Source organism: Sphingobium fuliginis (genome assembly GCF_015074805.1).
GTDB classification, from domain to species: domain Bacteria; phylum Pseudomonadota; class Alphaproteobacteria; order Sphingomonadales; family Sphingomonadaceae; genus Sphingobium; species Sphingobium fuliginis.
The window spans coordinates 114,558-170,812 of record NZ_CP060037.1; the positions used below are offsets into that span (position 1 = coordinate 114,558).

Sequence of the window (56,255 nt, forward strand, 5' to 3'; positions counted from 1 at the left end):
GTCGAACCCCGTTGCAGCGCCGTCACGCGGCAATCCCGCTGATCGTACGGTTCGCGGCCTCGACGCTGCGCGGATAGGCAGCCATGAGATTGCGGTGAAGGATTTCGAATGCGGGAATTGGAAAGTTGCCGTCGGGGTGCGGACGCGTGCTGATCAGCACAGCGGTCACGATGTCATCAATTCTGTCACGCTCGACAGCCGGCAGTTCGCCATCGCGATAACGAGCGGGCGACACGAAGCCGGCCTCGATCCAGCTTTCCAACCCATTCTGGACGACCTCTTCATAGGCCGCCACCGCCTTGTCCCTGCGGGCGGCCCCGGCATCGACCTTGAGGCCCAGGGTGCGATAGACGCCGAAATCATGCCGGTTGGTGAGCGACACGAGTTCACAGCCCGCAGGGGGCGGTCCGAAACGCGCGATGAGCGCGGCGCGATAGGTCGCGACTTCCAGCCGGTTCAGGCGGTCGAAATCGGGCGTGTGGCCGAGCTGGGCGCAATCTTCATTGGCTGGTGCGCCGCCCAGGTCGATGATGTCGGACATGACTTCCTCCATTGGCAGTGAACAGCGCCACGCTCCCCCTTCCCTTTCCCGGCTTCGGGAGATGGGAAGTTTGGAGCGATCAGTAATCGCTGGGCAGCATCACGGTGATGACGCGGATCGTCCGGTCGGGGTCGGCGGGATTTTCCGAGCCCCATTCAAGGCCTGGCGCATAATAGTCGCATTTGAACATGAGCCGGTGTCCATCGAGCTCGAAATAGCCAAGATCCCGCTCGGATCGATCGCCCACGGGCGGCTCCCACTGCCGCAGTGCCTGAATAATTCGTGCCTGCGCGACAAATAGGGCGACATCCGATTCAGACCCGGCAATTGTCATAAGACAGGTGCGCGTGACGACCCGCTTCGCTGTGCGGTCCAGCCCATGGCGGGCGCGGTCGTTGAGCTCTCCAATGCGTTCAACGGTATGTGTGGTCGTTGTCATGCCGCCTCCTTGAGACCAGCGTTGAAGTGGTTGAGCCAATCTTCCATCGTTGGGCGCTCCGGCAGCGGCACCAGGGCGGCCACATCCTGAAAGCGGATCAAATCGACAGGTGCGTCGCGCGCGATAGCCTCGATCTCGGCCTCGGGCAGCAGTTCCTCGGCACGGATGAAGTCCGTCATCCTGCCTGGGCGTGTTCGGGTCGATTTGCGCCAAAGCCCTTCGACCGTGCGAAGCCGCGGCGCGGCGCGCGCCTCGACCAGGATGATGAGGCGCAGACACCAGGTTGGGAGCGCCCGGACCTCATCGGGACGCATCGCCCCGCATATCCAGCAGCTGGACTTGGGCGGCACCGGGAGTCCGGCGGCGGTGATCCGCGCGATGCAGCGATCCCGGTCCCAGCCCCATTCGCGAAGCGGATAGCGGCACTGGTAGAGATCGCTCTCGATGGTCGAAGCATGGGCATGGCGGCGCGTGTCGGCCGGCGAGGCGTCGTAACCGATCAGGCGGATGACCTTCTGGCCGCGCGCCCACGCGTCTTGCGCCGGTTTCCATTCAGCCAGGAACTTGTCCTGTGGCGCCACCTTCCATTTCAAACTGCATGAATGGCGTCCGAGACTGATGCTGGGGAGCGTGGCGTTGGTGAGGACATTTTCCAGCAACGAATAATAGGCCGGAAAATGCTTGAACCGCTTGGGCCGGTAGCGGACAGTTTCATAAGGAATACCGCGCGCCGCGAGCCATTGGCGCATCATGGCCTGATAGGCATAGGTTTCCGGCTTCTCGACGCCTGTGTCCGCGGTCAGCACGAGGTCAGGCGGCTCACCGCAGGATTCCAGTTCAACCAGCATGGCGGTGCTATCGACGCCGACACCGTAAGCGAGGACCACGGGCGGCGGCGCGGCATTGAGAATGAAATCGACCGTGCGGGTGGACTCCCCGGAGGGGAGAGAGAGGTCGATCATGAATGGCTCCGGGCTTTCACAGGTTGCTTCTCACCCGATCACCACCCCCTTTCCTCTCTCGGTCGGCTTTCTCCGTTGTGGGTCCATGCACGTTGATCAGTGCAGCGAAGCGAAATGGGACCAACAGGCCGCGATGGCGTCATCGAGCGTCGCGCAGTCGCCAAGCGGCACTTTCACAGCGCCCGCCCCGGTTATGATCCGGGCCTCGGGCATCCATACCGGCGCAGAGAGATGCTCGGGCCAGTCGTGAAATCCGGTCGGATAGGCCGTGATGCCGTAAGGCCCCCAAAGGCGGAAATGGAGGCGGGTGAAGCGCGCGACATAGGGCACGCGGCCGCCGACAGAAATCGATGGTGACACAATGGAACTCCTTATGCTTGGCCCAGTCGGGCAGGCCTCGTCTGGCCGCCCTGCCTTGAACCGCGGTTCGCGGCGATCAGAAGAGGGATAGCTGTTCGCCCCGACGCGGGGGCAAAGCCGGAGGCGGCCCCTGGCAAGTCGGCTGGCTCTCGGCCGGGATGGATTGGACAGGAAAATGTGCGGCGGGTTCGGACTCGCGGCGCCGTGCCAGTTTGCGCGACCATCCGCCCAGGATGTGGGCGGGCGTGAACCAGCGGTCCCGCGTGGTGCCGGCAAGGGAGTCTCCCAGGACCACGCAGGCGGGGATATGGAGCAGCGAGAATTGGATAAAGGCCATGTGCACGGCGCGCGGGTCGATATCGATGGCGGTCACATGCAAATGCTGTTGATAGTTGATCCCGGCCTCGCGCATGGCCTGGCTCAGAGCGATGATCATGGCACCGGCGCCGCAGGCCGGTTCCACCGCCGTCACGAAGCCCTTCTTCGCGATGAGCGGTTCGAGTGACGCCCGGTCACCACCGGTCACCTGCGCCATGAGTTGGCACACGGGATAGGGCGTGAAGAACTGGCCCCGATATTTGTTGTGGATTTCAAGGCCGGAGAAGACCTCGCCCAGAATATCGCACGGTTCGGCTTCGAGCGCGAGGGTCACCTCGGCAAGCACTTTGGGGAACATCTCGATGGTCCGCCGGTCGTATCGCCCGGCGATGTCCAGATATCGGGCCTCGCGATCGTCGTAGGACCGCAGATCGACGGCATTGGCAATGCTGAGCGCCGCCATCTCCATGCAGTCGGAAAAGAGCGAATGGATATCGTGATGCTGCCGATGATCGTTGAACAGCTTCTGGATAGTCTTGATGTGACGGTCCGTGGCGGACATGGGCGCCTCCATCCGCCCGCCGGACCGGCGGCAAGCGGTGCATGAAGTTCGGTTGGGATGATCAGGGCTATTGCGCCTGCGCGGCGGCCACCGGCTCGGGGTCGAGAATCTGCGCGAGCGTCACGGCGCGCCGAGGTCGGCGGCCGAAATGATAGCCGTGGTTGCTCGCATATTTGCTGACCGACATCGCTTTTCGGTCCAGCGCGACGGCGAGATCCGCTATGGAGATGCCAGTGCGGTAGGCGATGCCGAGCGCCCGGTTCTCCTCGTCGCTGAACGGCCGGATATAGCCATGCACCAGGCCCAGGCTGTTGGCACGGGAGGTGATCGCGGCCTTGGAGCGGCCAAATTTCGCGGCAAGGCTGGTCGTCGGGATCTTGCCATATTCGTCCCGCAGCCGCTGCTCCTCGGCCTCGGTCCAGTCTGGCCCGCCACGCCAGCCGTTCCGCATGGCATGGCTGCCACGAAGCTTGAGATACTCGGCCCGATGGCGCAGCGATCCCGCGGTCCGGCCCAATTGCTGGCGGAGCGGCGTCAGGCTGGTGCCCGTCGCATAGGCTTGGGTGAGGAGCGCATCCTCCTCGGCGGTCCAGGGCCGCCCCCAACCGCGCCCATAGCCGAGCTTGCGGACGGCAAGGCCAAAACTCCGCGAACTGCGGCACGGGAACCCTTCGGAGACGAGAATCTCGACGATCCTGGCGTAGCGATGACCGGCCTCGCCGAGCTCCAGCGCCCGGCGTGTTTCGCTTGGCGACCAGCCCGGTGGCTGGTTGGCATGCACCAGACCGCGCGCGCAGGCCCGGCTGGAAACCCCGCCCATCGATCGGCCGATCAGGGTGGCGATCTGCCGCACCGGCACGCCGCGCCGATAGCCTTCGACAAGCTGCGCGTCCTCCCAGGCGGTCCACAGGGGCGGATTGCCTTCGCTAAGGCCCAGGAGCGACGCACGGGCATAGACCGCCGCGCAGGATCGCCCCAGGTCCGACGCGATCGCGGCAGTCGCGTTTTCGCCATAGCGACGCGTCAATTCCTCATCGTCCAGCTCGGTCCAGGGACGGAGCGAGTTGCGCCGCAGACCCATGTGGAAGATCCGCTCGGCAATGGCTGCCCGGCTTCGGCCGATACTGGCGGCGATATCGACAAGTGCCATATCGCTTGCGAACAGGTCGCGCAGGCGATCGGTCTCCGCAGGAGTCCAGGCGTCGGCACGATAGGCCATTTCGCGCAACGGGATGGACGCATGCGAGCTAAGGACGACCGGGCTCAATTCGACCAGATCGGCATCGAGATCGAGGGGTTTCATGCGAGCCCCACCACCGGCATATCGCTGATCTTCGCGCGCAGGCGCGCATGGAGCCGGGCGATACGATCCTCACCGCGCGGCATGGTGTCGACCGCCGCCAGGGCGGAGAGGAGGTCGAGCGCCTTGTCCACGGCCTCGCGGCTATGGCCAAGATGACCGGCCAGATCGTCCGCGGTCGTCGCGTTGGGCGCAATGCGTTTGAGCGCGGCGATGATCGAGGCGGCCTGCGCGGCGTCCGGATCGAGAAGGAAGGCGTCAAGCGCGCGGATGCCCTTCATGGTAAGTGCCGTGTCGCGCTGGCCGGCGCCGACTTCCCGCAAGGCTGTCAAGTCGAGCAGCTTTTCGGCCTCGGCGCTGTCGATCGACGCGGCCGCGACCAGGGCTGGGGTCGCGCCCAGATGCTCGGTGATGGTCGCGTCGATATGGGCCAGGACCGGCAGCGGCGCCATGGCGGGACCCATGGCATAGAATTCGCCCGGTGCGAGCTTGCGCAGCCGGTCAGCTTCCTTGGTCGAGAAGCCCAACAAGTCCGCTGCGCGCGCAATATCCCGGTCGAACACATTGAGGCCGACGAGGAAATTCTGCAGCTCGGAGACGACCGAAGAGGAAAGCTTGGCAAGCCGCTGGGTCGCGATAATCGGCGCAATACCGCGTTTGCGGCCTCGGGCGCAGAGATCGGTGAGGGTGGCAACACCCAGGCGCCGGGTTTCCGCGTCACGCGCGGAACCGGCATGATGGGGCGCGAGCAGATGGCCTTCATCGATGCAGACCAGCACCGTATTGCCCCAATGCTCACGCGGCGCGCCGATCAGCCCGGCGAACAGCGCCGCCGCCTTGATGATCCGCTGGTCGGGATCGAGATCGGTAAGGTCGACATGGAGCGACAGCCGATGCTGGCGGGCACGGGCGGCCGCCGCCGTCAGGCCATCGCCGGTCAGCTCGCAAGCGCGGAGCGACGTCGCGCCGATATGCGCGGCGAGATTGCCGAACTCCCCTTCGGGATCGACCAGGACGATGGTCGTGAAATCGAAACTCTCCTCGATGATCTTGCGCAGCGTGCGGCTCTTACCCGCGCCGCTGCTGCCCTGGATGAGCAGCCTGCCTGCAAGCAGGCGTTCGAGGTTCAGCATGAGAATGCCGCGGCTGTGATGCCCGAGGGGAACGGACCATTGATCCGTCGCCGGATCGATCGGAACGACTGTTGCCATGACGGGAACTCCTTGAAGCCTGGCCCTGATGGCCACGCCCGTCCTCTCCCCCTTCCCTTTGTTCCTCCGACCTGTTCATATGGACTGTAGCTGGTGGTCAGTCATCGGCTGTCAGGTCGGAATAACGATGGGTGAGATCGAGACAGATGCCCAGCAGCGAGGCCTCGTCCCAGCTGAGGTCCCGATGGTCGTCGCCATCCGGCCCACTTGCCATTTCGATGACGGGATAGGCTGAAACGATCTGGCCAGTCGGTAGCAGGAAGATATGCTCCGTGTCCGGGACAAGCATCGTTCCCTCGGGAACGGTGAAGCTGCCCCGGATTTCAAATTCGACGCGCATGGCATTCACTTTTTCCCCCAGGCGGGCGGGATCATGGGGCGCAAATAAGGTCGCGCCATCGGCGGCGGGTCGGGGCGCCAGCCGGATCGCGGCGCCGAAGGCACGCAGATGCGATGCCATGGCGGGGCGCAGATGGGATTTGTTCGAGATCGTGATCTCCCAGGCGAGCGCATCACCCTGTGCCGTCACATAGCCGGTGGCGGGCTTACCATCCTGCGTTTCGACGATGATCCGGTGGCCGCGGGTGGGTAGCTTGCCGGCATAGCGCACGGCGAACTCCCCCAGCCGGGCGGAAAGCCCCTGCGCAACCTTGCTCCACCGGATGTGACCGCCCGCGATCGTCGCGCCCGGTTCATGGCCTCGCGCGAGCCAGGTGCGAAACTGCGCATTTTGCAGCAGCCTGGTGTGGCGCAGCCGCTCCATGGTCCGGCACAGCGGAAGTGCGGCGGCATGCGCATCTATCACGCGCAGATAGTCTCCCTGCGCCACGATCAATATGTCATGATAGTCCTGCTGCCCGGCCAGTTTGCCCAGCACGGCGCGCTGCGACATATCCTGTGCAAGCCGATCCGCCCTCGCTGCATCCAATTGGGCTTCGAGGTCAGCGCGACCACTGAGCAGGCGAAAGCCGATCTGCGGGCACAGCAGGATGACCATGGCGTCGGCGCCTCCCGGCTCCTTCAGCAGCCGATCGGCCATGCCATCCAAGGCCTCGGGCGCACCCATGATGATGAGCCTGCGATGCCATGGCGAGGCGCGCGGTGCATCGCTGGGCTGGGGCCAATTGGACGGCAGCGGCCTCGCGACACGCACAGGCATGGCCTTGCTCGCCCTGGCCTCGCGGGCCGCAGCCAGATTGGCACGGCGGGCGGCGTCGAACAGGTCATCGTGATTGCCGCCGCCATCTCGAAAACCCTGATGATAGGCCGCCACAATCGCGGGATCGAGGCCGCCTCTGAGCGGTTTCATGGGACCGCGCGCTACTGCCCCTGAAGTGGCGGCGTACCAGCCATGGGCATATTGGACGGCCTGATCCCAGTCATAGCCGTGATCCGCGCGGCCGATGAGGATAGCCTTGTCCGTGTCCAGGCCCTAGCCGCGGGCGACCTTTCTTTCCGTGAAGACGAAATTGCGGGCGTGGCGCTCGGCCTCGGTTTTCCGGGCGATTTCCTCGGTGAGCGGACGCATGGCCTGGACCCGCTCACGGATACGGGCGAGGCGTTCGTTCTGCGGAACGCTTGCGGGCAGGTCGGGATAGGTTCGCCAGATGTCTGCCAGTATCGCGGCGTGATCGGCTGTCCGGCCTCGGCCAAGCCAGCAGGCGGGGTCGGCGGGATCGAAGCTGTCCAGCATCATGGCTCGATCCCTTTGATCGTCTCGACCCCAAGATCGTTCGCCGTGATTGTGTCGAGCTGGTCCCGGATCGTGGCGAAGGTGCCGGTGAGGTCCATAACCCGGATCACGACATGGCGGCTTTCCACATCGATCGCGGCTTCATAAAGGAGCGGCGGGGTCGTGGCCGTCATTTCGGGAAAAACATGGCCGATGATGATCGCCTCCAGGCGGTCGGCCACGCGGTGGAGGTCCCGCCCCTCCACATAACGATCGAAGCCAGGCGGTCGCTGGAGATGCGCCATCGGGGCAATGACGTCCGCCAGACGCGCGAAATGGTCCCCGGACCGGAAATGGCCAAAGTTCGTGCGATAGTGGATGAGGGCCTGTCGCTCGGGCGAAATCTGATGGAAGGGCACATAGACCCGGTAGGCATAGAGCGGCCTCGGATCGACCATGCGGGTGCGGATGGCGAGCATCTCCATGGCGGCCTCACGGGATCAGGCGTTGCGGGACGCGCGAGGACGGCAGCTTGAGTTCGCGCCGGATGCGATGGCAAAGTCTCACAGGATCGAGAAGCTCGCGAACCGACGCCCAGTTGTTGCGTTCGCCAATATGATCGTCGCGTCCCTGTACCCGCCGGAAGCAGATCTCGTGATCCGGCCCCATCAGGGAAACGGAGAGCTGAACCCAGACCTCATCGCCGCGCAGGGTGACGTCGCCGGATACGCCCGGTCCGGCCTGGTTGGACCGCACGGTGAAGGAACCAGGCGCGAGGCCCAACGCATCGGCCAGCCGCATGAGCGCGCGGCGGCCCTCGGCGTGAAACGCGCGTTTGGCGGGCGGATCATAGGCAACTCCCCGGTCGCAGAGGATATGGAGGGTGGGCCGGGAGCGGATATCGGCAATCTGCGCCATGCACGCCTTTCGCAGCTCGGCCTCGGCCGGACGGTCAGAGCAAACGCTGCTGAAATGCCGGGCAAGCAGGATCACCGCGGGGTCGGCTTCGATATCCTTGCCGGCATTGCGGCAATCGGTGATCGCGGCTTCGAGCGCGTGGACGGTCGAGGCGATCGTGATGCAGCCGCTGGGATCCAACGCCTGGTTGTGGCGGAAGGCAAGGTCGTAACTCATGAGGGAATCTCCGGTTTCAAGCGCACATGCGCTCGACCACCCCTCCCCTTCTCTCCTCTCCCCCGGTCAGTCGGCCTTGGGCAACGCGATCGGGACGCATTGACCGCTCGCCAGGTTGATGAAGGCGCCGGCATGGCCGATCGACCCCCGGCCGATCAGGTCGAACAACAGCGCGAGTGCGTGGCTCGCCAGAACCCGGTTCACGAACAGCGATTGCCGTTCGAGGGCCTCGGCGACCGAACAGGATGGGCTGTTGTCGTCGGGCAGGTGTTCGTCCGCGATTTCCGGGAAATATTCCAGGACGGTGGGAAGCCGCCGTTGGTCCCGATCGCTCTCTCCTCGCGGACAGCCGATGATGAACTGTCCGTCGGTGGCGCGATTGCCAAGGTCCATCCAATAGGTGGGCGGACTGGATGGTTTCGCCAGTTCAGCGCCCAAAGCGCGACGGGCAGAGGCGGTATCGACACAGCTGATGAGAATGTCGGCCTCATCGACCTTGACCGCGCCCGGCGCGCGGCCATGGATGGCTTTCCAGGCAAGGCCGTGGGCAAGGTTGATCCGCTCGACCAGCGTATGGGCCTTCGAGTTTCCGAGATCGCATCGATAAAATGGCTGGCGGCCGAGATTGGACTCGCTGACGATGTCGTCGTCCACGACTGTAACGTGCAGTGACCGCGAAGAAATGGCCCGCAGCGCGGTATCGAGCGAGGCCAGCCCCATCAGCATCTGCGCGCCGTTTCCTCCGCAGCCCACGAGCAGGATCTTGATCGCGCGATTGTCGAAACCGGCAGGAAGATAGTGGCGACTAAGGGTATCAGAGAGCATTTTCATATCCTGAGAAGGGACTGCGCGGCAAAGGCAGGAACATGCCGCCGGCGCACAGGCGCGATGCGATGGCAGGGCCGTCCGAATGATCGAGGCGGCCGACCACGAGCGAGATCTTGGTAGCGTGCGCGTCGTCGGCATTATCGGTGGCGCTGAAGAAGGCGGGTCCCTTCGCATGGCTGTGGATGTCGCAGATCATGTGCCGGTTCGCCGGCAGGACCGGCGGTCGGTAGATGAGGCGGGAGGGCGTTGCCTCGTCGATTTCCGGGAAATGCAGGGAGAAGGTCCGATCAGCCTCTTCCCAGATCACGAAGGCTGCGGCTTCATTGGGCAGCGCCGCGCGGAAGTGATCGAGAATTTGATCGAACAATGGCTGCGGTATGAGGCCGCAGCGAAGCTCCGCCCGGCCTCCGCCATTGCTGCCATAGGGCAGATAGGCGGGGATGGCCGCCGTGACCGGGACGTCGAGCGCAAGCCAGGGGCGCCGGACGATCAGCATGACGCCGTCCCGTCCCACCGCGAGGCAATGGCCGATGCGCGCCGCGCGCACCGCGTCGAGGGCGGGCGATCGGCCATTGGGCGGAACGGGGTAGCAGGGCATGGCCGAAAGGATCGCCTCGGCAGTCGGATCATCGGCAAGCGCGTTCATCGCGCAGCGTTTTCATGGATAAGCCGGCCGAGGGTCATCGGTTCGGCCGCCCCGATCGATTTCGAGGACTTGCCTCGCCGTCGATCGCGGACGAATGGCTTCAAGCGACTGACCGGAAATCGGCTTGCCCCGCGCGCTGCCAGATCGTCCCAGAGTTTGATGAGGCCACCCTTGCCGGTGACGGTCAGTTCCTGGCCGGGATTGGGATGCGTGGACCAGGAATCGAACAGCGCGCGTTCAAATTCGGGTATCGCTGACGTCGCCAGGGTCTTCGGCCTCGGGATATTACCCCAGCACAGCGATCCATCGGTGAAGACATTGAGGATGGGGGAGTGGAGGAGTCGCGTGGCGGCGGTGGGCCGCTCGCTTTGCGAGAGCGCATATATTTCAAGCCTGCGCCGCGTCGCGACGAACAGATGGGCAGGATAGGGAACGGGCGCGATGGTCCGACCGGACAGGGCACGCAGTCCATCGGGAGGCGATGACAGGTGGAAATAGGCCGGACGAACCTGCGCCGGCGTCCACCAGACCAGCATATCGGGATGCGCGACCAGCACCGCATCGGGCAGAATTTCCGGCGGCGCGGCACGCCCGAGCGCCTCTGCCCATTGGCGCAAATGCGCGCGCGTGAGCGGCGTTCCCGCCGCAATGGTCGGTCCGGTTTCGTCGCCATGTTCGACGCTGTGGATGCTGGCGAAGGCGGGGCCGCCCTGTCCAGACAGGCCATAAGGGTTGGACTTTCGGTTTGTATCGGTCCGATAGAGCAGGATGGCGTTGGTCAGCACCATGCCCCCAGTGGTCGCTTCGAACTGAGCGGAATGATCACTCATAGCGGCCTCACAATCTGTCTGGATCGAGGTTGATCAACTCTTGGGCGGCGAGCAGGAAGCGAACGCCGATCTCCAGCGACGCCAACCAGCCGGTGACATGATCGGCGTCTTCGAGCGGGCAGAGCCCGATCACGTCCATGAAGCCATATTCCATGCCGTGGCGTCCGACGTCATCGACCTCGCGGGCAAAATATTCGACCGGCACCAGGGTCAGTGGTGGCAATGACGAACATTCCTCCAGCCCGGGAACATAGTCGTAGAGGATATCGAAATCACAATGCCAGGCGTTGCGCTCCGGCGACGTGCGGCGGAGATCTCGAACGGTGTTGCGCAACGTCTTGAGTGCCTTGCGCAAGGCCTTCGGGAGGTCTCCGTATGCTGCCGCATTCTCCGAGAACATCCAGTCGGGTCTTCGGGCGTTCATCGTCGAGGGAAGGCTGTAGTCGTCGAGTTCGGAAGGGTCAGCACCATGACATTCAATGAGGGAGTGGCGCGCACCCTCATCGTCGGTTTCCCCTTCCCAATAATATGTCGAGATTTCTTCGAAGAGATCGTCATAGGTAAAAACCGGCAGGGCCGTGCCCAGGGCCTGCTCCAGCGCAGCATAAGCGGCAGCCCGCCAGGGGATCGGGGCGTTGCTGGTTTCGATCCAGCCCAGATCCAGCTGCCCGATGCTGTCGCAGATGAAGGCAAGCGCTGGCGGCCTTTCATCGTTGCCGTTGAGAGCGACGACCCGCAGCTCTGCCAGCGTGATGGAATTGAGGGCCTCCAGGACCGCGGCGTTGAAGACGCGCTCGATATGCTGCCGGGCGGCAGGGCGTGTGTATAAGGTCGCCGCTTGATCCCGCCCTGCGACCCAGCGCCCGATCAGCTTGTGGTGAGGGCTAAGCGGCTGGTCGAACATGACCGGGATATCGGGCGATATCCGGATCGATCGCCCGGCGAGGTCAACCAAGCGGGGGGAGGCGCAGGCCGACGGGCGGTATGAGGGGTTCGGCGGTTTCGTTCTGCCGGCTCTGCGGATCGAGGAGGAGACGCCGATGGATGGCCTGGGTCTGCTCGGTGCAGGGCGGATGGGGAGGACCGGATGTGTCGCCATCGTCTGTCTCGATCCATTCAAGCAGGGTTTTGCGAGGTGCGGCGGGAATGGCCGCGCCCTTGCGGCGCGGCACGGTTATCCCTTGGTGCCGACGGCGCGGCGATATTCGGTGACATGGACGCCGCCGGTCACGCCCGCGTCGACCAGTTCTGCGTTGAGGATCGCGGGGTAGAGCGTGGCATGATAGGTCCGCAGACCCTGCGGATCATGGGCGAGGTGCGGCGGCACCGGAAGATCGATGCCGTCATAGCGATAGGTGCGGGCGAGATGGTTGATCTGCATGGGGACTTCCTGTGTGATGATGACAAGCTGCTGCGGGCGGATTCCTCACCAGAGGCTCGCGGGTTGATCCGATTTGGCATCGGCCGGGACGGCATTGGGCGCAGGCGTTGCCAGTGCGCCGGACGAGGTGGGCACTTTGACCGGCGTCGCCGTGGCCTTCGCCTTGGCCGCTTGCGCGGAGGCCTCCCGCGCTGATTCCGCAGCTTCGCGCTGTTCGGCGATCTGCTCGGCAAGCGCCTTGCGGGTGGTCATCAGTTGGCCCAGTGCCCCATCGGTACCAAGGCCAAGCTCCGCATCGATCTCGGCGGCACTGGCCGTGATCGAGATCGGGCGGGTTTCGCCGCTTTCAAGGCTTTGGGGCCTGCCCTCCGCGTTGCGCGGAATGATGGTGAGGGTGACAATGTCGTCCGGGCCGGCGACGAGGTCGAAGCCGAGCGAGTAATGGCCAAGCAGCGGCAGCATGGTTGCGATCAGCATGGGTATCGGTCCTTGTGGAGAGGGGGCGGTCAGGCCGCGACGGCGGCGGGCGAGTTTTCGGGCTGGGCGGCGATCAGCGGCGGGTCATATTTCCCATCGAGGGTCATCGCGCTCGGCAGATGGCCGGCCCATTCGAAGCCGACGGCGCCCAGCATGCCAGCAATCAGATCGCCCTTCTTGCCGCCAAGCAGCTTGCCGAAGGCTTTTTCGCCCATATGCGCGACAAGGCCGCATTCCTGGGCAAGCCACCTCAACTCGTCCTTGGTGTATCGCTCAAGGAAGGCCTGATCGACGCGCCAGCTTTGGCGCAGGTCGATGGCAAACGCCGCGGCGAGATCCGCGACATGGCGGAAGTCCTGCACGTCCCTCGCATAGGCCGCCCCAATTGCGCAAAGCACGGTCGCCGCCTGTGCGCTCGAAAGGTCGCCGATCGCATCGATCTTTTCGCGGAAGCTGAGAACCGGAAAGGCCGCATCGATCAGCAGCCCGGCGCGCGACGTCAGCGTGTTCGACTTGATTTCGGAGAGCGTGCCGGTCAGCCCGGCAACAAGGATCGTGGTCTGTGCCCGGCCGGGATTGTCCGCCAGTTCGCGCGCAAGGGCAGTGCGCCATGTCGCTTCGCGAAGCTCGGTTGCGCGTCCTGCGATGGACTTGGCCGTGACGGCGGAGGTATTGGCTCGGGTGGCCGACCTCGTTGGTGCGCCTGACGGCGATGATCCGGGCGCGAGGTTCGCGAACCGGGAGGCCGGTGGCGGGGCAGAGCCATCTGGACGATCACCGGCACTGGCATCGGCATCGGCCGACGCCGCACCATCGTCCACACGTTCGTCCAGTTCGTCATCGTCCAGGGTGGTGCCAGCTTCCGCCGCCGCCCGCTCCTTTTCTTGCGCCTGCGCTCTTTCGACGGCCTCGGTCTTGAGCTGGAAACATGGGGCGTTGGTGCAGTGCCCGTCATCGACATGGGTCTCGAACAATGCGCGCTGCGTCGCCGAATTGAACGGACAGGTCGTGCATTCGCTCTTGTCGAAGCAGGCATCGGCGAGGCTTTGCGTGACGCGCATCAGTAATTCCCGCGTCTTTGCAATATCAAGGTCGGCCTTCAGGATCGTCTCCAGGGCCTTATCCTGCTTGTCGGCCGGAACGGCGGCGAGGAGCTCAGCATGGCCGATCTTGATCCGGCGCTCATCGAGCGCGGTTTTGACGATGTCAGCAAGGCCCGCGAGCGCGAGGCGACGATCAAATTTGGAGCGCGACCAGCCCAGGCGCGCAAGGGCCTCGGCACGATCGTTGTTGCAGGCGGCAAGGACACGGACGGCGGCGTCGGCCTGTTCGGTCTCGGAAGCATCGTCGCGTATGTCATTTTCGTCGATCGCCGCTTCCAGAGCCTCCTGATCGGTCATCTCCCGGATGATCACCGGAACACTGCCGTCGACACCGAACGCTTCGAGCGCGGCCTTGTGGCGACGCCCGCCAACGACAATCTCATAATCCTCTGAGTCCTCAACCGGCCGCACAAGCATCGGCTGGATCATCCCGCGCAGGCGAAGTGAAACGACCAGTTCATCGAGCTTCTTGCGGTTGAAATAGCGGCGCGGATTATAGCCGGGCCTGATCCGGGAGAGAGGGACCATGGCGGGCGGGTTGGGCTGCGGTAGGGTCAAGGCGGGTCTCCTTATGGGGTGGCGCGGCACATCGCTCAGGGCTGCGTGCCGACTTTCCAGCGAGCCTGATGCTCACCCCTTCCCTTCCCACTCTCCTTTTTATCGATTGTTCACAGCTGGATACGAAACTGGATGCAACTCCCCGTTCCGGGCACCCGAACTTTCGCTATTGCTCTGTCGACGATGCGAGGTCGAGGCGCTCACCCTCTCATTGGTTGGGGGCCTCGGCCAGATAGATGTCGGCCGCCCATTGCTCGATCCACGGCTCGATGATCGCATCATGGTCAAGGTCCCCGAGTTCAATCAGCGCCTGGATTTCCCGACGGGCCGCCGCAATCGCCGCCTCCCAGGGGTCGGCCGGCGGTCGATCGGATGCCTGCGGCCCGGTCATCGGCAGCATCTGCGGCTTTTGCCGCAGGCGCCTGGCCTGGGCTGTCAGCCAGGCTTCCAGATGATCGGCCACGAAGCGATCACTCTTGCTGATGTTCCGCTTCAAGGCCTCGTGGCGCGCGCTGGTGCCATAGGCCTGGCTGTCGAGCGAGCGGATGCGTTTTCCAAAGGGCAGAAGATAGGGAATGGCCGGCCCCTTCACACCGAACAGGTGCAGCTGGATCGCCGGCGGCAATATCCGGTCGAGATGCTCGACCACGGCGATCAGCCCTTCGGGTCGATGGACCTCGCGGCGGCACATGCTGCCCACGCCAAGGAGCGGGGCCCGCTCGATCATGCCCCACAGCCCATCGACGCAGCGCTCATAATCGCAAGGACGCCGTCCCTGGATGACCGGCATCATGGTGGAGCTATTACCATGATCATCGGCGTAGCGCCGGCATTCGCGGTTGGCGGCTATGGTGCGCGAGAGCCGTTCGATGACCTGGGCGCGGTCGGGCGCGATCTCGGCCTCGACGCAATAATCGGCACTCGCCCACCAACGAAACGGATAGGCGGCGGCGAGCCCAACATAGCGCGCGATGCTCCAGGGGAAGGCGCCATAGCGAGAAGTTGCCACAAAGCCCGCACTGTCGAGATGCAGCGCCGGCAACCGCCGCGCATTGGCGAGCTGCCTGGTGCGCCAGCCGGTCCATTCCCGATATCCCCTCGCGCTCGACCAGCGCGACTGGCAGTTGGCGGAAATCAGGGCGGGCTGCTTCAGGTCAACGACCCGGTCGAGGATCGGACCCTTGTTGAGATGCGGCAGGCCGACGATAATCTCGATCGTCACGGCAAGGGTTCCGCGCCGAGCGACACGAAGCTGCTTACGATCCCGCGATCGTCATAGCGCCCGGCATCGACCAGGGCGCGATGGTCGACATTTTCAAAGGTCGCAAAGCCCAGATGATCGACACTGAGGACACGCCGGCCGAGGACGCCGGTCTTGCCCTCGGGCACCCAGTCGGCATGCGAGCCATAGGCAGCGACGACGACGATCTCGCCGATCGCGGCTTGATAGGCGGCGATGGATCGCAGGATATGACTTTCGCGCGGCGGAACCTCTGTGCCGGTGAACAGGCTATAGATTTGCGGGTGGTAGGCGCGGGCCGTGTCATGGGCGAGCAGGATCACCGCACCCATGGCCGGCCGGTCGACGCGGCGCAGTTCGGCCTCGAACGCGAGATAGACCAGCGCCCAATCGACGTCCTCCTCATAACAGGGCTCGTCGCGTCGCAGCACGGGCGGCATTGCGGCCTGCCGCTCCGGCGACAGGATGATGCCGCCATGGCTGGCTGTCGTGACGTGCCAGATGCCGGCCAGGATCTGATCGGCGCTGGTGATGGCGCCCCAGATGCTGGTGGTCGGCTGCGGGGAAAGCAGAAAGCCCATGCTGTTTCTCCTCAAACAAGGTCGCCCTGCCCGCTCCCCCTCCCCTTTTCATGGCCTTGTCTCCTGCGGCGTTGACCGCGCCAATCGTTCACCATATGTTCTTTTGCGAAGGAGATCAGTCCGTGAGTCATGAAAAGGAAATCCGCCGCTTTTTCGATCTCGACATCCTGCTGCGCGACGCAGCCGTCGACCCGGACAATCGGCCAACGCGCCGGATGATCGCCAATGCCTGCATCGGCATGCCGGCCGATGATGCCTATTATTCGGTGCGCGAGCTGCGCGAGGCCGCGCATTTTGTCCATGAAGGGGAACCCGCCGGCAAAACCAAGCTGATGTCGGTGCTGTCGAACGAGACGTGCGACGATTTCCAGCGCTGCATCTATTTCTGCCTCGCGGGCCGCGGCATCGTCGAAATGCTCGATGACCTCGAATGGCTGGAGCATCTGCTGGAGCATCGCGGCCGCATTGCAGGCGAGCAGTTGCGCATGAAGATCCCGACCATGCCGATGGTCCACGCCTATGTGGCGGATGAACCCGATGGCCCGATGATCACGATGGATCGCGACTTCAAACAGGGATCATCCTGGTGGCTGGATGAGGCGCTGCGGCGCTGATTTCAGGATCGGGCCGAAAGCTGAAAGGCGACCGGTGCTCGGACCACAGGTCGCCTTTCAGCACAACAGCTCAACTTCGACATGATCATCCCGTGCCGGGGCGACCGACACCCGGAAGGGCTGAAGCGCATTGCCGGTGCGGATGATGCTGACGGGCCAGACGCCCTGGTCGAAAATTTGTGAAGCGACGCGCTCGGCATTTTCACGGCTGCACAGTGCGCGCCTTTTCAGGGACATGGATTCAGGCTGCGCCGACATGGTGGAACCTCTTGCTGGCAAAGGGGGCAAGTTCATCGCTTCATGCGAAGACGGTCTTGTGGACCCTGGTCGTTGGTACGATGATCCAGTGCCGATCCATGAAATGGCTGATGCGGCACAGGCCACCGCCATGCACATCGCGGAAACGCAAAGTGCGGCCGCGCTTTTCGACGATGAATTCATCGCGCGTGGATCCGTCCGTGAACTGCATGGGAGAGCCCAGACGCACACGGTCGCCGTTGCGGATGCTACGGGACCGCAGGCGCAGCCGGGCAAAACAGCGCCGACGCCAATCCAGAGAATATTCCCGGTCCGTTGTCGTCAACAATGAAAGGATGTCGGCTGGACATTCCGCTTCACCCGGCCCCATGGATTCAGTCATATCCTTATATCCAAACTGCTCACCACTGCGACTGTGTGGGCTCCATCTGACAAGACAGACAACAGCGAAGATCTCGCCGGGCACGCCATTGGTGATTGTTTGAGCAGCCGCATAATAGACGCGATTGCCGGGACAGGATGAAGCGATAACTCTAAGGCCTTGGGTCGAACCGTCGTCCAACTTGTGATCATAGGTCAATTGCGCGTCGAGATAGAACTTCGCGGTCTTGTGACCGCCCATGGAACTGAAGGACATGGTGAGCCAACCCATGACAGGTCTCCTTGTTTGAAAGGGTGATTGGTCAGGACCAATCATAAGTGGGAAGCTGGTCGATCGGTTCGCAGTCGCGATCGAACTGAATCCAGGTCGCGCCCACGCCATCGGCAAAGGCGAGGCAATCCTGAAGCGGCCTCGGCATCAGGTCGCGTCCACTGGATCGGACCCAGATAAACCAGCCATATTCGGCCCAGCGTTCGGCCACGATGTGACTTTGCCACTGGGCTGGATCGCCGATGCGTCCAAGGGGATGAAGAATTTCGACATGGCGGTCGAGATCCTCGGCCAGGGCCGGCGGGACATGGGCGGTCGAGAGATGGAGCATCATCGAGACTTCAAGGGACATGATGGATTCTCCAGGTCAGGCCACAGGCGCGGGCGCGTCTTGCGCGGCAGGAGCCATTGGCGGTCCTGCGTCGTTCGAGCTTTCGCTGAACTGGCGCAAATAGGTGAATGCCTGCTCGGCTTTCGAAGCGGCGTGAATGATGGCGGTCGAATCCGCTTTCAATATGCCGATCCAGTGACTAACATAGCTTGCGTGATTGTCGTGAAGTTCAGTGGGCAGTCCAAGGTCAGCGCAAATCAGACCGGAACCTATTTCGGCAACGAGTTCTTCGAAACTATAGGCCTTGTCGCCGAACCTCTTTCCGAAAACTCTGCCAAGGCGTGATGCCGAACCTGACCAGTGCAGGCTCTCATGGGCACGAATACTGGCATAATAGTCCATGGATTTGAACGAGCGCGGATGCGGTAACTGGATGAAGTCGCGCGAGGGATTATAATAGGCTTCATTCCCGCCGTGACGCACATCGGCCGGAATGGCTTTGAAGAAGCGGTCGATCTCCGCCTGCCGCGCCGACGGGTCGATGGGCGTGTCCGGGATGAGGGGCGGATAATAGAAAGCGGGGAGGCCATCGATCTGATCGCAATTATAAACGACATAGTGGCGCAGAAAGCGGAACTTGCGATCGCGCTCCTCGCCCGTTGCGGGGTCGCTTTCCCGCTTCGTCGCGGCTGAATAATAGACGCAGAGCGAGCCCCATTCGCCCAGTCGGACGTTGCCGCCCAGTGCCTCGGCCTGCCTGCTTGTCATCCAGAAGCGGGAACGATAGCCGCAGGCGTCGGCGATCGCCCATAAATAGAGGGTGTTGATGCCTGTGTAGGGAGTAGCGCAATGGCGCAGCGGCCGGCCACCTGCACCGCCGACGGTCCAGGGCCGTTTCCAGGGTGCCACCCCCTCTTCCAGCTTGCGGATAAAGAGCGCGGTGATATCCGCCGCGACCTCACGGCTTGTCTTCCTGGGCGCCATGGCTGTTCACCTTGCGTAGGGAGGGTTGACCCGCCGGAACTGTATTGCCGGTTCCGACGGGTCATGCAGTGATGGGAGGGGTCGATCAGGCGGCTTGCGCGGCCTCGTCGATTTCCTCGGATTCCTCGTCTTCACAGCCGGTATCGTCGGCTTGCGCGATCGGCTCTGCGGCCTCGGACAACTCGGCCTCGGAAGGCACAATCGGTTCGGCGCTGCCGCTGGGTTTATCGAGGAAGCGCATGGCGTCGGGCACCCAGGCGAGGGCCGCCTCCTTCACTTCCGGTTCGACAATGGACGCCCCTGCAAACAGCTTCTCGCAGCTTCCCGACAACTCCCCCTTCTTGAGCGTCGCATGGCGTGCCATGATCGCTGGGCCGCCGACGTCATTGAGGAGCGCCAGGGTCGAGCCCTTGGAGATCCGGTCGAAGTAATTCTCGGCGGTCGGGCGCCACCACAGGGCGCAATTGACGTCGAGAATGGTGGCGAGCCGGTTGTGGAGCGGGTTCTGGCCGGTCCTGGCGACCAGCGATACGGCCGTCAGATAGGCGAGCCATGCCACCTTGCTGTCATCGCTCAGCGCGCGGAATGCTTCGAACCGGTCGACGACACATGGATGCCCCGCCCACCCGGCATCGAGCCCGTCCATCGCCTCCACCAGATAGTCACGGGCACGCGAGCCGGGGACGCCGGCAGTGGCAGGGTCCTGCGGTGCCGCCGCCACGATGGTCGAACCCGCCGACTGATCGTCCTGGGTGCGACTTTGCGCCATGCAGAAGATCGCATAATCGAGCGCGAGGGCTGGATCGCCCAGGAGGGCTGCGCCAAGGACGTCGCGCCGCTGGACCGCCAGCTCGTCGGCCAGTCGGGCGCTGAGCGCCTTGCCGTCAGGGGCCACCGCTTCCGGCGCGCGGGGCCGTTCAGGGGCCGATGGCAATCCAACCGTCGGACGGCGGATCGTGGCACTGTCGCCGCCGCCCTCGCCATCCTCCTCGGCCTCGGTACGGATCGGTTGCTCACTATAATAGCAGCTGTCGAGCTTCATCTGGCCGTTGGGCTGGAGGGTCAGAAATGCACCGACCAGGGGTTTATAGCTGTCGGGCAGCACGGGCGCGCGGTTTTCGATCTCCCTAAGGTCAGCGAAGAGGCGGTCGTCTTCCGCCTTGAGCAGGCGCCACGCCTCCTCTTCCAGAGTCTCGTCTTCCATCTGTTCGTTGATCGCGGAGCGGCGTTCGAGGATGTGGTCCAGGTGTTGCTGCTGCTCTTGCGTCAGGTCCGGCTGGGGAAGGATAGCACGATAGAGGCCCTGTGCCGCGCTATGGGTATAAGCGGTCGCGATCGGACGTATCCAGGCGATGCCCAGTTCCTCGCCGACCCGCTTGGCTTCCGCCTCCATGATATCGCCGGCGAGCCGATGGGCGACCTCGGGATCGATCCAGCGGTCGCCATCTTCGCTGAACAGATCCGGGTCGACCTTGCCGCCGGCCGCGATATAGCGCTCCTGTCCCACCAGGATCGCGACGGGATCGCTTGCCTTCATGGATTCATTGGCGATCGCCCGCCTGATGGTATCAGCGGACGCATGGGTCGTGTCGTAGCTGTTCCAGACGAGCAGCTGCTTTTGCTGGTTCTCGGTCGAGGCGAACGCCTTGGCGAGGTCGAGGGTGATATCGCCATTGCTGAGCGCATCGAAGATCGGCTCGGCGAGCGCGGCAAGGCGCAGGCGCCCTTCAACGAAACGGCGAGTGACGCCGAAACGCTTGGCGACGCCGTCGATGTCGCCGTGCAGACCGATGAAATGTTGAAACGCCCGGCATTCCTCGGCAGGCGTGAGATCAAGGTGCGAGTTGTTGACGATCGTCGAGACTTCACTGAGCATCGCCTCGTCGCCTTCCAGAACCTTGGAGGGCACTTCATAGGTTGCGGCATCGATGACGCCCCGTTCCACCAGCAACATGAGCGCGCGATAGCGACGACCACCATCCAGGACTTCGAAGGTGCCGCGCGGCTTGCTCACGGCCCTGACAAGGATGTTCTTGAGCAGCCCGTGCCCTTGGATGGTGGCTGCCATTTCCGGGATCTTGAGCTGATCATCGGGCCGGGTACGTACATTGATCGGGGAAAGGCGGAGTTTGGAGAGCTTGATGGATTGATTCACGGGGATGACTCCTACTGGCATCCGGACCAGCCCGGACACCAGCACCCGCTCCCCCTTCCCTTTCATTTGGGCGCTGGACGCCCGCGGATGCTCGTGAACGCTCGACGAAAAGCGCGGAGAACGGCCCTTCTATCCGTCACACGGTTGCCCTACGGTGTGTGCCATGACAGCAAATGAGCATTGGCGCGCAGGTTTCGAAATCGAGGTCATATTGGGTGACCTGGATGAGCCGTCATTTGCGAAGGGGCTGAGCGCGTTTGGCCCGATGGACAAGGCGTCGCCCGCTTTCTGTAGGTCTCTCGCGTCAAAACTGCGGGTGGAAACCGGCCGGCTATGGTCGGCGCCGATCCGGCCGCCGAGCAAACCGGGCTTCTATGTGGTCGCGGAATATGGGCTCGATCCGCTAAATTGGCCCGACGACCGCGTTGCCGGGGTCGAACTGCTCACTCCGCCTCTTCCGTTCGAGGAAGCCGATGTCGTCCGGGGGGAAATCATCGAAGCCATCGATGTGATCGACGGGGTCTATAATTTCACCGGGGACGAAAGCACCAACGATTGCGGTTGGCACATCAATATCGATGCCGGCGACAGGCATCGGCTTGACCCCAGCCGGTTCATAACCGGTGTGGACGAACTGCTGCTGCTAGCACGCAATGATCGGCTCTTTACGCCCTATACAGGATTACAGCGCCATGCCGTGGGAACAGGGTTGCTACGACACCTGGCCCATGATCCGGATGGCAGGTTGTTGGCAGGTAGCGCCCTCGACAATCTACTCAAACAACGCGCGGGTTATGACAAGGGCTATGCCGCCAATTTCGCCAAGACGCTCAACGGCTATCTGGAATTGCGGCATTTCAGCGCCGATGCCTTTTTCAACGGCCCGTCGCTCGCCGATCAGCTTGAACGGATTCCCGCAGCGTTCGAGCTGGGGCACAATCGCAGTGCGCCCTTCCAAAAGGCATTTTTGCGCAAATTTACGATATTGTCGAGCTGGCTGGCCGGTATTCGGGACAAGCTGTCGTGGAGTGTGAGCCCCGGCCTCATCTGTGCCGCAGGCGAAGTCCGGTTTGAGGGCCAGCCCATCGGCCGACTTTCGGCTGATGGGCTGGTCGAGATCAGTCTCTACGGCCGGGGACAGCACGATGCTCTCGCGGAAATCCGCAATGTCGGGTTGGCTGACATCGCGGAAGGGGTTGCCCTGCTGGCGCTGGATCTTGCCGAATTGCGCAACCTGGGGGTCACGTCGCGCATCAGTGGAGACAAGGCGTTTCAGCGCAGCATCGTGCAATTGGCCAATCGGCTGAGGCGAGAACCGGAGCTTTCGAGTGACGCACAGCAATTGGCCCTGGCTGCGGTCCGCGACAGTCCGCCGTGGGAAATCAGCCAATAATCAGGGGCGTGCGGATGTTCCGAGCATGGTAGCCCAAACCGAGAAAAACGAACGGCCGACGGCCAACATCAGGTCACTCGTTTGTTCGATCGCATTGACGACGGGACTGTTCGCGTTCGCATGATCGGCGATTGGATCAGCCCATTCGTCGTTGATATCCTTCCGGGTAACCGCAGACACCAAATCGGTCGCCACAGCCTCCATGAAACGAAGGGAATGCTCGGACGCCTGGCGAGCGAAGGATGGAGCGCCGCGGGCTTGCGCGGTCGCGCCCAGAACGGTTGCCACGCTTTGCTTCTGGACGAACTCACCCGCTGATAGCAGGGCGGATTTATTCCTCTCGATCTGCATGAGGAACGGGAGCATCTCGCCCCTTCCATGCGGCTCGAAGCAGTCGTCAAAGTCTCCCACGTCCGATAGGAGAACGGCGGGCACAGACGAAATATGAGACGCACTGCTAAGCGCGAAATCTGGCATGGCATCCTCTCCTGGCGGCGGTGTTATCCCGCCTTTCCGTAGCGTAAATTTTCATAGTCACACTGAGTCGTCAATGCGGCTCAAACGAGGTAACGCTCCTAAGCCGGACCAAATTCAGCACAATAATAGGTCAGTTTGATGTCAGGACCGTGAAGCGCTATCGATTGGATTTGCGTCCATGCTATGGACAGCAGATGCGTCTCCTCATTCTCATCCGGCCTGCCATGAAAGCCGCCGATCGGATACGACGCGCCTATTGGCGGTTCAGGGGGAGAACCATCTACGGGGTGATGGTCATGGCCTTTACCCCAGACGGTCAGCTCGTGCTTGTGCGGCAGACCTATTCGCCCGGCTGGAGTCTCCCTGGTGGCGGGCGGCGCGCCGATGAAGAGCCGACCGCTGCTGCGCTGCGGGAGTTGCGTGAGGAAATCGGCCTGACTCGATGGACCGATGTGGACATTCTGGTATCATTGGATCGACCGTTGTCTGGCGCGCCGGCGTCTATCGATTTGATCCGGGTCAACGACGCAGAATTCACGTTCAGGCCCAATTTCGAAATTGAATCTGTTGCGACATTTGATGTGAATAATCTTCCTTCTAACCTAAGCAAATGGTCGACATATTTCATAGAAGCCGCCGCAATCTATGTTCAACGGAAAGCGTAGCTTGATTTCGCAGATTTCCACTGCAGAAGCTACGATTTCCGTCGAATTGCAGAACGTCAATAAATTTGATGATAACTCAATCCAATGACGATTTGTTCAGAATTTTGCCAATGATCGCTTCGGCTTCTGAAACCGGCAGGAAGGCACGCGTTCGGAAAGCGATGATTTCAGTGAACGCCCCCAAGGATTTGAGCCAGGACAGTTGGGCCGCCGGCACTCCCACCAATTCGATTCGTGACTTGCCGTTCACGATCGCCCGCTTGACGGTCATCGCGAAGGGACGGACAAGTTCGACGCTGCGACCCGACAGAACAGATTTCGCAATTTGGTCGACAGGGAGATTGTCGGCACGATCCACGCCAAGCTTGGTGTAGAGGTGGGCGACATGCTCATCATAGACCATGCGGCCGAGCCAGGACCGACCGTCGGCCGTGGCAATGCGGTTGACGATCAGATGATCGCTCGGCAGCGCGGACCAGATGGGTAATAGCAGGCCCGTCGCAATGCGGATGGTCTCGCGTTCCAGCGTCTGCGCAGCTTCGTCGGCCTCGGCCGCCCAGCGCTCGGCAAATTCCTCGCGCAAGATGGGTTTCCAGGCGGTTTCGAACATGTCCGCGACGCGCTGATATTCGCGCCGGGTGGGCCGCATCAGCTCTACGCGGGGAATGGGCGTACCGTCCTTCTCTTCCATGAGGGATCGAGCCTGCATCTGCAGCGCCACCTTGCCGGACTTGCCGTTGATGAGAAATTCCGAGGTGTCGTCCGCGTCGGCGATCCGCAGGATGCGCTCCAGCGACACCGGCGTTCGGCGCCGGGCCACCTCTATGGTGAGCAGATGCGACGTCGCGCCGCTCAGCGGATCGGTGCGCAGCACCGTATCTTCAAGGATGGTCGCATCATCGACCAGCATGGTTTCAACGCCGACATCGAGCCGCCCCGCTTCGCGCGCCGCGGTGACACGGGTTTCCACCAGCGTCAGGAACTCGTCGAATATCCTGTTCTGGAGATTGATGGGGAGCGCCAGCAGGCGATTGAGCCAGCGCTGGATCGGCGGCAGGTCGTCCCTCAATATGCCGTCCTTGTAGGTCAGTTCGAGACCGGTCAGCTCCTCGAACTCGGTAAAGCTGACGCTCTGGAGTTTGCCGGTCACCAGCAGGTGGAACCAGCTCGTAAGCGCAGCGCAGGCATATTCGCTCTCAAGATTGTCGGCGGGATCGAAGAGATTCTGGCCACCGGTCTGACGCTGGCCGCGCGTGAGCGCGCCCAAACTATCGAGCCGTCGGGCGATCGTGCTAGTGAAGCGCAGTTCACCCTTGCAGTCGGTCGTGACCGGCCGGAACAGCGGGGAGCTTGCCTGGTGCGTCCGGTGGGTTCGGCCGAGGCCCTGAATTGCCCGGTCGGCGCGCCACCCCGGCTCGAGCAGGAAATGAACGCGCTGCTCCTGGTTCACCACGTCGAGCGACGCGTGATAGGAACGGCCGGTGCCGCCGGCGTCGGAAAAGACCAGGATGCGCTTGGCCCCAGCCATGAATGCCGCAGCGTCCGCCTGGGACGAGCGTGTGGACCGGCTTTCCAGCTTCTGCGCGCCGCCGCCTATCGAGACCAGCCTTTTAGTCCGCCCCGTAACCTCGGCGACATGATCATGGCCGAAATGCTCCAGCAGGCCATCGAGCGCGGACGCGATCGGCGGAAGTGCGCAGATATGTTCGATGAGCCCGGCGCGTGCCGCTTCAGCCTGCGGATTATAGACAGGATTACCATGATCATCGGTCATTGGCTCCGATCGCGGCGTACCGGTATCGTCGGTGAAGACCCGCATCTGCCGCGTCGGAAAGGCGCGTTCGAGATAATCGACCATGAAATCGACCGGAGACAAGTCCAGGTTCAATTCCGCCCGTTCGTCGGGGCTGAGCGCCCCAAGCCTGCGGTCGAGAATGGACTCCGCCGTGGTGACAAGCTGGAGTACCACCGATTGACCCTGGCGCAAATGGTGATCGACCGCAGCGATCACCGTCGGCAATTTCATCGAGAGAAGCACTTGACCGAAAAAGCGTTGCACCGTGCTGTGCAGGCGCGATCGTGCCGCGGCCTTGGCGCCGCTATTGAGGGTCATGTTCTCGATACCGTCGACGACGCCCGTCAGTTCGAGCGCCGCCTCTACGTTTCGATGAATCACGCTCCACGCCGAGCTATAAGTGTCGTAAATCTCGACCTGCGCCGGGGTCAGACTGTGCTTGAGCACATCATATTCGACGCCGGTGAAGCTCAGCGCCCGGCAGAGGTAGAGGCCCATGGCCTTGAGATCGCGCGCTACCAACTCCATGGCCGCAATCCCGCCCTGACGGATATCGGTGATGAACCGTTCCCGATCGGCAAAGGAAGTCTCCGGTCCCCACAAGCCCAGACGCACCGCATAGGCGAGATTGTTGACCTCGGAGGCACCGGTGGCCGACGCATAAAGGACGCGCGCGAGCGGCAGATGGTTCTGGAGCCGGACGCCGCATATTCCCTGCTGCGATCCGGCCTTGGCGCCAAGAGCCCCCTCCCCGCCTGCCACGCCACCCATCTCGTGGGCTTCGTCGAAGGCTATCACGCCTTCGAAATCGGCCCCTGCCCACTCAATGATCTGCCGCAAGCGGCTATGATCGGATCGCATCGAGCGCAGGGTCGGATAGGTGACGAACAGCACCCCGTCCTGGAGCGTGATGGGCTCGTCGATCTTCCAGTTGTTGATCGGCTGGATATCGGCTGCGACGCCGCCCAGCGCGGTCCAGTCTCGCCGGGCGTCTTCGAGCAGTGGCTCATTCTTGGTGACCCAGATGTTGCGGCGACGGCCGGCGAGCCAATTATCGAGGATGCAGGCGGCCACCTGCCTCCCCTTCCCTGCCCCGGTGCCGTCGCCTAAGAAGAAGCCCTTGCGATAACGGTCGCCGTCTTCGGCGCTGACAAGGCCGACTCCCTCCTTGTCGGGCATCGAGTGTCCCGGCAGGAATTGCGACCAGGCGTGGCCAGCATAGACGACGGTTTCGAGCTGGGAGGCTGAGAGGAGCCGTTCCGTCACCGTCCGTTCGGGCAATTGCGGGACGTAGCTTGGGATCGGCGCCGGGATCGACCCCATGGCGATCGATTCCACCAGAGCGGTGGGATGCTCGCCGGCGGACGCGAACGCGATGCGGCTTGGCCGATAGGGAAGATAGATGCCGGTTTGCTCCAGCAGCGGCGCCGGAATATCGAGCGGCGTGTAGTCGACCGGCAGGACATCATTCTTCACAGGCGCGTGCCAGGATCGTGGCGCAGGCTTGCTGCTTTTAACGGCGCGGAAAAGGGAGATGCCCGAACTGCGTTTGGGCGCGGGCGCGGAGATTGCGCGAAGCTCGGCGCGCGGCGTGACCACACAGCAATCGAGGAATTCCGCAACGGAGGCGCGCTGGATCGTGGATGGAAGAGTGCCGCCCGCCACCTTGTCGATCACAAGCAGCCTGACGGCGATCGACGTGCCATGCTTGGTGTAGCATTTTTCGAGACGCAGCGACGTTCGCACGCTGGTGTCGCGCAGGGTGGTTTCGAACTGGTCGCGCATCCGACCGCCGGGACCGAACCAGTCAGGCATGATCGCTACCAGCCTGCCGCCGGGGCGGAGCAAGCGAAGGGCCGCCTGCAGATGGCGGACAGCGGCATAGTCGTCCGCCCCGCGCCCGATCGACCGGGAGAAGGGCGGATTCATGAGTACAAGGGTCGGCAGCTCGATTGACGCGAGGGTGGAATTGAGTGTCGCCCCGTCATGGCCGGTGATGCTGGCACGAGGGAATGCGGAGGCGAGCCGCGCGCGGCGGGCCGGATCCAGTTCGTTGAGGTGCAGTGCTTCATGTGGACCGCATTGGGCGATCAGCAGGCCATTGCCCGCGCTGGGTTCCAGGATGATGTCGTCAGGCTGTACATTTGCGAGTACCACAGCGAGCGCAGCAATATCGACGGGGGTGGAGAATTGCTGCCAGGCAATCTGTTCCTCGCTGCGCACTGTCTGGGTGGGCAAGCGATCAGCGAGCGCGATGGCTGATGCCACGTCGCTCAGCGATGACGGCGGGGTCGGCTGCCGCACCAGATGCAGAGCCAGCGCATGTTCCAGCATTTCGAAGCTGTCACGCTGGGTCCAGCGGCCGTCGGCATCGCTGCCACCGAAGGCCTGCATCATGACATCGTTGAGGTGGCGACGTGTTATCAGTTCATCGCGTTCAAGGTGGCGGCAGAGCAGGTCAGCGGCGTCGCGGTCGGCGCGAGCAGTCGCCTCGAACAGGTCGGTCATGAAGATCTCCGAAGGTTGGCTGCCCTCCTGGCAGCGGCTCCTTCTCCCGATCCCCCTCCCCTCTCCTGCCCCGGACCGTATCAGCCAGCGGGGTTCGACCCCTGCTCCATGCTGGCGGCGAGGAGATCGGCCCAATCGCCGAAATTTGCGGACGGCGGAGCATGGTGGATGGCAAGACCCGGCCGCGCATAGCGTTCAGCGGCCCGGTTAGCGGCGCGGAGTCCCTCAGCGTCGTTGTCGTGCGCGAGCATCAGGATCTCGACATGATCGGGGATGATCAGCTGATCGAACCGGCGCGCGCCAAGGGATGCCCAGCATGGAATGTTGCGCAGCAAAGTGAAGGCGCGGGCATCTTCGAAGCCTTCGGCAATCCCGAGTATCCGTCGGGGATATCCGCCCTGCCAGGCGCCATGCCTCGGCGTGCCCAGCATCGCCTTGTGCGTATAGTCAGCCTTAGCTGGGTCGAGGAATATCCGCTGGATCGCCGTCAACTGCCGTCGTTCGCGAACTGCGACCAGCAAAGCGGGCAGGAACTGGGTGTGAGGCTTTGGCAGATAGGGACAGCGCGGATGAAAGCGGACGTCCGGCGGAATCGTCGTGAAGTGACGTCGCGCAAGATGGTGTTGGGCGAGCGTGTTGCGAACGTCCACCGCCTCGTTCCAGATGCGAACGGCGTTGCCGGCGCCTGCTCTGTTTGTTGTTTCAGGTGGTGTTCCGTGCTGGGTGATGCGCACTCGGGTCAATTCTCGAAGGACGTCCTCACGGGTGCAGCCGGCGAAGCAGGTGACCAATATGCCTCGATCGCCCTGGCGAAGGGATAGGCTCGGATCATTGTCAGCATGGGCCGGGCAGCGGCACGTGGCAACAGGACCGTGCCACTTGCCTCCAAGGGCCTGGACAAGATCGACGAGTTCCTGGGACGGTTTGTGCGCAATGAGGGACATAAGCATTTCTCCTGCCCATGCCCCTCCCCCTCTTCTCTCGTCCGGCCTCGCTGCGACCGTGGCAGCTCCCATTCGCGCGTGCCTGGGTCCGATGCTAATGACCAACAACCCTTAATAAGAGCGCGCTGCGAGCTCCTTATTAATGCTTTCTGCGATAAGCCTACATATGAGCTACTTGGCGTTTATTTTCCGTCGGCGAACGCGGCGATCGAACGGTTGCTCGACACCGATATCCTCGGGGCGCGGATGGGCTACCGCCGCGACCGGGTATTCCTGGCGCTTGAGGCGCTGCGCATAACTAATCGACCATTCGGCGCGGAGCCGGAGATGTGAAATCAGGTCGGAGAAAAGTGCCATCGGTCAAACGATTTTCAGATGCGAATTGGATTCTTCGCGAAAGTGAGCCGCAGCGTATCGCTGCGTGACAGGGCTGCTGTGTTGCTTGGTCCAAACTCGCGCAAAGCATCCTCACCTTGGCATTGTAGCGGACCAAGGGACGAGTATGCGGGGATTTGTCCCCGTCCTTTCGCGCCGTGTGCACATTGAGGCGGGAACTCAGTCCAGTTCATTGCCTTTCACACGTTCTTGGTACGAGGAAGAGGTGGCTGCAGATCCGGGTGGTTCGTGGCAAAGGAGCATTTTCGAAGCTGCTGTCGCAACCTAGTTCGGAAAAAATTTGCTGAACCGGCAATTTATTGACAACCATAGCGCTGCTTCATATTTTATTGGCAACCGTACTTCGCGAATGATTCGGCTGGGGCTCTTTTATGATTGATACCGTTTCCAACCTGAAAGCCATGGTCGAAAACGGTGAGGCCCTTAGTGCCCAGTTGAAGAAGGTCGCTTTTCGACCGCGGGCCCGGAAAAATCTCGAATTGACCTTTGGTCCAGGACGCGCAGCGGATTTAATCGGTCGCACTCCCGAGGCGTTGGCTAAGGCAGAGGCGAAGGGTCGCCTGCCTGCCCCCAAGATTGGCGCCAACGGTCGGCGCTATTACACGCTAGAGGATCTCACGCTCATCCGTCAGGCTCTCGGGATCATTCCGGGAAAGCAGGCACAAGAGCCTGCGGTCGTACTTGCCGTTCAGAACTTCAAGGGTGGCGTCGGGAAAAGCACGATCACCAAGCATCTGGCCGATTATCTTGCGCTTCAGGGGCTAAGGGTACTCGTCGTAGATTGCGATCCTCAAGCCTCGACTAGTTCCTTGTTCGACGTGGATCAGGAAGAACTCTGGGACAGCGACGAGACGCTTGCGCATTTCCTGGCTCCTTCCGCGCCACTCAGCGAATTTCGCCGTACCATCCGCGATACGGCTTGGCCAACGACCAAGATCGTTCCATCGAGCCTAGGCCTAGGAGAAATCGAGTGGCACATGGTCGCAGGCGCGGAAGGGCGCGAAGAGATCATGCGCCGGTTCGGTTTGCTCAGGGCCGGTATCAGCCAAGTTCGCCGCGAATTTGATGTGATCCTACTCGATCCACCTCCAGCAATGGGATTTCTCGGGATGAACGTTATGGCCGCTGCGAGCGGTCTCGTTGTCCCGGTTCCGGCCCGGCAGCTCGATTTTCTATCGACAATTCACTTCATGACCAACATTGCCGACACGCTGGAAGCTCTGAATGAATATAACATGGGAGTGAATTACGACTTTATCCGAGTTGTTGCCTCTAATTACTCGCGATCCGCCGAAGGGGAGGCCGGTATGCTACGTATTTTGCAGCAGATGTGCGGCACGAACATGCTGACCAATCCCATTCTCGCGTCTGAAGAAATCAAGAATTCGGTACAGGAGTTCCGGTCGGTCTATGAGTCCGACAAGCCGATTTCCTCGCACAAAACCTTTACCCGTTGCCGAGACAACCTCGATCTGGTTTTTTCGGAGATCCTTCATGTGATCCGGCAACAATGGCCCTCCACGAGTCTGACGGGTTTTGGCGATCAAAATATGCTGGATGGTGAGGCCGCATGAGCAAGCGCGCGTTATTCGACGAAGTCATTGCCAATGCTGCTGCGGAGCAAGGCGAGAGCACGTCCACTGCTGAAGGGCCAGCCCCGTCCCGCGCCCGCAAATCAATGAATTTCGCGACGCGGCGGCTCGATAACTTCGAAGAAGCCGCCAAGATGCTCAAAAAGCCAGCGATTTCGCTTAAGCCTGATGAAGTGTCTATCTGGCCGGGCAACGCACGGGACTATTCAGCCCTGAGCGAAGATCGAGTACGTACGTTGATTGACTCGCTCGTCGCTGAAAATGGGAACCGCATTCCGGTCATCGTCCGTCCGACGCCGAACGGCGAAAAGCGCTATGAACTAATCACCGGGACGCGGCGGCATTGGGCGGTAGCTTGGCTCAATGCCAATAACCATCCCGAGATCAGCCTATACGCCTCGATTGAAGACCTCACCGACGAGGCCGCGTTTCGCGTCGCGGATATCGAAAACCGGGAACGGGAAGATATCTCCGACTACGAACGGGCGACAAATTATCGCGAAGCCCTTAAATCCCATTATGAAGGGGTGCAGCGTCGCATGGCCGAGCGACTGAAGCTGAGTCCCGGTACGCTTTCACGTTATATAGCTCTTGCCGAAATGCCGCAGACGATTGTCTCGGCCTTTGGCTCACCACGCGATCTGACTCTCCATTTCGCCAAGCCACTCCTGCCCTTGATTGATGACCATGAAAAGCGTCAGCGGATGGAAGATGCTGCCCGCTCGATCGCAGAAGACCAGAGCCTCAAGCAGAGTTTCGACGAACCCATTATTCCGGCCAATGAAGTGGTAACGCGGTTGCTATCTGCGGCTAACAATAAGCAGGCCCGGGCACGGAGGCAAAAGCAGAGCCTGCTTACGCAATCAGGCCGTGAATTCGGAGTGGTTGAACGCGATCGCGCCAGCGAGTTGATGATAAAGATTGTTCCTTCGGAGAGTTCGATCGACGAGCTCATGGAGAGTTTAAGGGCTGCCATTGAGCGCTCCAGAATTTGGGTAAAGGGTAAGGCGTGAGGCAAGCTCAGCGCCAAATTATCAAAAGCTCAAAATGGCCAATTTGCCGTTTAAAATCATTATGTTCGCACGGATGTTGCCGTCAGCAACATCCTGCGGCTTTTAGCGTTCGAGCGATTTAGGAAATGGTGGAATCCCCCCCTAGTCTTGGCCGGCAGGTACAGCTCAGTTTTGAGATGTTCACGCCCTTGCCGGACTTCGGGGACATGTCTTTGCGCGACTATCAGGAGACTATGCAACGCCCGTTCTTCTCGCTAGCGAAGAAGCGCGTGAAGCCGATCCAATATCTGAGTCCTAATGGCCAGGTGAGCGTCCATGTTTCCGCCAACCCGCACTACGGGATGGCGACTATATGGGACGCGGACATCATGATCTTCTTCGCATCCTATCTGAACGAGCAGCGACAGCGCTCGAACCACTTGTCTCCCACGATCCGCGTCCATCCTGCGGATATCATGAAGCTGATCCGCCGTGATACATCCGGGAGAGCCTATGAGCGGTTGCGCGACGCGCTCGATCGGCTGCAGGCCACGACAATCAAGACGAACATTTGCGCGAAGGGCAAATCCAGGGAAGTGACCTTCTCGTGGATCGATAGTTGGACCCAGCTGATCGACGAGCGACGCAATAAAGTCCTATGCATCGAAGTAACACTTGCAAAATGGTTCTTCGACGGCGTCCTTGACCAAAAATCGGTCTTGTCGGTTGATCCGGCTTATTTCGATCTCAAGGGCGGGATCGAGCGCTGGCTGTATCGAGCTGCGCGCAAGCATGCCGGGGGTAATGGTTCGGAAGGCTTTACTATCGGTTTCGACACACTTCTTCAGAAGAGTGGTAGCGAACAAACGTCAGCCAAGTTCAAGGCGTCGCTGCTGGCCATTGCGCGTGCAGATGCCCTGCCCGAACTGCATATCGAAGTGCTGGAGGAGAAGTCGGCCAATCCAAAGCTTTGGATGGTGATGCGCAAAGACTGGCAGGGGAGCGCAAAGCCTCAGCAAGTTCTGCCAGCCCCTTCCTCGGCTGAACTAAAACGAGAGGTTGTGCCGGCCACACAACTGCGCAGCTCCGGTAAACGCCTTGCAGAAACGGTGATGGATCCCGAGGATCTCGTTTCCCCCGCCGACATGGCAGCCTTGGTTGCCAGTACGGCAAATGGCTTTCGCGTGTCTTCACAAGGGGCAAAAACTCTTTCGCCCTCCCCTACCCCTCGTTCATCTGAGAAACCGGCGACCCGGCGCCGCGGAACCCGAGCACAAGATGTAATCGATCAGGAAACCTACAGCGCAATTCGCCGGGATTTCCCAGGCTGGGACCTCGACGTCCTGATGGCAAGGTTTGACAATTATATTGCAAACAACCTTACCGAAATTCCGGCGAATTATTCCAAGCGCTTCTACTTTTTTATGAAAAGCCATCACCAGCGGAACAAGCACACCTTGCCCGGTAGCTAACCGACTTAGAAGGCTAGCAGGTGACAGAGGTACGGTCTGTCGGACCGACATTGTCCCTCCCCCTCTCCGTTTAAAGACGCCTGTCGGCAACCGTGGTTAGATCTCGGCTCAAGGTTTATCGTGCTATCGCGGATAGCGCCATTACCCCAACTTTACCCTAGCGCTCCACGCCCAACTGTCGGCAATGTCCTCTGAGAAAGTACCCCTTACCCCGCTCTCAAGGCGGTGCCTGATAGCACGAGGGGGAGTGTGCGATTCCATTGGAGATTTGGACGAAGTCAGTTCGACGGAGAGAATAATCTGAATGCCCCTCCCCTCCCTCGGTTATTGCCCCTTACTGGCTTTGAATAACGAACGAGGTTTCAATGACGCTTCCGAGAAAGGCCATTTGGAAATCGGTGCGCAATATCCGTGGATATGCCAGATAAATAGTGACTTCTGTCCAGTCGCGTATCGCGGATACCCGAGGATCTGCCACCTCAGCTGACAAATTTATGACCCAATCGAACGATAAAGCGCAAAATTCAATATTATCGTTTTTTATCAATAAATTATCTGAAATGTTGCCTTCGGCAACACGATCCTCCAAAAGCCATCTATGCCGCCCAGTGGATGATCCGCTTCAAGGTTTGCGTTAATTGATATGGGCTGTTGCCCCCATACAGAATGCTTCTCTCCAAAATCGCTCATTCGAAATTTGAGGGTTTGATGCTGGGCCATTTCATGCACAGGAGCTCGCGAAGACTTGAACCAGCAAGTCAGCTAAGCGCATCCGTTCTCTTGTGACGCGGTGCGATGCTCTTCACGCCAGCCTGCGCACTAAGCTGGCGAGCCTCTCCCTCGTGCTGGTAGCGGTAGCCCAATGAACTTCTGCACACATGCCGGCAAGACCGCACTGGATGATCCCCGCCTCAAGGCGAGTGCGCTCAACTAGTCGCGAGGATTTCACTGGGCGCTGTGGGTTCCACGTCGACTGTGGACAGCGCCTCTCTCCTCGATCGTTATTCTTGCCGAAGTTTCTCGGAAAGGGCAGGGGGCTCCAACAGAACGATGCTGCATAATCAGTGCCCCCGCATCCTGACTTGAGAGCGCCCTGCCCTAAAGCACAGAACTCTCGGTGAGATCGACCATTTTGAAACCGGTAGAGCGAGTGGCCGCTCAATCACCAACTATGCATATTTGTCTCAAAAATGAACCTGATGGATGCGCGCTCGGGGAGGGCAGACCTACGAGTAGGCCATTACGCATATCTTTCGCTTCATCACGTGCGCTGGCACATGCCCAGGTATGACAGCGTCTGAATGCGAGCGTCACTGCGCCGCCCATCGAATACACTGCCATTGATGGTAATCGATGCTCCGTAAGCCTCCAGCACATTCACCTCACGGACCGAATGTTTCTCATTAGACTGATGCCCTCATTCAGAACCCAACCAGTAATCGCAGAGACCCGCGATCCGACAGCCGGAGAGGAGAGGCTGTATCCGTCTCGCGATACCGGCGCCGAAGGAACCCTCCGGATGCGATCTGTCCGTACCGGACAAAGGGAGCAGCACGCGCAAGAAATGATGTTGACGAGTAAAACGGAAGGGGTGCCTGATAGCACGATGAGCGGGGACAAACCATTTTTGGATCGGCGAATAATTTGTGCCCGATAGCACGTCAGAGTCGTTCCCGACCCACATTTAGCAATGGTGGGAACTGCCGAAACCACGAAAAAATGGATTCAAAGTCAGCGTTTAGACACGATAGCGGCCGGAATACGGGTGGACTTCATCGTGCTATCAAAGCCAGGGTGCCGGGGCTCCGAGTTAGGGCAATCGTGCTATCATGGAATCCCAATCGTGCTATCGCGCCGCTTAGGACGTGCCATCACAGATGATCTATCGTGCCATCGCGCCGACCCAAAATTCTGCGAATCGTGGAGTCAGCACGATTCGCATCAGGTCTGTCATCTCTTAACTCTCTAACTTCTACATAATCTCATAACCGTGGCGCCTGCGGCGCTGAGATCTGAGTTTGAGTTTTTTGTAGAGATTACTTTCATCAAGCCTCTCGCGCTTCCCCTCACATCGCCGCTCTCGATGGTTGAGGCTCGGCAGGGATGTTACCCATTTGGCCCGATCAGTGGTCCAAAAGCGTACGCAATGAACGCGCCTGGGGAACCGCGTAGTCGATTTGGACGATTGCAATATACCGCCCCTGCATGACGTCTTTGCATTTGCCAAGCAGGTTATCACTGCTGAGTTGATCAACGCGCCGCTCCGTGCTGCAGGGGCTGACCGCGTGAAGCAAGTCAGCATCGGCGGTCGGAGGATGTGCAACAGCATGCTGAACATTCCCGCTAAGTGGGGAGGGGGACGAAATTCATTCCTATGCGATGCTAGTCGGTCTAGCCGAAACTAGGTGGGACACACCTATGAAGCTGCACCAGTCCCAACAGGTTCGTCGAGAGACATCATCAATTTGACGGCCTCTTCAAAGCTGCTCACGATGCAATGCTCGAATATCATCCCAAGTTCTCGAAACCGCAGTTGAACCGGGCTGCCAAGCACTCATCCCTGCCCAGTTTCATGCAATTCAGACGCGCGAAATGCGAACAAAACATGAAATATCCCTAAAATGCCCTCAGAGGGTCGTAGGGCGCATCGAAATCGTTCAGGTCAAATGGTAAAGGGCGCTCTCGTTTTGGCTCTCACAGAGGCTCTGAGTGGACGTGATTTTCACCCTCTCCATCCCAAATTGTGGGCTCAAAGAGGTCGATGACCGGCGGCCGAGATCGGGCGGGGGAGGGGGCTACCCCGCTGACCGGAATCGTGTAGCTGCGAAAGCTCGCCTGACCGGTCCGCTCGAGAAGTAGACCCCCGGCCTCGGCGGTTGCCAGCAGCTTGATCGCCCCGGCGGAAGTCAGCCCAAACCGCTTGGCGACCTGGCTGCTAGTGATGGAGGGACGGGCCATCGCGAACTGGATCACGTCCTTGAGTCGTCCGAGCCGTCGGCGGTCAGCAAGATGGAGAGCGGCCCGCTGCGCATAGCTCCGCAGTTGCACCTCCAGGTCGAGATGGGCGTTTGCCCCGGCGACGATGGCTCCGAGCCAGAGGTGGTCGAGGTCGAGGCCCGAAGCGATCTTCCAGGGACCACCAGCGCGTTGGAGGCCGAGGGCTGTCAGCCCACCTTGCGATCCGTTCCAGCGCCCCGGACCCCAACGGTCGCCGATGAGCAAGCTGGCCACAAGGTCACCGCGGGCAAGGGGCGCAAGCTGCCGCCAGAGCCCGGCGATCCGGCCGGCATGGAGCAGGGGAGGGGAGGGGGGGAGGGCTTGGCAGGCCTTGCTCCAGGCCTCGATCGCCGGGTGCATTTCCCACGGCTCGCGGCGGCCTGGGGCAGGCTGGTCAGAAAGACCGGTTTCGGCTCCAAGCCACGCCAGCAGGGCGGAGGGATCGGTCATGAGTGCATCCAGGGTGATCGGCATGCCGATGGCGTGCTTCCAATGGGTCAAGTCATATGCACTGGTGATGGCTCGTCCTCGGCCGTCGATCGTGACCGCGTCCTCGGGGAGTTCATATGCGTCGATCCCGGCAAGGGCTTGGCGCTCGGCCAGAGCCATGCGCGCCTTCCAGGGCAGGCGGACGGGACTGAGCCGGAGGCGTTCTTCCACCCGTGCGAGCGCGGTTTGCGCGTCGGCATAGGCAAGGAGCAAGGCTGGGTCGAGAAGGCGAGGGGTTGTAGCTGTCATTCTGCGCCGAAATATCCCCAAAATCTGCGTGATTTATCCCATCCGGTCGGATTAGAAAAATAGCCGGTTTCTCTAGGCTAGCGCATCAAGAATTAAACTGAAAGATGCTTTTAGAAAGCCTGCTGTGGCATCTGAAACATTGGACCCGTGATAATTGCAGTTATCATATAAGCGGATTTGACGCCTCATTGTATGGTGGAGTACAGCGGCGGCATGGAAGCCAGTGCATCAGCCGGGCAAAAAAGCCTTGAAAACGGCGATTTCAACGCCGCTGCCGCGGTGACGGCGACCTTGCCACCGGCGACCATGCCCGAGCTTGCCTGGACAGCAACACAGATGCGGACGGAGACCCACATCGTCGTCAATGCGGAACTGATCGCCGCTTACCAGGCCGCCAGCTCGCCGCATTCGATCCGCGCGCTGAAATCCGATCTTGAGGCCTTCGACCTGTGGTGCCGACGCACGAAGCGGATCGCGTTACCAGCAACGCCGGAGATCGTCGCCGGCTACCTCGATGCACGATCAGAGCAGGGGGCCAAGCCTGCTTCTCTCGGCCGCTACAAGGCATCGATCGCTAAGATCCACCAGCTGCTCGACCTGAAGGACCCCACGCAGGCCGAGCTGGTCAAGCTGCGGCTGCGCGCGATCCGCCGGGAGAAGGGCAGCACGCAAGCCCAGGCGCGGCCGCTGCGGTTCAAGGGGCCGGTGAAGGACGTCGAGCACGATAAACCCCGTGGGATCAACGTCAAGGCACTCCTGGAGGCTTGCTCGGATGACTTGCCGGGGTTGCGGGACCGAGCGCTGTTGTCGGTCGCCTATGACAGCGGGCTGCGGGCCTCGGAGCTGGTGGCGATTGAGGTCGGGCAAATTCAGGGTGCGCTTGATCCTGAAGCGCGCTTGCTGGCGATTCCGCGAAGCAAAAGCGACCAGAAAGGTGAGGGAGCTACGGCCTTTCTGTCGCCGCGGTCGGTTCGTGTCATCGGTCCTGCAATTCTCCGCAAAAGTGGGCTTTGAAAATTCCCTAGTTGGTGGCCCCTTCATCTCATTCTGCCGGGGCTAGCCCCGGCAGAATGAGATGAGCCGACATCGTCCTCATCTCCTTTGCAGACGCGGAGACGGGGCCGATGATCCGACTTGGAGAATTGATGATGATCCTCGAGCTACATCGGCAGGGCGTATCCATATCAGCCATCGCCCGACGCACTGGCCGCGATCCCAAGACCATCCGCAAATATATCGAACGGGGCGTCGAAGCTCCGGTCTATGGCCCACGCGCATTGGGACGGCCGAACAAGCTGGCGCCCTATCTGGAATTTCTGCGCGAGCGGGTGGCGGCCTTTCCCGATCTGACAGCGGCGCGCCTGACGCGGGAAATCCGTGAGCTGGGTTATATGGGCGCCTATACTGCCGTGAAGCGGTTCCTGGCCGCGATCCGGCCGGAAAACGGCCCCAAGCCCTTCGAGGTGCGGTTCGAGACGCCGCCAGGCGTGCAGGCGCAGATCGACTTCGCCCGGTTCGTCGTTGATTTTACCGATGAGCCTGGCGTCAGCCGGATCGTCTGGCTGTTCAGCCTGGTGCTGGGGCATTCGCGCTTCCTGTTTGCACGCTATGTCATGCACCAGGATCTCCAAACCCTGTTGCGCTGCCATATGCAGGCTTTTGAAACGATCGGCGGTGTTCCGATCGAGATCCTCTACGATCGCATGAAAACCGCCGTGACGGGGGAGGATGATCAGGGCCATATCATCTACAATCGATCATTGCTGGCCCTGGCGCGGCATTACCGCTTCGTACCCCGCGCCTGCCGCCCCTATCGGGCCAAGACCAAGGGAAAGGTCGAGCGGCCGTTCAGCTATATCCGCAAGGACTTCTTCCTGGGCCGAAGCTTCCGCAATCTGGAAGATCTCAATGTCCAGCTGATAGACTGGCTCGATACCGTCGCCAACGTCCGTGTCCATGGCACGACGCAGCGGATCATTCTCGAAGCCTTTGCCGCCGAGCAGCCTGAGCTGCAACTGCTCCCAGCAGAGCGCTTCGATGCCGTGCTGAAGCTGGAGCGCCGCGTCAGCCACGACGGCATGGTCTCCGTCGGCGGCAACTATTACAGCGTTCCCGATCGCACCCGCCGCGTCGTCGAAATCCAGCAGTTGCCCGACAAGATCCGGATCATCGACCTGGGCCAGGTCATTGCCGAGCATCCTGTCCTGGAGGGGCGCCGACAGTACAGGATCGATCCTGTGCATCGAACCGGAGGCAGCGGGGCCAAGCGTCGTCACCACGCAAAGGATGCAATCACCATTGGCCGTATCGGCGAGCATGTCGCTGTGCGCTCCCTGGCGATCTATCAGGCGATCGGCAGCCAACTGGCCCGAGGAGAACGGCCATGAGCCATGGGGGTGCTGCGTCTCGCGTTGATAATATCCGCCGCAGTCTGGTCCATCTTAAAATGCCGCGCGCCCTGGAAATGCTCGACGCCACCCTGCGCGGGATCGAGCAGGGCAAGATCGATGGCGTTGAGGCGATCGACATATTGCTGAACGAAGAACTGTCGCTGCGGGAGAACCGCAGGATCAAGGCGGCCCTGCGCATGGCCAGGCTGCCGATCATCAAGACGCTGGACGGATATGACTTCTCCTTCCAGCCATCGCTCGACCGCAACCGGATCCTGGCGCTGGCCGGCCTCGACTTCATCAACCGGGCCGAGGTCGTGCATCTGCTGGGGCCGCCGGGCACCGGGAAAAGCCACATCGCGACCGCCCTCGCAGTCGAAGCCGTGAAGGCAGGCAAAAGCGTCTACTTCATCCCGCTTGCCGATCTGATCGCTGCGCTGGCCAAGGCTGAACGCGAAGGAACGTTGCGCGAAAGGATCCGCTTCCTGTGCCGCTCCTCCCTGCTCGTCGTCGATGAGATCGGATATCTCCCTGTCACGCCGGGCGGCGGCAACCTGTTCTTCCAGCTCGTCAACGCCCGATACGAAAAGGGCGCCATGATCCTCACATCCAACCGCGGCTTTGCGGAATGGGGGGATGTCTTTGGCGATCCTGTGGTGGCGACGGCCTTGTTGGACCGCCTCCTTCACCATGCCGTTGTCATCCAGATCGAGGGCTCGAGCTATCGTATGCGACAGCACGCCGACCTGCTGCCTGAGCATGCGCGCGCAACTCCATCCATCAACCCACCGCCCTTGCCGAAACGGCGCGGCCGACCACCAGCAAAGGAAAAGCCAGATCTCCATCACGGCTGATCACCGGCACAGACCGTCCCGCCAAACTAGGGAATTTTAGATGCCCACTTTTGCGGAATCTTCGGTGCCCGTTGACAGTTCGGGCGGTCGCAGCCTGGATGGAGGCCGCCGGCATAGAGGAAGGAGTGTTGTTTCGCCGGGTGCAGGTGCGCCGCTACAAGGCGCGGGCCGCGGTCAAGGGGCGGCGGATCGAGACGATTTCTGGCCGCGAAAGCTGGGATCTGCGCAAGACGTTGCCGAAGTCGGCGGTGCCGGCGCGCACCGAATATGATGTGGGAGAGGGGGCGTTGCACCCGGGTTCGATCGGGCCGATCTGGCGGGCAATGATCCGGCGTGCCTTCGACAAGGGCGCGCTGAGCGACCTCACCGCCGATGATCTGGCGCAGTTGCTCAAGGGCGTGAGCGCGCATTCGACGCGGGTGGGGCTCAACCAGGATCTCTTCGTGGTTGGGGAGGATCTGGCGGGGATCATGGATGCGCTCCGCTGGAAAAGTCCGCGGATGCCGTTGAGCTACAATCGCAATCTCGCCGCTGAGGCGGGGGCAGTGGGTCGCCTGTCAAGTAAGTTGGAGTGATCCGCATGGAGATCGCAGGCGCCGGTCCGCAGCTTTGGGATCTTCAGATTGAGCCTGCCGAGCCGGGTGTCGAGGCTGCGGTCGCGATAGCCATTGCGCTAAGGTTTGTGGGAATTCATCGGGAATTGATGATGGCTGCGGCGAGGTAGATCATGGCCTCGAAGCTGCGGTCTGTTTTGCAGGCGCGCATGGCGAAGCGTTTGAATTCCTTGAGCTTGCAGAAGAAGTTCTCGATGAGGTGGCGCCATTTGTACATTTCTGCGTCGAGCGGAATGGGTTTGGCGCGTCGCGGGTGCTGTGAGATGACGACTTTTGCGCCCCGCTTGTTGAGATCGGCGACGATAACGTTGCTGGCGAAAGCCTTGTCAGCCAGCAGTGCGCCGAACTCGACACCTTTGATGAGTGGAGCAACGCCAACCGTGTCGAAGCGATGGCCGGGCATCAGGCGGAAGCGGACAAGATTGCCCAGCGCATCGGTAAGGGCCAGGATCTTGGTCGTCATGCCCCCTTTGGAACGACCAATGGCCTGGCTCTGAGTCCCCCGTTATGGATGGCCCGCCCCTTACCGAAGCTAGGTGCAGTACGCTGCGATCTGGCTGACTTGGAGGGACGGATGATGCGTATTGCGATGCTCGGTGTGGATTTGGGGAAGAACAGCTGCAGCCTGGTCGGGCTGGATGAGGCTGGCAAGGTAGTGCTTCGCCGCCGGATGCGGCGCGAGACGGTGATCGCGTTCGCCGGCAAGTTGCCGACCTGCGTGGTCGCCATGGAGGCCTGTTGTGGGGCGCATCATATGGGGCGCATCCTGGCAGGCCAGGGACACGAGGTCCGACTGATGTCGCCGGAATATGTCCGGCCCTACGTGAAGGCGCAGAAGAACGACGACCGCGATGCAGAGGCGATTGCGGAGGCGGCAACACGGCCGACGATGCGGTTTGTAACGCTCAAGAGTGAGGAGCAACTCGACATGCAGACGTTGCACCGCGTGCGTGACCGGCTCGTCGCCGAACGCACCTCGCTGATGAACCAGATCCGAAGCCTGTTGCTCGAGCGCGGTCATGTTGTCCCCCAGGGACGCGCTCGACTGGCGGCAGCGCTGGTCGACCTGCTGGACGGCCTGGAGCCGAGGCTGAGCACGCGCATGGCGATGCTGGTCGGCGATATGCGTGACCGTTGGCGATCGCTGGATGAGAGGATCGCCACCTTCGACCGCGAGTTTGCCCAAGCCGCGGAACAGGACGGGCAGGCGCGCCGACTGCTGACCATTCCCGGGATCGGCGCACTCAACGCAACCGCGCTGGTGGCCGCGGTCGGCGATGCCGGCACATTCGCGCGTGGTCGTGATCTCGCCGCCTGGCTCGGCCTCGTGCCACGCCAGGCGACGACGGGCGGCAAGCCCAAGCTTCTCGGCATCACCAAGCGCGGCAGCCGCTACCTGCGTAAGCTCCTGATCCAGGGCGCCAGATCAGCCATGCCGACGCTGCGCAAGACTGATACCCGGCTCGGCGCCTGGTTGCGCGGCCTGCTCGCCCGCGCGCATCCCAATACCGCTGTGGTCGCGCTTGCCGCCAAACTCGCTCGGATCGTTTGGGCTCTGCTGCGCCACGAGCGTACCTACCACATGCCGGCACTGTCGGCCTAAGAAGATCGATCGGCGATAAATGCTGGTCCCAGATGTCTGCGGGGGGCGAGCGATAGATGGCCTGACAGTCAACCGGTGTCCCGGAACCCTATGGCGCAAAATGGCACTCGATGCCGGCTCCTTTATGAGGACCAGGACGCGCGGATCTCCATCTTGGCCGAGGGTCGGTGCCCAAAGGCCGGATACGTTTTCGCAGACTGATCAGACCATCGATCGTAACCCTCTTGCCGACGGGGCGGGCCATACGTTTGCGCCCTGGCCGTGCCGGTGAACCTTGACGATGGTAGCGTCAATCATTGCGTATTCCATGTCCGGTTCGTCCGACAGGGCATCGAAAATCCGCTTGAAAACATCGGTTTCTCGCCAATCACGAAACCGCCGGAACGCCGTGCTCCAGTTGCCGAACATCGCCGGCAGGTCGCGCCATGGACTGGCCGTTCGGACAATCCACAGCACCGCCTCCATGAATAGCCGGTTGTTCCTGCCACTGCGTCCGGGATCGCTGATCTTCCCTAGGCAGTGTGGTTTTATCTGCGCCCATTGCGCTTCCGTCAGGACAAAGCGTTCCGTCCGGAGTGTGAATCACAACTCCAGCAAAATGGGAATCCTAAATCCCCACAAACCTTAGGTCGGCAGGTCCCCGGAACGCTCATGCCGGCCAGCGCAGACGATGCCGTCGACATCGGCCTCTATGATGATCTGCATACGCTCTCTGCGATCGTACGCAGGAAATCTTCGTTCCCTGAGGGCATAGTGTGGAAAGTACGCTAAATAAGCTAAGGGCGAACAATCGGCGAACGCTTACGCGGCGCGGCTATCTTTCGGCAGATTGAGGGCCTTGCTGCCAGCGGAAGCGGCGGCTCGCTTCCATAGGAAATCGCCGGAGAATGCAATATGCTCCCAGCCTACCGGAGACGTATGGGCGGAGAGATCATCAGGCACCGCGACCGAGGTTGATCGTATATGCTGGGTTGTTTCTTGCTCTTTGTCATGCCGATTCCCGTCCAAAAAAGTTCATCTGCGCCTATGGACAGCGAGGAGTAAAGAAACATAGTGTGAGAACGGATATGGAAGGGGTGAAGCAGTCGCCCTTCAGAGCGTCCACAGAACGATCGTTTGCGAGACATGCCGGAGAGCTGGCGGCGTAGGGTCGCCGAAAGCACGAACGCCCCCGCCTCCGATCGGCGCTTTCCCTTATAGAGCGGGCCGCGATCCGCCCCATCTTCGTGCCTTCGGCGACTGAACCGCATGAGCCCCGATCGGGGGCCGCGTGAGCGAGCCTGCCTTGACCCAAGGCGACCTGTTCGCCCTCGACAGCCCGTTGCTGACTGGGGTTCGTGGCGAGCGTTCGTTGATGGCGTTCCCCTTCTTGAGCAAGGGCAAGGGGACCAAGCCGCTCGCCTACAAGACCGACACGGTTTCGATCTACGACAAGGAGGTTCTGCGTTATATCGCGAGCCTTTTGCTGGCGAAGCTGGACGCCGGCGCGGAGTTACGGTGCAATCGTCGTCGGAAGGGAAGGAGCGGGTGGATAGGGCACGACCGATCCATGCGGACGCTGTTCGCAAATACATCCTGCGACATATCAGCGACGATGAGGCGCGAATGCTCGTGACGATCGTGGAGCGATTGGAAAAATGGATAAGTCGTCACCTTTCCCGGAATACTATCCCAGCGGGAATGCGGCTATCCTTTACCTATCTTCACCATCAGACTGCCCCGAGCGGAGGCTATGCCAGGAAGCGCGCGCCGGCGATCAGCAGCGATCCGGCGATAATCGCAGCGGCTATCCGATGGCCGGAGGTCAAGATGGCGTCGGCCTGTCCGTTGTTTGGTGACCTTGTCGGGCGCGCGTCCTCAAGGCGACGTATCGCCGCGCGCAGCAGCCGGGGGGCATCGTCACCGATCTTGCCGAGTTCCCACGCCAGTGCCTGTAGCGTTGGCGTCCAATAATCGGGCGCCAGCCTCGCCGCGAGTATCCGAACCGAGGATCGTTGCATGGCGGCCGATAAATCGAAGTCCGGCTCGATACGCGACAGAACGCCATCGACCGTGACCAGTGCCTTGAATATTAGCAGAAGGTCGGCGGGCATCGTCATGCCTTCCTCCCGCAAAAGCGGAAAAAAGTCAGCCACCATCGCGCTCAATACCAGTCGCCCGCCGCCATGCCGGACGATAAGCCGCTCGGCAGCAGCCTGGATCTGCTCGCGCGACGTGCCGCTGCCCGCCGACCACGTCGCGAGAACGTCGGCTAGCTGTGCAGGATCGCCTGCGTTCAGGGCCTGGACGAAGCTGATGAACTCTTCTCGTCGACGTGGCGATACGTGGCCGATCATGCCCAGATCGAGGAGCGCGATCCGGTTGCCGGCCACGCATAACAGGTTGCCGGGATGGGGATCGCCGTGGAACCGGCCGTTCATCAGAACCATGTCGAGAACCATATCGGCACCGAGCGCCGCGATCGCGGCGGGATCGATCCCCGAGGCGCGCAACTCCTCCCGATCGCGGGGCGGGACGCCGTCTATGTAGTCCATCACCAACAGTGTTTCGGACGTCCAGGCCCAGTGGATGTCGGGGACTACCACGCGTGCCTCATGTGCGAAGTCCGCGCGGAGCCGATCGGCGTTCCGACCCTCGGTGGTGAAGTCCAATTCCTCCGATATGGCTTCCGCAAGCTGTCGCATCATCGCGGTCGGCGCGAAACGGCGCGCTTCCGCACTGGCCTTCTCGACGATCGCCGCCAGTTGCGCGATCAGACGCAGGTCGGCCTCCATACGCGGACGGATGCCGGGGCGCCGGATCTTGAGCACCACCTCGCGCCCATCCGTCAGGGTGGCACGGTGGACTTGCGCCATCGAGGCGGCCGCGAGGGGCGCGGGATCAAACCTGGCGAAGGCTGTTTCCGGCGGTTGGCCGAGCGCATCTTCGACCGCGGGGCGCAAGTGCTCGAACGCCACGGTCGGTGCGCGGCTGTGCAACTGCTCCAGTTCGGTGATCCAATCCTCGGGCAACAGGTCGCCCCGCGTCGCCAGGATTTGCCCAAGTTTGACGAAGGTCGGCCCGAGTTCCTCGAGCGCAAGCCGCGTGCGCCGCGGCAGGGGCATCGCGTCCGCGTCGGGGCCATCGTCTCTGACATCCGCACTCCTTTCGATTCCCAGTCGCTGGAGGATGACGCCGAGTCCGAAACGGGAGGCGACATGAAGGATCTCCCCAAGGCGGTTTCGGTCCCGACCGGCGAGCAGAAGCATCTTGATCATCCCGGATTGATAGCAGAACCGTCCTAGCCTGCCATGCCCGCGAGCAAGTGAATATCCGAAGGCAGGCATAGGCGTCGATCAGGAAGGGGGGCCGTTCCCGAAACGCGATCCCAATTGGGAAAGTCACACATCCGGATGCCCCTTTGGCTGTCTCACTGACCTGCCCCCTTCATGATCACTCGGTTTGAGTGAGAGGCCGCTGACTACGGATGCGGGCGATCGCTATGTGGCATATCATAAATCTGTTGTCGGTCATCGGGATCAACTCGTCGGTGGGCTGTGAAGTGTGGTAACTCCACCTTACCGATGAGCCCGGTGGCCACCGAGATCGAAATTCCATGGGGTGAGGCATGCCCCACCCCATGTGATCTCCTCAATCTGCACCGGAAATTACACTACGTGCGCGGACGCTAACCTTCCTCGTTCAGGATGTGGGGCAGCATGATCGATCCTGCACAGCCTACTCGCCGCGCTTGCGCCACTTGCGGACCGTCTCGTCGCTCATGCCACAGCGTTTGGCCGCGAGACTGGCCAGCTCGGCAGAAAGGACAATTTCCGCCCGCACAGCAGGCATGGTTCCGGCTTGGCCTGTATCTGCACTGTCACCAAACCTCAGGCGCGACAGCGACAAAGCGTCACGCCTAATCGGCGATGGCGCAGCTTACCATGTCCCAGTGACGGGTCGCAACCAGACAGCTAGGGGCGGTTCCATATCGCTTGCAAAATCGTGGCTCGCTCCCTAGCGTGGCCTCAGGACAACGGTCGATATTCATATGAAAAGGTGAAAAAATTGAGTTTGCAAGAAACTGACCGGAATATGGTGTCGGGTGGCGACATGCCGGAGGTTATTAGCCAAAGGAAATCAATTCAATCCGTAGAAATTGGTGCACGGGTCCTAATTTCTCTATTGAAAACAGATCCTGGTGGATCTTTTCTTCGCGATGTTGCGTCCCATTCTGGGCTCTCCCGCAGTCAAGCACATCGATATTTGCTTGCCTTCGTCAATGCCGGAATGGTTGAGCAGGATGCGTCCAGCGGGCGGTATTCACTTGGTACACTTGCAGTACGCTTGGGGCTGGCGGCGATTGCAACGCTCGACCCTGTGCGAATCGCCACCAGACACCTTGAGGGACTGCTGAAGGAGTTGCACACGACCGGGTTACTCAGCGTTTGGGGCGACTATGGGCCCACGGTGATTCGCTGGATTGACGGTGGCATCCCACTATTTACTTCAATGCATGTTGGATCTATTTTGCCGTTGCAGGGCTCGTCTACCGGCAGTCTTTTCCTAACCTATTGCCCACCTGCGCAGACTAGAGGGCGTATTGAGAGGGAAAGAGCCGAGGGGATAATCGTTAAAGATGCTGATCTATCCAAGGAAATCGAATCTGTGCGCAAACTTGGATATGCGAGAACATACGGCTCGGTAGTGCCAGGTCTTGCAGCAGTGTCAGTTCCGGTTTTCGACTCGCAGAATTGCTTAGTCGCAACGATGAGCGTTCTTGCCCGTTCACAGGACAAGGCTTATTTTAGCCAAGCAAAGATCGCACAAATTGTAAAGGTGGCGCAGCAAGCAGGCGAAGCGATCGGTTGGCCAGGCCCAGCTTGACCCTTTGTATCGAAATGCGTAACGCGTTGCACAATAAGGGCTGCGACTTCCTTAACTCCTGACAGTGTGTTGTGGGTTCGATCCGGCCCTGTGGCAGCTTCAGGAGAGCGCGGTTCAGTGAACCTTCAAAATCCCGCGACGGAATCCGGCATAGGCCGACGGGAATTCATCGCCATGATGGCGATGATACAGGCGCTACAGTCGCTGGCCTTCACCTCGCTGCTGCCGGCGCTCGGACATATCGCTGCCGATTTTGAGGTTGCTCAGTCGAACCAGCGCCAACTGATCATCAGCGTTTTCCTGGTGAGTTCGGGATTGAGTTCGCTGGTTCCCGGTACAATCTCCGATCGCTATGGGCGCAAGCCGGTCCTGCTCGGCTACATGGCGTTGTTCGTGGCCGTCAATGCGGTGTCAGCTCTGGTGCGCGACTTCCACGTGCTTCTGGCGCTGCGCGCGATACTGGGGTTCGCGTCGTCCGGGCTGACGGTGCTGCCGTTGGCGATCATCCGCGATCGCTATGAAGGTGCCGGCATGGCCAAGCTGCAGGCGGTGGTGGCGATGCTGTTCATGGCGGTGCCGACCTTCGCGCCCAGCCTTGGCTATGCGATCCTCGAGTTTGCGGGATGGCGCGCGATCTTCCTGGTGATCGGTGCTTTGGCGCTGGCAGTGACCGGCTGGTTCCTGCTCAGAATGGAGGAAACCAATCCGAAGCAGAACCGGCAAGCGCAGCGCTCGGGCAACTTGCTGGGCAACGTCGCGACCGTGCTCGGGAACCGGGCGTCGATCGGCTATGTCATTGGCATGTCGCTGATTTTCGGCGGGCACTTCGGGTTCATCAACAGTTCGCAGCAACTGATTGGCGAACATTTCGGCGCAGGCTCGGCCTATCCACTGATCTTCGGCTCGATGGCAGCGACCATGGCGCTGGCCAGCCTGGTCAATTCGGCTATCGTCGAGCGCTTCGGCACCCGGCGGATCGGCCATGCCGCAATTTTCTGCCACCTTGCGGCATCGGTGGGACAATTGCTCTTGGCCTCTGCTCCCGGCGAAACCCTGGTCCAGTTTGTCGTCCTCATGTCTCTCAATATGTGCCTGCTGATCACCGTCTTCGTCAATTTCACTGCAATTGCCTTGCAGCCTTTCGGGCATATTGCCGGCGCGGCCGCATCGGTCCAGGCATTCTTCCGGCTGGTTCTGGGGGCAGGGCTGGGCGGCCTAATCGGTTATGTCTACGATGGCACACCGCGGCCGCTCGCGATTGCGCTGGTCCTGGTCGGGTCGCTGACCTTGGCCCTTGTGCTTTATAGCGAACGGGGCAAGCTGTTCCAGCGCCTCAATCCGTCGAGCCGATAGACGCTTGCCTCAGGACGAGGTCAATGGCTTCTCAAGCGTTTCGGGGATGCCGGGCGCCGCAATATCCGAGACCATCCGCACCCCGTCGATCACGATCGGACTGGCGACTCCCGTGCGCTGGTCGCGCGTGATTGCCATGCCCCGCGCGACGACCTGCGGGTTGGCGAAGACATCGTTGAGTTCGTTGATCGGACCCGCCGGAACGCCGGCGTCCTCGAGCGCGTCGGCCAGCTCCTGCCGGGTCCAGGTTGCGGTCAGCGCTTCGAGCGCGGCGAGCAAGTCCTCGCGGTGGCGAACCCGGCCTGGGTTGGTGGCAAAGCGGGCTTCGCTATCAAGCCCGGTGCTGAGCACCCGGCACAGGCTGGCGAACTGGCCATCGTTGCCCACTGCGATGACCAGATCCCCGTCGCTGGTCGGGAAGGCCTGATAGGGCACCAGATTGGCGTGGCCGTTGCCGACCCGGCGCGGCACGGTACCCGAGGTCATCCAGTTCAGCGCCTGGTTCGCCATGACGCTTACCTGGGTATCGAGCAGGGCCATGTCGATATGGGCGCCCAGTCCGGCTTCGTGCCGCCGGTTGATTGCGGCCAGGATCGCGACTGCGCTGTAGACCCCGGTGCATAGGTCGGCCACGGCGATCCCGGCCTTCTGCGGCTGGCGCCCGGCTTCTCCGGTCATCGACATCAAGCCGCCCAAGGCCTGGGCGATATAGTCATAGCCGGGACGGTGGGCATAGGGCCCGGTCTGGCCGAAGCCGGTGATCGAGCAGGTGATCAGTCGAGGGTTGAGCGCGCTCAACGCGGGATGATCGAGCCCGTATTTCTTCAGCCCGCCGACCTTGTAGTTTTCGATCACGACATCGGCCGAGGCGGCCAGTTCGCGGACAAACCGCTGTCCGGCCGGGCTGGCGATATCGATCGCAATCGATCGCTTGCCGCGGTTGGTGGAGTGGTAATAGGCCGCGCCGAGGTTTTCGCCGTTTTCCGAGATGACAAATGGCGGGCCCCAGTGACGGGTATCATCGCCGCTGACCGGCCGCTCAATTTTGATCACTTCGGCGCCAAGATCGGCCAGCAGCTGTCCGCACCATGGGCCGGCCAGGATCCGGGCCAGCTCCAGCACGCGAACCCCGCTCAGCGGCTTGGCCATGCCGTCGGCGGGAGATTGCCTCTGCCATCCTGTCGTCGTCATCGCTTCAGTCCACCGCTTGCCCGGCGATCCGGGCCGCCCATTCCTTGGCCATGTCGCCGGCCGCCTTGGCCATCGCGAAGGCGTCGATGCCGACCGCGATGAAGCGCGCTCCGCCATCGAGGAATTGCTGCACCAGGCGCTGGTCGCGCGACAGGATGCCGCAAGGTTTGCCGGTTGCCCGGATTCGGGCCAGAGCGCCCGCGGTCACTTCGTACAGCGCGGCGAAATTGCTTTCGCCCAGCAGACCCAGCGACGCGGCCAGATCGACCGGGCCGACGAACAGCGCATCGATGCCGTCGACGGAGGCGATCGCCTCGATGTTTTCCAGCGCCAGCGCGGTCTCGATCTGGACGATGATGCACAGCTGCCGGTTGGCATCGGCGACATAGGCCGGGTAGCGCCCCCAGCGCGCGGCCCGGGCACCGCCGATACCGCGCTCGCCTTGCGGTGGATAGCGCGCAGCCTTGACCATCGCCGCAGCCTGTTCTGCGGTTTCGACCATCGGCACCATGATCGTCTGGGCGCCGAGATCGAGAATTTGGCGGATCGCGATCGGATCGTCGCTCGGAACGCGCACGACCGCCGAGCAGGGCGGATTGGCGTCCACCGCGCGGAGCTGATCGGCGATGCCCGGCAAGGTCTGGGCGCCGTGCTCGGCATCCACCAGCAGCCAGTCGTAGCCAAGCCCGGTGCAGATTTCGGCGATGTTCGGGCTTGCCAGCGCGAGCCAGAAGCCGAGCTGCACCGGGCCTTCGCCCAGGCCTTGCTTGAAGCGGTTCGCAGGAGTTTTCATCTGCGTGGCTGCCTCAAACGAACCGGAAACCGATCGCGCCCATCGGCCCGAAATCGGCGTTGAAAACGTCGCCCGGCCGCGCTTCGACCGGACGGGTGAACGAGCCGCCCAGCACGACCTCGCCGGGTTCCAGCGCCTGACCCCAAGGCGCCAGCCGGTTGGCCAGCCAGGCAATGCCATTGGCGGGGTTGTTGAGCACGCCCGCCGCGATCCCGGTTTCCTCGACCACCGCGTTGCGGCTCAGCATCGCGCCAATCCAGCGCATGTCGACCTTGTCGGGCCGCATCGGCAGGCCGCCGACGATGATGCCGGCGTTGGCCGCATTGTCGCTGATCGTGTCCTGCACCTTGCGGCGGGCGCCGGTTTCGGCATCCACCACTGTCGTTCGGCTGTCGATGATTTCAACCGACGGAATGACATATTCGGTTGCCCGCAGGACGTCGAACACGGTGACATTTGGGCCTTCGATCCGGCGGGCAAGGACAAAGGCCAGTTCGACCTCGACCTTGGGGGCGATGAAACGGTCGCAGGGGATGTCGCCGCCCTGTTCGAACACCATGTCGTCGAGCAAGGTGCCATAATCCGGCTCGGTGATCCCGGCGACCTGCTGCATGGCGCGCGAGGTGAGGCCGATCTTGTGGCCATGGACCGTTCGCCCGCGTGCGAGTTTGAGATCGACCCATTGCTTGCTGATCCGGTAGCCATCGGCAATCGTCATGTCCGGATAGCGTGCGGTGAATTGGCGGATCGGCTTGCGCTCCTGCTCGGCGGCATCGAGTTCCCGAGCGAGGTCCGTGACTACCGCTGGATCAAGCGTCGGCTGCGATTGACCGGGTCGAGCGCCACGTTTCGGGCTTGTCATATCCTCTCCCCACAACTTAAGCTCTAAGCCAAATGCATTGCACAATAACGAATGGTCGTCTACCACATCTTGCGCCCTCCCAACGACCCCGGCCTTGATCGCAAAGGCGGCGGCGAATGGGCACAAGAGCAAACCTGCGGAGACAGAGGATGACCATCGACACAAACGTGCGGGAAGAAAAGATTACGGGGCGGGGCCTGACTTCGCATACCCTTCTGGCCGGCGATCCGAGCAAGCCGGCGGTGTTGCTGCTGCACGGGGCAGGACCGGGAGCCCATGCCGGATCGAACTGGCTGCACCTGATGCCCGACCTGGCGGAAAACTTCTTCGTCATCGCGCCGGACCTGATCGGCTTCGGACAGTCGGTCATCCCCGAACCCTGGCCGGGCAATGTCATGGCCTGGATCGGCACCCGGGTTGACCAGTGCTTCGGGTTGTTGGACACGCTGGGCATCGATAAAGCCCATGTCGTCGGCAATTCGATGGGCGGTGCGTTGACCCTGCAAATGATGAGCGAGGAGCCGGACCGGATCGACCGGGTGGTGCTGATGGGCTCGATCGGGGCACCGGGTCCGAAGACGCCCGAACTGGTGCGGCTGCTGTCGTTCTATTCTGATCCGCGGCCATCGCGCTATCGCCAGTTGATGCACAGTTTTGCCTACGATCCCGACAAGTTCGAAGGCATGGAAGAAATCGTCAACAACCGCTACAAGATCGCCACCGATCCCGAGATCATGAAGACCGCGGTCAAGATGATCGATTCGATGAAGCAGGGCGTCGATACGCTCAACATGCCGCCGTCGATCCTGTGCAAGCTGCCGCACAAGGTGCTGATCTTCCATGGCCGGCAGGATCGCATTGTTCCGCTCGATACCAGCCTCTACCTGATCGAACACCTCAAACATGCCGAGCTCTACGTGCTCGATCGCTCCGGCCACTGGTCGCAGCTCGAACGCTGGGACGTGATGCGGCCGATGCTGGAGATTCACTTCGGCGCGCGTTCGTTCTGAGCGCAGCCGACGGCAGAAGCGCCGGGCGCTTGCTGTGCGCAGCAGGGCTGGGCAACCAAGGAAGCGAGGGGGTGGTCGGGCGTCTTGCCTGGCCACCTTTTTGGTTTGAAGGTGCCGCGCATGAATGAACCAGCAATCGATGCCGAGGCCTTCTGGGCGTTTTCGCTCGAGGTCTATGCCAAGCCGCAGGTGGCGGAACTGTGCATTGCCTTGCAGGACGAATGCGGTTTCGACGTCAACCTGCTGCTGCTGGGTTTGTGGGTAGCGGTGACGCAGCGGAAGGCGCTTGATGCCGAACGGATTCGTGAACTGCGCGAAGCCGTCGCGCCGCTCAACGACAACCTGGTGCAGCCGCTGCGCCGGGTCAGGCGCTGGGCCAAGCCCTCCGATCCCGTTATCGTAACTGCGCGATACAAGCTTTACGGAGCTCTCAAGCAAGTGGAATTGAACGCCGAACGTCTTGTCCAGGCGGCGCTGGTGGAAGCATTAAGGCCAGGTTTGGCGCGGGTCGATGAAATGCCAACGCCTCAAGCCGCGGCGAGGGCGAGCCTGGAGCGATACCGGCAGTTCCTTGAAGCGCCCGATGCCGCCGCCGTGCCGCTTGCGCAGCTGATCGTCAGGGCGCTTTCTTAGCCGGCATTGCCGGGGTCTGGACGGGCGGGTTCGCATCCTTGATATATGCGTAGATTTCCGCGATCTCGTCGTCGCTCAGTTCGGTCGGACGAAATGGCGGCATTTCGATCAGACCCTGGCGCACCACTGCCTTCAGGTAGTCGAGCTCAAGATCCTTGCGGCCGATCAGTGCCGGGACCGGACGTCCTAGCTGCTTGAGCAACATCGTGCCGGGATGGCCGGGCCCTGGATTATGGCACCCAGCGCACTTGAGGACGTAATTCTCAGCGCCATCGGGCTTTTCGGCATTTGCCTTGCTGCAAGCACCGAGGACAGCGAGGAGCGATAAGACAGCTAGCTTTTTCATCGTGTCTCCAACTTGAATAATTGCGGGACGGCTCAGGCGGATGCGAACAGGGCCGTCGGGTCGAGCGCCTTCTTGACTCGCTCATGCAAGGTTGAAAGCCCCTTGGTTTCGAAGGTCTTGCCAACCGCTTCACGCATTCCGGGTTCTGCGACTGCCTGTCCGAAACCAGCTTCGGCCTGGCCCGCGATAAGCGCAGCGGCACACGCGCGTGCTAGGGCAGCGCTTTCAGACTGCGCGGTGGAAAAAGGCAAAAGCTGGCGATGATTGGCCGAACGCCAGATCGCGACGGTTTCGCCGAGATAGTCGAATTCATGCTTGGCGCAGATGTCGCGCGACAGTTCGTAGAGCCGCATCGCCTCCTCACCGTCTACGGGGCTCACCGGGTTGGCGGCAACCGCCTGATCGCCGCTCCATGCCGGAACGAATGCTGGCGCATCGGCCACCACGCCGGTCATCGCGCCCATGCGCCACGCCCACAGGCGGGGATCGATGCCCTTGCCGTCGGCGATCACCCGCGCACCGGAGATCGACGAAAACGCTCCCTTGACCATATCCCACAGGATCGGGACATTGCCTGGCAAGCCATAGAGCGCGCCATAGAGATTCCAGTGGCCCAGGCCCAGCGCCTCGCCAGCAGCGGCTACCGCGCTGGCCGCCATCGGTCCCTTGCCATCATAGTCGCCGCGCTTCTTTCCGAGCAGGGCGGTTTCGTGCAGCGCGCTGCCGACCGCGACGCCATTGGCCACGACCATGTTGAGCTTGAGCGGCCCGAGCACGTCGAGCAGATCGGCCAGCTGGTCTTCCTTGGGCACGGTGACCATGAAGGTCTGGTGGGCCGGCGGTTGCGGCATCATCCACATGCCGACCTTGGTCGGCACGGCGAAATCCGATTGCGTGAACAGGCCATCGACCCAGGGGCCATAGCCGAACTTGAACAGTTGCCAGCAGGTGCTCTTGGGCATGGCGCCCATGCCGGTCCGCACCAGCTTTCCGTCCGCAAGCATGACTTCGAGCCCGCACTGCATCAGGAAGTGGTCGGAATAGGGCGTATAGCCGGGCTGACGCTGGACGAAACTTGCGGCCACGCTGGCGTCGGGATTGCCACAATGGTCGATCCACAGCTTGATGCCCTTTTCCTTGATATGGGCATCGAGCTGGCGGAAGGTCACCCCAGGTTCGACCAGGCAATAGGCCAGGGCCTCGTTAACCTCGAGAATTTTGTTCATGCGCTGCAGATCGAGGATGATGACCTTGTCCAGCCCGGCCTTTTCGAGGCCGTGGGCGCCGTTGCACACGGGTTGCAGCACACCGCCGGCGGTTCGCGCCGCCTCCAGCGCCTTGGCGAGCTGGGTTTCATCCGCCGGCAACACGATGCCAAGCGGTGCCGCGCCGCTGATTGCAAAGCGGGCCAGCGCCTGAGGGGTGCGATCGACTGCCGCAGCGCCGATCGCAGCTTCCACCGCGGTCAGCGCGGCCATCTGGCGAGCTTGGTCTGTCATGGGTCCTGTTCCGCCTGTCTATTGCTGGAGAATCTTCACGTAACGATCGAGATTGGCTGCATCGACGGCAAAGTCCGCCGAACGAATCCCGATGCCGATGGCGCTGGCCGGTTCGCTGTCGCGCCACGAAAAACAGCAAGTCGGGCAGCGGTGGATGGTCCACACCACCTTGCCGCCTTCCTTGCCTTGATAGTCATCGAGGGCGCCGCCGGTCGCGCAGCGCGGACAGACCGTCTTGCTCATTGCAAAGCTCCCAGTTGCATGGCCCGGATCTTCTTGCTCAGCTCGTCGATGTCCGGCCCGGTCGGAGGGGTGACCAGATGGGCTTCGCCGACGGGGTCGGGGGGCAGGTAGCTGGTCGCGTCGATGATCAGGCGGTGACCCTTGCCGGGAACGACGGCCGAGGGGTCGATCGGCACCGCCGGCATGTTGAGCAGGACAATGATGTCGTCGGCGCGGGTGCGGGTGGAAAGCGCCCACATCACCTGGTTGAGATCGAACGGATCGACATCGGCATCGACCATGATCAGGTTCTTGAGATACATCACCCCGTGCGGAGTGCTCAGCGCGCGCAGCGCGACGGTCTTGGCAAAGCCCGCCATCCGGTTCTTGACCGAAATGATCCCGGTCAGCCCGTGCTGGTACAGCGCGTTGACCGCGGTGACTTCCGGAAAATTCTGGCGCAGCTGCGCATAGATCGGCGCCGAGGTATGCAGGCCGATCAAGGTATCGTGTTCGGTCCAGCCGCGGCCGATATAGATGTTCTCGAAGATCGGGTTCTTGCGGTGCGAGATGGCCGTCACCTTGAAGATCGGCGCCTTGCGGACCCCGCTGTAGGAACCGGGAAACTCTCCGAACGGACCTTCCAGGACCCGTTCGCCCAGTTGCATTTCGGCTTCGATCACGATTTCGCTGTCGGCGAGGATGTCGATGCCATTGCCCGACTTGGTCAGCCGGATCGGCGCGCCCATCATCGCCGAGGCATAGGAATATTCCGATTCTTCGTAACCGATCGGTGTCGCCGCGAACACCGCCAAGCCCGGATGGTTGCCCAGCATGACCGCGATCTTGAGCGGCAGGCCGGTACGTTCGGCCGCCATGATCTGCCTGCCCATGTCGTGCGACGGGATGGTCA

At 61.7% G+C, this 56,255-nt stretch carries 52 protein-coding genes and 6 pseudogenes (1 of these 58 only partly in view); 16 read left to right on the forward strand and 42 right to left on the reverse strand.

Annotation, left to right across the window (positions count from 1 at the left end):
• Positions 1-22 precede the first annotated feature (22 nt).
• The 21 genes from H5V43_RS21930 to H5V43_RS22030 form a co-directional block, all read right to left on the reverse strand.
• On the reverse strand, positions 23-541 hold the full coding sequence (locus tag H5V43_RS21930) for a hypothetical protein (protein ID WP_025548996.1): 519 nt from the start codon (positions 539-541) through the stop codon (positions 23-25).
• 79 nt (positions 542-620) lie between these two features.
• A complete protein-coding gene (locus tag H5V43_RS21935) occupies positions 621-980 on the reverse strand; it encodes a DUF3768 domain-containing protein (protein ID WP_025548998.1) in 360 nt (119 codons plus the stop codon).
• Complete coding sequence (locus H5V43_RS21940; protein ID WP_025548999.1) at positions 977-1,942, reverse strand: adenine nucleotide alpha hydrolase family protein; 966 nt, start codon at positions 1,940-1,942, stop codon at positions 977-979. Before H5V43_RS21940 ends, H5V43_RS21935 begins: the two co-directional genes overlap by 4 nt.
• 96 nt (positions 1,943-2,038) lie before the next feature.
• A complete protein-coding gene (locus H5V43_RS21945) occupies positions 2,039-2,302 on the reverse strand; it encodes a hypothetical protein (RefSeq protein WP_025549001.1) in 264 nt (87 codons plus the stop codon).
• Positions 2,303-2,378: 76 nt separating this feature from the next.
• A complete protein-coding gene (locus H5V43_RS21950) occupies positions 2,379-3,182 on the reverse strand; it encodes an N-6 DNA methylase (protein WP_025549002.1) in 804 nt (267 codons plus the stop codon).
• A gap of 67 nt (positions 3,183-3,249) precedes the next feature.
• Positions 3,250-4,485 carry a hypothetical protein gene (locus H5V43_RS21955; protein WP_025549003.1) on the reverse strand — a complete coding sequence of 412 codons (1,236 nt, stop codon included), beginning with the start codon at positions 4,483-4,485 and terminating at the stop codon, positions 3,250-3,252.
• Complete coding sequence (locus tag H5V43_RS21960; protein WP_025549004.1) at positions 4,482-5,693, reverse strand: helicase HerA domain-containing protein; 1,212 nt, start codon at positions 5,691-5,693, stop codon at positions 4,482-4,484. Before H5V43_RS21960 ends, H5V43_RS21955 begins: the two co-directional genes overlap by 4 nt.
• A gap of 97 nt (positions 5,694-5,790) precedes the next feature.
• On the reverse strand, positions 5,791-7,002 hold the full coding sequence (locus H5V43_RS23725) for a hypothetical protein (RefSeq protein ID WP_240334329.1): 1,212 nt from the start codon (positions 7,000-7,002) through the stop codon (positions 5,791-5,793).
• A gap of 123 nt (positions 7,003-7,125) precedes the next feature.
• The gene (locus H5V43_RS21970) at positions 7,126-7,389 is read right to left on the reverse strand and encodes a hypothetical protein (RefSeq protein ID WP_052816685.1); all 264 of its coding nucleotides are present in this window, start codon (positions 7,387-7,389) and stop codon (positions 7,126-7,128) included.
• A complete protein-coding gene (locus tag H5V43_RS21975) occupies positions 7,386-7,850 on the reverse strand; it encodes a hypothetical protein (RefSeq protein WP_025549006.1) in 465 nt (154 codons plus the stop codon). Before H5V43_RS21975 ends, H5V43_RS21970 begins: the two co-directional genes overlap by 4 nt.
• 7 nt (positions 7,851-7,857) lie before the next feature.
• The gene (locus tag H5V43_RS21980; protein ID WP_025549007.1) at positions 7,858-8,499 is read right to left on the reverse strand and encodes a hypothetical protein; all 642 of its coding nucleotides are present in this window, start codon (positions 8,497-8,499) and stop codon (positions 7,858-7,860) included.
• 66 nt (positions 8,500-8,565) lie between these two features.
• A complete protein-coding gene (locus H5V43_RS21985) occupies positions 8,566-9,324 on the reverse strand; it encodes a PRTRC system ThiF family protein (protein WP_025549009.1) in 759 nt (252 codons plus the stop codon).
• The gene (locus H5V43_RS21990; protein ID WP_025549010.1) at positions 9,314-9,973 is read right to left on the reverse strand and encodes a PRTRC system protein A; all 660 of its coding nucleotides are present in this window, start codon (positions 9,971-9,973) and stop codon (positions 9,314-9,316) included. Before H5V43_RS21990 ends, H5V43_RS21985 begins: the two co-directional genes overlap by 11 nt.
• Entirely contained in the window at positions 9,970-10,803 is an 834-nt protein-coding gene (locus tag H5V43_RS21995) for a PRTRC system protein B (RefSeq protein ID WP_150293336.1), read from the reverse strand. The genes H5V43_RS21990 and H5V43_RS21995 overlap by 4 nt, the downstream gene beginning before the upstream one ends.
• A 7-nt stretch (positions 10,804-10,810) precedes the next feature.
• Positions 10,811-11,758 carry a hypothetical protein gene (locus tag H5V43_RS22000; protein WP_240334328.1) on the reverse strand — a complete coding sequence of 316 codons (948 nt, stop codon included), beginning with the start codon at positions 11,756-11,758 and terminating at the stop codon, positions 10,811-10,813.
• Complete coding sequence (locus H5V43_RS22005) at positions 11,751-11,975, reverse strand: hypothetical protein (protein WP_025549013.1); 225 nt, start codon at positions 11,973-11,975, stop codon at positions 11,751-11,753. The genes H5V43_RS22000 and H5V43_RS22005 overlap by 8 nt, the downstream gene beginning before the upstream one ends.
• A 2-nt stretch (positions 11,976-11,977) precedes the next feature.
• Complete coding sequence (locus tag H5V43_RS22010) at positions 11,978-12,184, reverse strand: PRTRC system protein C (protein ID WP_025549015.1); 207 nt, start codon at positions 12,182-12,184, stop codon at positions 11,978-11,980.
• A gap of 45 nt (positions 12,185-12,229) precedes the next feature.
• Complete coding sequence (locus H5V43_RS22015; RefSeq protein ID WP_025549016.1) at positions 12,230-12,661, reverse strand: PRTRC system protein E; 432 nt, start codon at positions 12,659-12,661, stop codon at positions 12,230-12,232.
• A gap of 29 nt (positions 12,662-12,690) precedes the next feature.
• Entirely contained in the window at positions 12,691-14,322 is a 1,632-nt protein-coding gene (locus tag H5V43_RS22020) for a PRTRC system ParB family protein (RefSeq protein WP_025549017.1), read from the reverse strand.
• Positions 14,323-14,530: 208 nt separating this feature from the next.
• The gene (locus tag H5V43_RS22025) at positions 14,531-15,544 is read right to left on the reverse strand and encodes a deazapurine DNA modification protein DpdA family protein (protein ID WP_025549019.1); all 1,014 of its coding nucleotides are present in this window, start codon (positions 15,542-15,544) and stop codon (positions 14,531-14,533) included.
• On the reverse strand, positions 15,541-16,143 hold the full coding sequence (locus H5V43_RS22030) for a DUF7007 domain-containing protein (RefSeq protein ID WP_025549020.1): 603 nt from the start codon (positions 16,141-16,143) through the stop codon (positions 15,541-15,543). Before H5V43_RS22030 ends, H5V43_RS22025 begins: the two co-directional genes overlap by 4 nt.
• A 122-nt stretch (positions 16,144-16,265) precedes the next feature.
• Here H5V43_RS22030 and H5V43_RS22035 point away from each other — a divergent pair, with 122 nt between their 5' ends.
• Positions 16,266-16,757, forward strand: coding sequence for a hypothetical protein (locus H5V43_RS22035; RefSeq protein WP_037482398.1), 492 nt, complete (start codon positions 16,266-16,268; stop codon positions 16,755-16,757).
• A gap of 57 nt (positions 16,758-16,814) precedes the next feature.
• Here H5V43_RS22035 and H5V43_RS22040 read toward each other — a convergent pair whose 3' ends face one another.
• The 5 genes from H5V43_RS22040 to H5V43_RS22060 form a co-directional block, all read right to left on the reverse strand.
• A complete protein-coding gene (locus tag H5V43_RS22040; protein WP_025549023.1) occupies positions 16,815-17,015 on the reverse strand; it encodes a hypothetical protein in 201 nt (66 codons plus the stop codon).
• A gap of 40 nt (positions 17,016-17,055) precedes the next feature.
• Positions 17,056-17,667, reverse strand: a complete 612-nt coding sequence (locus H5V43_RS22045; RefSeq protein ID WP_025549024.1) for a DUF6927 domain-containing protein — start codon at positions 17,665-17,667, stop codon at positions 17,056-17,058.
• A gap of 31 nt (positions 17,668-17,698) precedes the next feature.
• Positions 17,699-18,019, reverse strand: a complete 321-nt coding sequence (locus H5V43_RS22050; RefSeq protein WP_025549026.1) for a DUF5983 family protein — start codon at positions 18,017-18,019, stop codon at positions 17,699-17,701.
• 15 nt (positions 18,020-18,034) lie between these two features.
• Entirely contained in the window at positions 18,035-18,982 is a 948-nt protein-coding gene (locus H5V43_RS22055; protein ID WP_150293335.1) for an ArdC family protein, read from the reverse strand.
• A gap of 85 nt (positions 18,983-19,067) precedes the next feature.
• Positions 19,068-21,137, reverse strand: coding sequence for a ParB/RepB/Spo0J family partition protein (locus H5V43_RS22060; RefSeq protein WP_150293333.1), 2,070 nt, complete (start codon positions 21,135-21,137; stop codon positions 19,068-19,070).
• Between the two features lie 163 nt (positions 21,138-21,300).
• Here H5V43_RS22060 and H5V43_RS22065 point away from each other — a divergent pair, with 163 nt between their 5' ends.
• Complete coding sequence (locus tag H5V43_RS22065) at positions 21,301-22,530, forward strand: hypothetical protein (protein ID WP_128830850.1); 1,230 nt, start codon at positions 21,301-21,303, stop codon at positions 22,528-22,530.
• Here the strand turns inward: H5V43_RS22065 and H5V43_RS22070 are convergent, their stop codons facing one another.
• Positions 22,531-23,007, reverse strand: a complete 477-nt coding sequence (locus H5V43_RS22070) for a hypothetical protein (protein ID WP_025551028.1) — start codon at positions 23,005-23,007, stop codon at positions 22,531-22,533.
• 149 nt (positions 23,008-23,156) lie between these two features.
• Here H5V43_RS22070 and H5V43_RS22075 point away from each other — a divergent pair, with 149 nt between their 5' ends.
• A complete protein-coding gene (locus tag H5V43_RS22075; RefSeq protein ID WP_150293329.1) occupies positions 23,157-23,672 on the forward strand; it encodes an NUDIX domain-containing protein in 516 nt (171 codons plus the stop codon).
• 76 nt (positions 23,673-23,748) lie between these two features.
• On the opposite strand, the gene H5V43_RS22080 is transcribed toward H5V43_RS22075, so the two are convergent.
• Entirely contained in the window at positions 23,749-27,975 is a 4,227-nt protein-coding gene (locus tag H5V43_RS22080; protein WP_025551025.1) for a strawberry notch-like NTP hydrolase domain-containing protein, read from the reverse strand.
• A gap of 80 nt (positions 27,976-28,055) precedes the next feature.
• Positions 28,056-28,919 carry a DUF7146 domain-containing protein gene (locus H5V43_RS22085; protein WP_025551024.1) on the reverse strand — a complete coding sequence of 288 codons (864 nt, stop codon included), beginning with the start codon at positions 28,917-28,919 and terminating at the stop codon, positions 28,056-28,058.
• Between the two features lie 767 nt (positions 28,920-29,686).
• On the opposite strand from H5V43_RS22085, the gene H5V43_RS22095 reads away from it, so the two are divergent.
• From H5V43_RS22095 to H5V43_RS22105, 3 genes are all read left to right on the forward strand, one after another.
• Positions 29,687-30,889: an AAA family ATPase gene (locus H5V43_RS22095; RefSeq protein ID WP_025551020.1), complete on the forward strand. Its 1,203-nt coding sequence runs from the start codon at positions 29,687-29,689 to the stop codon at positions 30,887-30,889.
• Positions 30,886-31,920 (forward strand): ParB/RepB/Spo0J family partition protein, encoded by a 1,035-nt coding sequence (locus H5V43_RS22100; RefSeq protein WP_025551018.1) that lies wholly within the window; start codon positions 30,886-30,888, stop codon positions 31,918-31,920. Before H5V43_RS22095 ends, H5V43_RS22100 begins: the two co-directional genes overlap by 4 nt.
• A 206-nt stretch (positions 31,921-32,126) precedes the next feature.
• On the forward strand, positions 32,127-33,371 hold the full coding sequence (locus H5V43_RS22105; protein ID WP_274599464.1) for a replication initiator protein A: 1,245 nt from the start codon (positions 32,127-32,129) through the stop codon (positions 33,369-33,371).
• A 2,694-nt stretch (positions 33,372-36,065) separates the two neighbouring features.
• On the opposite strand, the gene H5V43_RS22110 is transcribed toward H5V43_RS22105, so the two are convergent.
• Positions 36,066-37,070: a hypothetical protein gene (locus H5V43_RS22110; RefSeq protein WP_052816765.1), complete on the reverse strand. Its 1,005-nt coding sequence runs from the start codon at positions 37,068-37,070 to the stop codon at positions 36,066-36,068.
• Between the two features lie 342 nt (positions 37,071-37,412).
• Between H5V43_RS22110 and H5V43_RS22115 the strand changes: the two are divergent.
• The 4 genes and pseudogenes from H5V43_RS22115 to H5V43_RS22130 form a co-directional block, all read left to right on the forward strand.
• Positions 37,413-38,087: pseudogene (locus tag H5V43_RS22115) on the forward strand (tyrosine-type recombinase/integrase); the annotation flags it as partial.
• A 143-nt stretch (positions 38,088-38,230) separates the two neighbouring features.
• On the forward strand, positions 38,231-39,493 hold the full coding sequence (gene istA / locus H5V43_RS22120; protein WP_013041153.1) for an IS21 family transposase: 1,263 nt from the start codon (positions 38,231-38,233) through the stop codon (positions 39,491-39,493).
• A complete protein-coding gene (gene istB / locus H5V43_RS22125; RefSeq protein ID WP_013041154.1) occupies positions 39,490-40,350 on the forward strand; it encodes an IS21-like element helper ATPase IstB in 861 nt (286 codons plus the stop codon). Before istA ends, istB begins: the two co-directional genes overlap by 4 nt.
• Before the next feature lie 68 nt (positions 40,351-40,418).
• Positions 40,419-40,925 (forward strand): annotated as a pseudogene (locus H5V43_RS22130) (site-specific integrase); the annotation flags it as partial.
• Between the two features lie 17 nt (positions 40,926-40,942).
• Here the strand turns inward: H5V43_RS22130 and H5V43_RS22135 are convergent.
• Both H5V43_RS22135 and H5V43_RS22140 read right to left on the reverse strand, forming a co-directional pair.
• Positions 40,943-41,023: pseudogene (locus H5V43_RS22135) on the reverse strand (transposase); the annotation flags it as partial.
• Between the two features lie 17 nt (positions 41,024-41,040).
• Positions 41,041-41,466 (reverse strand): annotated as a pseudogene (locus H5V43_RS22140) (IS5 family transposase); the annotation flags it as partial.
• A gap of 75 nt (positions 41,467-41,541) precedes the next feature.
• On the opposite strand from H5V43_RS22140, the gene H5V43_RS22145 reads away from it, so the two are divergent.
• Positions 41,542-42,567: an IS110 family RNA-guided transposase gene (locus H5V43_RS22145; protein ID WP_025552281.1), complete on the forward strand. Its 1,026-nt coding sequence runs from the start codon at positions 41,542-41,544 to the stop codon at positions 42,565-42,567.
• A 201-nt stretch (positions 42,568-42,768) separates the two neighbouring features.
• Here H5V43_RS22145 and H5V43_RS22150 read toward each other — a convergent pair whose 3' ends face one another.
• Positions 42,769-43,122, reverse strand: coding sequence for an IS5 family transposase (locus tag H5V43_RS22150; protein ID WP_130030115.1), 354 nt, complete (start codon positions 43,120-43,122; stop codon positions 42,769-42,771).
• A 715-nt stretch (positions 43,123-43,837) separates the two neighbouring features.
• On the opposite strand from H5V43_RS22150, the pseudogene H5V43_RS22155 reads away from it, so the two are divergent.
• Positions 43,838-44,062, forward strand: a pseudogene (locus H5V43_RS22155) (replication initiator protein A); the annotation flags it as partial.
• 235 nt (positions 44,063-44,297) lie between these two features.
• Here the strand turns inward: H5V43_RS22155 and H5V43_RS22160 are convergent.
• Together H5V43_RS22160 and H5V43_RS23955 are read right to left on the reverse strand one after the other, a co-directional pair.
• Positions 44,298-45,824, reverse strand: coding sequence for an ABC1 kinase family protein (locus tag H5V43_RS22160; protein WP_025548135.1), 1,527 nt, complete (start codon positions 45,822-45,824; stop codon positions 44,298-44,300).
• A 463-nt stretch (positions 45,825-46,287) separates the two neighbouring features.
• Positions 46,288-46,398, reverse strand: a pseudogene (locus H5V43_RS23955) (IS481 family transposase); the annotation flags it as partial.
• 207 nt (positions 46,399-46,605) lie between these two features.
• Between H5V43_RS23955 and H5V43_RS22165 the strand changes: the two are divergent.
• The gene (locus tag H5V43_RS22165; RefSeq protein WP_229742704.1) at positions 46,606-47,433 is read left to right on the forward strand and encodes an IclR family transcriptional regulator; all 828 of its coding nucleotides are present in this window, start codon (positions 46,606-46,608) and stop codon (positions 47,431-47,433) included.
• Between the two features lie 174 nt (positions 47,434-47,607).
• Entirely contained in the window at positions 47,608-48,786 is a 1,179-nt protein-coding gene (locus tag H5V43_RS22170; RefSeq protein WP_025548137.1) for an MFS transporter, read from the forward strand.
• A gap of 9 nt (positions 48,787-48,795) precedes the next feature.
• Here the strand turns inward: H5V43_RS22170 and H5V43_RS22175 are convergent, their stop codons facing one another.
• The 3 genes from H5V43_RS22175 to hpaH are packed head-to-tail and all read right to left on the reverse strand — an operon-like array spanning position 48,796 to position 51,632.
• Positions 48,796-49,935: a CaiB/BaiF CoA transferase family protein gene (locus tag H5V43_RS22175; RefSeq protein WP_025548139.1), complete on the reverse strand. Its 1,140-nt coding sequence runs from the start codon at positions 49,933-49,935 to the stop codon at positions 48,796-48,798.
• Positions 49,936-49,981: 46 nt separating this feature from the next.
• Entirely contained in the window at positions 49,982-50,770 is a 789-nt protein-coding gene (locus H5V43_RS22180; protein WP_025548141.1) for an HpcH/HpaI aldolase family protein, read from the reverse strand.
• Between the two features lie 13 nt (positions 50,771-50,783).
• Positions 50,784-51,632 carry a 2-oxo-hept-4-ene-1,7-dioate hydratase gene (gene hpaH / locus H5V43_RS22185; protein ID WP_025548143.1) on the reverse strand — a complete coding sequence of 283 codons (849 nt, stop codon included), beginning with the start codon at positions 51,630-51,632 and terminating at the stop codon, positions 50,784-50,786.
• 149 nt (positions 51,633-51,781) lie between these two features.
• On the opposite strand from hpaH, the gene H5V43_RS22190 reads away from it, so the two are divergent.
• Together H5V43_RS22190 and H5V43_RS22195 are read left to right on the forward strand one after the other, a co-directional pair.
• Positions 51,782-52,642, forward strand: a complete 861-nt coding sequence (locus H5V43_RS22190; protein ID WP_025548144.1) for an alpha/beta fold hydrolase — start codon at positions 51,782-51,784, stop codon at positions 52,640-52,642.
• 120 nt (positions 52,643-52,762) lie between these two features.
• Entirely contained in the window at positions 52,763-53,275 is a 513-nt protein-coding gene (locus H5V43_RS22195) for a TIGR02444 family protein (protein WP_052816665.1), read from the forward strand.
• Here the strand turns inward: H5V43_RS22195 and H5V43_RS22200 are convergent.
• The 4 genes in view from H5V43_RS22200 to H5V43_RS22215 are tightly spaced (at most 39 nt apart) and all read right to left on the reverse strand, a layout consistent with a single transcriptional unit that may run on beyond the window.
• Entirely contained in the window at positions 53,259-53,621 is a 363-nt protein-coding gene (locus tag H5V43_RS22200) for a c-type cytochrome (protein WP_025548147.1), read from the reverse strand. The genes H5V43_RS22195 and H5V43_RS22200 overlap by 17 nt on opposite strands.
• A gap of 32 nt (positions 53,622-53,653) precedes the next feature.
• Positions 53,654-55,099, reverse strand: coding sequence for an FAD-binding oxidoreductase (locus tag H5V43_RS22205; RefSeq protein WP_244968724.1), 1,446 nt, complete (start codon positions 55,097-55,099; stop codon positions 53,654-53,656).
• Between the two features lie 39 nt (positions 55,100-55,138).
• Positions 55,139-55,363: a non-oxidative hydroxyarylic acid decarboxylases subunit D gene (locus H5V43_RS22210; protein WP_025548151.1), complete on the reverse strand. Its 225-nt coding sequence runs from the start codon at positions 55,361-55,363 to the stop codon at positions 55,139-55,141.
• On the reverse strand, positions 55,360-56,255 hold the 3' portion of the coding sequence (locus H5V43_RS22215; RefSeq protein WP_229742708.1) for a non-oxidative hydroxyarylic acid decarboxylases subunit C. 562 nt of this gene lie beyond the right edge of the window; the window shows 896 of its 1,458 coding nt (coding positions 563-1,458); its start codon lies beyond the right edge, outside the window; it ends in the stop codon at positions 55,360-55,362. Before H5V43_RS22215 ends, H5V43_RS22210 begins: the two co-directional genes overlap by 4 nt.

Excerpts from the sequence above, each read along its gene's own strand:
- H5V43_RS21940 (WP_025548999.1), bottom strand. The coding sequence starts at position 1,942 with ATGATCGACCTCTCTCTCCCCTCCGGGGAGTCCACCCGCACGGTCGAT.
- H5V43_RS21985 (WP_025549009.1), bottom strand. The coding sequence starts at position 9,324 with ATGCTCTCTGATACCCTTAGTCGCCACTATCTTCCTGCCGGTTTCGAC.
- H5V43_RS22160 (WP_025548135.1), bottom strand. The coding sequence starts at position 45,824 with ATGATCAAGATGCTTCTGCTCGCCGGTCGGGACCGAAACCGCCTTGGG.
- H5V43_RS22145 (WP_025552281.1), top strand. The coding sequence starts at position 41,542 with ATGCGTATTGCGATGCTCGGTGTGGATTTGGGGAAGAACAGCTGCAGC.
- H5V43_RS22100 (WP_025551018.1), top strand. The coding sequence starts at position 30,886 with ATGAGCAAGCGCGCGTTATTCGACGAAGTCATTGCCAATGCTGCTGCG.
- H5V43_RS22040 (WP_025549023.1), bottom strand. The coding sequence starts at position 17,015 with ATGTCGGCGCAGCCTGAATCCATGTCCCTGAAAAGGCGCGCACTGTGC.
- H5V43_RS22010 (WP_025549015.1), bottom strand. The coding sequence starts at position 12,184 with ATGCAGATCAACCATCTCGCCCGCACCTATCGCTATGACGGCATCGAT.
- H5V43_RS21970 (WP_052816685.1), bottom strand. The coding sequence starts at position 7,389 with ATGATGCTGGACAGCTTCGATCCCGCCGACCCCGCCTGCTGGCTTGGC.
- H5V43_RS22030 (WP_025549020.1), bottom strand. The coding sequence starts at position 16,143 with ATGGGCTTTCTGCTTTCCCCGCAGCCGACCACCAGCATCTGGGGCGCC.
- H5V43_RS22080 (WP_025551025.1), bottom strand. The coding sequence starts at position 27,975 with ATGACCGACCTGTTCGAGGCGACTGCTCGCGCCGACCGCGACGCCGCT.
- H5V43_RS21950 (WP_025549002.1), bottom strand. The coding sequence starts at position 3,182 with ATGTCCGCCACGGACCGTCACATCAAGACTATCCAGAAGCTGTTCAAC.
- H5V43_RS21955 (WP_025549003.1), bottom strand. The coding sequence starts at position 4,485 with ATGAAACCCCTCGATCTCGATGCCGATCTGGTCGAATTGAGCCCGGTC.
- H5V43_RS21995 (WP_150293336.1), bottom strand. The coding sequence starts at position 10,803 with ATGAGTGATCATTCCGCTCAGTTCGAAGCGACCACTGGGGGCATGGTG.
- H5V43_RS22180 (WP_025548141.1), bottom strand. The coding sequence starts at position 50,770 with ATGAAAACTCCTGCGAACCGCTTCAAGCAAGGCCTGGGCGAAGGCCCG.
- H5V43_RS22105 (WP_274599464.1), top strand. The coding sequence starts at position 32,127 with ATGTCTTTGCGCGACTATCAGGAGACTATGCAACGCCCGTTCTTCTCG.
- H5V43_RS21935 (WP_025548998.1), bottom strand. The coding sequence starts at position 980 with ATGACAACGACCACACATACCGTTGAACGCATTGGAGAGCTCAACGAC.
- istB (WP_013041154.1), top strand. The coding sequence starts at position 39,490 with ATGAGCCATGGGGGTGCTGCGTCTCGCGTTGATAATATCCGCCGCAGT.
- H5V43_RS21975 (WP_025549006.1), bottom strand. The coding sequence starts at position 7,850 with ATGGAGATGCTCGCCATCCGCACCCGCATGGTCGATCCGAGGCCGCTC.
- H5V43_RS22085 (WP_025551024.1), bottom strand. The coding sequence starts at position 28,919 with ATGTCCCTCATTGCGCACAAACCGTCCCAGGAACTCGTCGATCTTGTC.
- istA (WP_013041153.1), top strand. The coding sequence starts at position 38,231 with ATGATCCGACTTGGAGAATTGATGATGATCCTCGAGCTACATCGGCAG.
- H5V43_RS22095 (WP_025551020.1), top strand. The coding sequence starts at position 29,687 with ATGATTGATACCGTTTCCAACCTGAAAGCCATGGTCGAAAACGGTGAG.
- H5V43_RS21960 (WP_025549004.1), bottom strand. The coding sequence starts at position 5,693 with ATGGCAACAGTCGTTCCGATCGATCCGGCGACGGATCAATGGTCCGTT.
- H5V43_RS22205 (WP_244968724.1), bottom strand. The coding sequence starts at position 55,099 with ATGGCCGCGCTGACCGCGGTGGAAGCTGCGATCGGCGCTGCGGCAGTC.
- H5V43_RS21930 (WP_025548996.1), bottom strand. The coding sequence starts at position 541 with ATGTCCGACATCATCGACCTGGGCGGCGCACCAGCCAATGAAGATTGC.
- H5V43_RS21980 (WP_025549007.1), bottom strand. The coding sequence starts at position 8,499 with ATGAGTTACGACCTTGCCTTCCGCCACAACCAGGCGTTGGATCCCAGC.
- H5V43_RS22190 (WP_025548144.1), top strand. The coding sequence starts at position 51,782 with ATGACCATCGACACAAACGTGCGGGAAGAAAAGATTACGGGGCGGGGC.
- H5V43_RS22170 (WP_025548137.1), top strand. The coding sequence starts at position 47,608 with ATGATGGCGATGATACAGGCGCTACAGTCGCTGGCCTTCACCTCGCTG.
- H5V43_RS22045 (WP_025549024.1), bottom strand. The coding sequence starts at position 17,667 with ATGGGTTGGCTCACCATGTCCTTCAGTTCCATGGGCGGTCACAAGACC.
- H5V43_RS22175 (WP_025548139.1), bottom strand. The coding sequence starts at position 49,935 with ATGGCCAAGCCGCTGAGCGGGGTTCGCGTGCTGGAGCTGGCCCGGATC.
- H5V43_RS22195 (WP_052816665.1), top strand. The coding sequence starts at position 52,763 with ATGAATGAACCAGCAATCGATGCCGAGGCCTTCTGGGCGTTTTCGCTC.
- H5V43_RS22065 (WP_128830850.1), top strand. The coding sequence starts at position 21,301 with ATGACAGCAAATGAGCATTGGCGCGCAGGTTTCGAAATCGAGGTCATA.
- H5V43_RS22210 (WP_025548151.1), bottom strand. The coding sequence starts at position 55,363 with ATGAGCAAGACGGTCTGTCCGCGCTGCGCGACCGGCGGCGCCCTCGAT.
- H5V43_RS22070 (WP_025551028.1), bottom strand. The coding sequence starts at position 23,007 with ATGCCAGATTTCGCGCTTAGCAGTGCGTCTCATATTTCGTCTGTGCCC.
- H5V43_RS23725 (WP_240334329.1), bottom strand. The coding sequence starts at position 7,002 with ATGAAACCGCTCAGAGGCGGCCTCGATCCCGCGATTGTGGCGGCCTAT.
- H5V43_RS22055 (WP_150293335.1), bottom strand. The coding sequence starts at position 18,982 with ATGGCGCCCAGGAAGACAAGCCGTGAGGTCGCGGCGGATATCACCGCG.
- H5V43_RS22050 (WP_025549026.1), bottom strand. The coding sequence starts at position 18,019 with ATGTCCCTTGAAGTCTCGATGATGCTCCATCTCTCGACCGCCCATGTC.
- H5V43_RS22015 (WP_025549016.1), bottom strand. The coding sequence starts at position 12,661 with ATGCTGATCGCAACCATGCTGCCGCTGCTTGGCCATTACTCGCTCGGC.
- H5V43_RS21990 (WP_025549010.1), bottom strand. The coding sequence starts at position 9,973 with ATGAACGCGCTTGCCGATGATCCGACTGCCGAGGCGATCCTTTCGGCC.
- H5V43_RS22200 (WP_025548147.1), bottom strand. The coding sequence starts at position 53,621 with ATGAAAAAGCTAGCTGTCTTATCGCTCCTCGCTGTCCTCGGTGCTTGC.
- hpaH (WP_025548143.1), bottom strand. The coding sequence starts at position 51,632 with ATGACAAGCCCGAAACGTGGCGCTCGACCCGGTCAATCGCAGCCGACG.